We start from the raw sequence: 57,671 nt of genomic DNA, 5'->3' as shown, positions 1-57,671 counted from the left end.
CTGATTACTGAAGCTGTTGAAACTATCAAAAAGAGAAGGGGAGTTAATCGGCATGAATAGCCAAATCATTATGATGATCATCGGGATGGCGGCCGTTACCTATATTCCGAGGATGCTTCCCTTCGTCCTGTTCAGAGGGAAGGAGCTGCCTGCATTCTGGCAGGGGGTCTTGAGAAATGTCCCTTATGCGACACTGGGAGCGCTTATTTTCCCAGGAATCCTATTTATCCAGGAAGACATCTGGTACGGCCTGCTCGGGGCAGCTGCAGCTTTCCTGGCAGCTTACCTTGGAGCAAATGTTATCGTGGTTGTCCTCGGGTCGATCGCTGTATTGTCGGTATACTCCTATTTTTTCTAGCATGACTGCCAGGCTCAAGCTGCTGAGCCTGGTTTTTCTATTGAGGGCAGCGGTTTGAAAGCGGTTTGGGAGAATATATAATTGAGGCTCATCCATTTTGCTGTTCTAAAATAAACAATCGGTACTACACTGTAGGGAGAGAGGTTGTACAAAGAAAGCCCGTCCAGGCTGCCCGCTTTTTGCGAAAAAAGCAGCCAAGAAGAAAGGGGGAATTGAAATAGCTCGGAAAATCGGCTTTTACACAGTCATAGGATATGTAGTCTACGGGCTGTTTTTTTACTGGTATCTGTTTTATTTTGCGAATACAAGCCTGCCTTTTGAGTATCAGGGAACACAGGCAGACCCGGAAGCTTTTCTGAACGGGCGGGAGCTTATGCTGAGCGAAGAGTATTCCAAGATAAGGAACCTGCTGTTCTTTTTGTCCACACCCCTTGAATGGGTGTTTTATGTTCTCGTCCTTGTGACCGGCCTGTCTTCAGCCATGAAGAAGTGGGCGGGGAAGTCGGCGCGGGCAAAGGCTCTGCAGACGGCCATCTATCTGCTGTGGCTCTCAGTCTTTGCTTTCGCCGCCACATTCCCCTTAAGCTTTATCAGCTATTCGCTGTCCAAGAGCTATAATATCTCAACACAGACCTTCAGCTCCTGGATGAAGGATGAACTGATCGACTTCTGGATCAATTACGGAACGATGTTCATTTTGGTTTCAGTGCTGTATTGGCTGATGAAAAAAAGCACAAAAAGATGGTGGCTGTATGCATGGCTGTTATCGGTGCCGTTCACACTTTTCATGATGTTCCTGCAGCCTGTTGTGATCGATCCGCTTTACAACGATTTTTATCCGCTTAAAAATAAAGAGCTGGAAGGAAAAATCCTTCAATTAGCGGGTGAGGCACATATTCCTGCTGAGCATGTGTTTGAAGTAAACATGGCGGAGAAGACCAACTCGCTTAATGCGTATGTAACAGGCATCGGTTCAAACTCACGGATCGTTTTGTGGGATACAACACTCAACCGGCTGAGTGATGACCAGATCCTGTTCATCATGGCGCATGAAATGGCCCACTATGTAGAGAAGCATATATACATAGGGATTGCGGGTTATTTAGTGCTTTCCTTGATCGGCCTGTATCTGATATCGAAGCTGATGAAGCTGGTGATTGCAAGATGGGGGAGAGCCTTTAAGCTGCAGGAGGTTTCCGACATCCGCTCACTCCCTCTGTTCCTTGCGCTCCTTTCGATACTGCTTTTTGCTGCCAGTCCGGTTACCAACCTTGTCTCAAGATATCAGGAAATGAGAGCTGACCGGTATGCCATTGAAATGACGGATGATCCGGAAGCGGCAATAGGGACATTCCAGGAATTGACGAAGGCAGGCTTGAGCCAGGTAAAGCCGCCGCTGCTTGTGAAGATTTTCCGGTACGGCCATCCGACCATGCTGGAGCGTATTTCCATGCTGGAAGAGTATGAAATGAAAAATAGAACTGGATCCGGCAGCGAATAACAGCTGTTAAGCAGAGGGGCACCCGGCCGAGCCGGGGCCTCTTTGTTTGTTGAATCTTTTTCACAGTCGAATCCGTAAGATTATTATACGAACCAAAAAAGGGGACCTGGTAATGAATCTGGATCAAAGAATTGCTGAAGCAAGACAGCGGGAACAGCAGTATGAAAAATATAAAAGGCGCCTTGAGGCGCTGATGGCTGAAAATGATCAGGAAAAGGCTTCATCAGAAAGGCTGAAGAAAACTTGGGAGAAGGAACTGAAGGAAGCGGATAAGCTAGAAGGCCCATCATTGTCAGGATTCTTTCTGATGCTCAGCGGCAAGAAGGAAGAAAGGCTGCAAAAAGAAAAAGAGGAAGCGTATAAAGCAAGGATTCTGTATGATGAGTCCCTGAAGAAAATAAAGGATTACGAAGCTGACATCAGCGCGCTCAGTGAAAAAGCTGCCGGATTGGAAACGGCTGGGGCGGTGTACAAAGAGCTGCTATTGGAAAAAGAACGTCTGATCCTGCAGGAAGGCGGAGCTGTCAGCGATATGCTTTTTCATTTATCAGACCGGCTGGAGGAAAGGAAAGCGATAATTCAGGAAATACGGGAAGCTGAGAGTGCTTTGGTGGAGGCAAGGGAAGCCTTGCGCAAAGCTGATGGCGAGCTTTCGAGCGCGAAAAATTGGGGTTTCCTCGACCTTGCGGGAGGCGACTTCCTCTCGACCATGGCGAAAAGGTCATATATGGACAAGGCAAAAGAGTCCTTGCATGACGCACAGCACAACTTGAAAAAGCTGCAGAAGGAGCTTGATGACCTTGGCCGCTCCATTTCCGCCGAGCTTGAGGTGGGAAGCTTTTTGGGCATTGCCGATCTTTTCTTTGATAATATTTTTTCCGATTGGATGGTCCAGGAGAAAATCAATGCCTCTGCTGATAAAGTGAAGGAATGCCTGAATGTGCTTGAGGACCTCGAAATCGAACTCAGAACGGAGAAAGATGCTGCAGAACGGGAGATTGAGATCTTAAAAGAGAAAAGGGTAGAGTATTTGGGCCACTGAACGGTCCGTGGATAATAAAGAAGACCCTCCGGCCGGACCGGAGGGTTTCCAGTTTTCTAGTTTCCAAATCGTTCGTTCAATTCTTTGTACTCTTTTGATAGCTGGGTGAATAGGGCCTTGTTGCGATCATCGAGGGCTTGATCGATTTTTTGGGCCAATTTTTCTTTTTCGGATATCAGCTGGACTTCCGACAAGAGCATTTCAATGTAGAGGTGTAAGACGTACGTGTCCTTAAGCTGGTTGCGGTTCATCGTGTTCTTTTTCATCGACTCTGCATATGACTTCTCTTTCATGAAAATCACCCCTGCTGCTTTTTAATATTATATGGAGGAGCAGGGGAAAATTCAACTAAATTATTTAAATTTTTAGAAAATTAATTCCGTGACAGCGACATTTGACAATAATTGACTAAAAATTTGCAAATATCTGTAATAAAGATGGTATAATGAAATGAAACGAAGAGCAAAGGAGATGAATCACTTGGATATGCATAAAAAAAGATTGGTGGAGGAGTACGAAATAAATCCTTCTACGATGATCATCCTGCCGCAGATATACGGCAAAAAAATTTATTCGCGGATCTTTGAGGTGGAAGATGAATTCCTGTCCCCGTTCAAACCGTTTGATATCGTCAAAAAAAGCTGCGGCTACTTTGGCTCCTCTTATGAGGGACGGAAGGATGCGACCAAGGATATCATTGGCGTGACGCATAAAGTCCCAATTGTCATCGACCCGACAAACCTGCTGTATTTTTTTCCGACAACTTCCCCGAACAACCCCGACTGCATCTGGATCTCTTATGAGCATATTGCAGCCCACCATCGTACAGATCCCTCACATACCAAGGTCGTATTCGGAAACAAGCATACACTGATCCTCCCTGTATCATCCAGCTCATTTGAAAATCAGCTCCTCCGGACAGCTCATCTAAGGACAAAGCTTCATCAGCGGATCGAAGGGCATGGCAGGAAGATGTTCTATTTCACAGATAATCAGAGGCTCAACAGGGCTTCAGAACCCGTCGGGAGCTACCGGAACAGGAAGCTCGAGTGACCTCCGGCATGCGCCTATGCGGTAAATTAGAGATGCTGGCCTGGCCTCTTCAGACGTAGGCGGCTCTCTTCCTGCATCGTCCAGCGTTTGAACAAGTAATATTCCATCAGCTCCTGCACCCTGTTGCGGATCCTCGGATTAAAATAATTATGGTGCTCTTCATACCCTTTATAAAGGAACATGAACATCGTAAATGCTTCATCACGCTTGATCTCCCGGACCTGGAGGCGGTTATCCTTCATATAGCGCTTTACGCCTGCCAGCTCTGTCTGGATGAATTTCATCGTATCCTCAATTAAATTCAGGTAAGGCTTTTTGAGTTTAAAGGGACTATTATTAATCACACCTATGTCCCTGTTCAGCACAACCAATACCATAGGAAGATAGATTGCCTGCTCCATAATATTTCGGTCATCCTCTGGAATTCTTGTCATATCAGCTTGCTCCTCCGAACAGAAATAGAACGTTTGTTCGTTATTATTTTACTGAATCCCTGCATTCTATGCAAGTCGAATTTAGCATCACTCTATAACAGTCTTCCTCATATTGGGGCATAGAGCTCATTTGGAGCGGAAAAAATATTTTTCCTGAAAAAATGCCAGTCAGGCAGGAAAAGTATTTCTGTTGTCGAAATAAGTAGAATGGTTTTACATATAAAGGGGAGATGATTATCATGGCAAAAAACACCATTGCATCAAAAGATCTGCATCACTTAAAATCAGCGGCCGACCCCCAGCTGGCGCCGAACGGCAAGGATTGTGTCTATACGGAAACCGTTATCCTGGAGGAAAAGGATGCATACAGCTCCAATCTTTATTACATAAACATGGAAGATCAAAGCGCTCCTGTCCAATGGACATTCGGCACATGGCGCAATCATTCGCCGCGCTGGTCGCATGATGGACGCCAGGTGGCCTTTGTGTCTAACCGAAGCGGGAAAAATCAAATCCACATTCTTTCTACAGCCGGCGGAGAGGCCCGCCAGCTTACATACTGCAAGAACGGGGCTGGCAATCCGGTATGGTCGCCAGACGGCTCCAGAATCGCCTTTACTGTTTCCCTCGGAGAGGGAGAATCGGTTAATGACCGCGAAGGCGGGGAGGAAAAAGATGAAAAGCCTGCTCCGCTTGAAGTGAATAAAATGAGGTATAAATCTGATGCCCAGGGCTTCTGGAACGGGAAATTCACCCATATTGCCATTGCTGACACAAATACCGGCAACATCGAGCAGGTGACAGAGGGAGAAGATGATTACAGCCTTCAAAGCTGGTCGCCGGACGGAAAGCATTTGGCTGTGACAGCAGACCTGAGCGGGGACAAGGATTTTTCATATGGCAGCGATGCCTACCTGATTAATCTTGAAACGAAAGAGCAGGAGAAAATCACCCAGGGTACAGGCTATTTCGGCAATATCACCTGGTCGCCTGACAGCCGCTATCTTGGTTTGATCGGACATGAAAGGGAGTTTGAAAATGCTACACTTTCAAAAGCATGGGTGTATGACCGTGAGCAGAGAGAACTCCGCTGCCTGACTGCAGATACAGACCTGCTGATCGGGGATTATGCGATCGGCGACTTCCAGCAGGGAGCCGTTTCCCCAGGCCTTCTTTGGTCAAATGATAATCGGAGCTTCTATTTCATTGCCACTGATAATGGCAGCACTGCAGTCTATTACGGGACGGTTGAAGGAGAGCTGTTCCCTGCGCTGCTGGACAGGCAGCATGTCTATGGGCTGTCAACCGGAGGGAATAATGACAGAGCAGTAGTGGCTATAAGCAAGCCAGACCATCCGGGTGACCTGTTCCTGCTGGAAATCACTACAGGAAAACTGGAGCAGCTGACCGCTGTCAACTCTGAGTTTCTGGAGAAAACCGGCCTTTCCGCAGCAGAGCCGATTGAATTTACTTCTGCTGACGGATGGGATCTCCATGGCTGGCTGATGAAGCCTGCCGGTTTTGAGGAAGGAAAGAAATATCCGCTGGTCCTTGAAATCCATGGCGGACCGCATGCGATGTATGCCAATTCCTATTTCCATGAGTTCCAGGTCCTTGCAGCTAAAGGCTATGCTGTACTCTATATCAATCCGAGGGGCAGCCATGGGTACGGGCAGAAATTTGTGGATGCCGTCCGCGGTGACTACGGGGGCAGGGATTACGAGGATTTGATGGATGCAGTCGATTATGTGCTGAAAGAATATTCGTTCATCGACCAGGACAGGCTCGGGGTGACGGGAGGAAGCTATGGCGGCTTCATGACCAATTGGATCATCGGCCACACAGACAGGTTCAAGGCAGCTGTCACCCAGCGCTCGATCTCAAACTGGATCAGCTTCTATGGAGTAAGCGACATCGGCTATTATTTCACAGATTGGCAGATCCAAGCAGGGCTGGATGATATTGAAAAGCTATGGAAGCACTCGCCGCTTGCTTATGTCGATCAAATGAATACGCCATTGCTGATCCTTCACGGCGAAAAGGATTTCCGCTGTCCGATTGAACAGGCGGAGCAGCTGTTCATCAGCCTGAAGCACCGCAAAAAAGAAACAAGCTTTGTCCGGTTCCCTGAATCCAACCATGAGCTCTCCAGGAGCGGGAAACCTTCGCTCCGAATCAGCCGCCTTGATTATATCTCAGGCTGGTTTGACAAGTATTTGTAATTTTTTATCAGTAAATAGCAGGATAATCCAGAAAAACAACCGCAAAGCTGTGAGTCTTTGCGGTTTTTTGTGTACAATAAAATAAAGGCCAGTCCTTCAGGATGCCAAGCGGCCAAGGAAAAATAGAAAATGTCAGAAGGACAAACGAAACCTTTTGCACGCAGACAGAGTCATATAAAGTGGTTATTCTTTTTATAAACCGGAGCTTTGAAAATGCGGTTCTGCAGGCTTGCTGGAAATAACAGCTGCTGCGGACCTGACTATATGATGGAAGGATAATTGTGATGAGATCGGATCGATACGAAAAAAAGCAGAAAAAGAAGAAGCGCAAATGGAAGCTGGCTGTGTTGTTCCTGCTTTTGATTATTGCCGGCACTCTTGCTTATGCATACTACCAGTTTAATCAGGGTGTGGCCCAGTCTGAAGATAAAGTGAAAAATACTAATGAAGTAAAATATGAATTCAATGGCGAAACAGACAAATACGGGGGCACGAACGTACTGCTGCTTGGAAGTGATGCACGCGGGGAAGAAACGCCGCGGACCGATACAATCATGGTAGGTCAATATCATCCTGATAAGGGGACCTATAAGATCATTTCCATCATGAGGGATTCTTATGTAGACATCCCGGGCCATGGGAAAAACAGGATTAATGCTGCGTTTGCGTATGGCGGCCCAGAGTTATTGAGGCAGACAATCAAAGAGAACTTTGATATTGATATACAGTATTATTCAATTGTCGATTTTCAGGGATTTGTTCAGCTTATCGATGAAGCATTTCCGAATGGTGTCGAAGTGGACGTTGAAAAGGAGATGTCGGATAATATAGGTGTAACGCTGAATCCAGGGCTTCAAAGGCTGGACGGAGAGCACTTGCTCGGATATGTGCGCTTCCGGCATGATGCTGTAGGCGATTTCGGCAGGGTGGAGAGGCAGCAGAAGGTGATGACAGAAATTGCCGATCAGTTCACCAGCATCCAGACATTGCCGAAGCTTCCTAAACTGGTAGGTGTCGTCACCCCGTATATCAATACAAATATGGATACCGGAGACATTTTATATATGGGCAAAAGCCTGCTGTCTAAAGAAGGCAGGCAGATTGAGACATTAAGGGTTCCTGTTGAAGGTTCCTATTGGGATGAAACAACTCCAGGAGGTGCGGATGTCCTTGGGGTCAATCTGGAACAAAACCGGCAGGCGGTCAGCGAATTTTTGTCGAAATAATAGGCACAGGGAGGAATTTGTGGTGTAAAGACGCCTTGCCAGAGGTAAGAATAAATACGAATTGTTTTTACTAAGGAGATTTTTCAATGGATTTTGACTTGCTCAAGGATTGGCTGACACTGGAAAATATAATGGATCTTATTGAACGCTACCGTTCTTTTGGGCCGCTGCCTGGAATATTGCTGCCAATGCTTGAAGCTTTCCTGCCTTTTCTGCCGCTGTTTCTGTTCGTCATGGCAAATGCCAATGCATTTGGATTGTGGCTCGGCTTTCTGATATCCTGGGCAGGTGCATGCGCTGGGGCCATGCTTGTTTTTTATCTTGTCCGTACATACGGGCAGAAGAGGCTATTAACCTTTTTGAGAAAACATGCAAAGGTGCAGCAGCTGATGAGCTGGATTGAGCGCCATGGCTTTGGCCCTTTGTTCATCCTGCTTTGTTTTCCCTTTACCCCGTCGGCTATTGTGAATATAGTGGCCGGGCTTTCCAAAATAAGCTTTGCTCAGTATATGCTTGCCGTGCTGACAGGCAAAATGGTCATGATTTTTACCATGAGCTTTATTGGCTACGATATAAGGTCATTGATTACCCAGCCCATCAGGACAGTGATTGTCCTTGCTGTTATTTTTATTCTTTGGTATGTCGGGAAAAGGATTGAAGTAAAGATAAATATGGGAGCAGATAAAGACAGCAGCAAATAAACCAGGGAGGTGGGGGACCGCGTGAAAGAAGAGGTTAAGCGGGAGGGTCTTGAGTGGATAAAGGCCTTCGCGATCGGAATTATCATTTTTGTATTTATCCGTATGTTTTTCTTCTCAAATTATGTGGTTGAAGGCGGGTCCATGATGCCGACGCTGCAGGATGGAAACAAACTGGTAGTCAATAAAATCGGCTATCAGATCGGAGAGCTGCAAAGATTCGATGTCATAGTCTTCCATGCAAATGAAAAAGAGGATTTTGTTAAAAGGATCATCGGACTGCCGGGTGACAGGGTCGATTATAAAGATGACCATCTGTATATCAACGGCAAGCTTGTGGAGGAGCCTTTCCTTGAAAAATACAGAAAAGAGACCCTCGGCGACCGCCTGACCGGTGATTTTACCCTGGAGGAAGTGGCACACACCGAAACAGTGCCTGAAGGACAGCTGTTCGTCCTCGGGGACAATAGACTGGAAAGCTGGGATGGCCGGCATTTCGGATGCATTGATGCTGACCAGGTGGTAGGAAAGGTAAATCTTCGCTACTGGCCGATCGATGAAATGGATATTAAATTCTAAGGACTTGGAGAATTCAAGTCCTTTTTGTGTGCAAATATGCTAAAATAATCTAAAAATTATAAAAATGGAAAGGGGGGATAAAAATGCCTGTCATCAAAACCAAGCTGATGGTGCCGCCAGTCAAGGAAGGATATATAAGGAGAGCAAGGCTTTCGGCAAAAATGAAAGCGGTTGCTGAATATCCGCTGTGCATTATCGAATCAGGTGCCGGGTATGGAAAAAGTACGGCCCTGGCCCTGTTCGTCCACGATGAAAAGCTTCCTTGCAGCTGGTATTCCATATCATCCGAGGATGATGATATCATTCCTTTTCTATCCTGCCTTGTGGCATCGGTCCGGTTGGTGCATCCTGATTTCGGGACTGAGATCTTAAGCATCCTGGAGCAGCTGGACCGGTATGTAAAAGAAGAAGAGATTCGTTCACTCGCCTCTTTATTTTTAAATGAAGCAGCCCTTCATGGGGAAAATATACTGCTGATCCTTGATGACTTTCATCAGGTTGAGCACTCCTATACGATCAACTGCTGGATGGAAACCCTCCTTGAACATATTCCGCCGAATCTTCATCTTATTATCTCAAGCAGGAGCAGGCCGGGATGGAAGCTGCTGAAAAAGATGAGGGTCACAGACAAGCTCCTTGAAATAAAGAAAGAGGACCTGGTCCTTTCCCGGGATGAAGTGGAGCTGCTCTTGAATGAATTATACGGAATTTCCATTAAGCAGGGGGATTTGGACAGAATTTGCCTTGCTACAGAAGGATGGGTCATTGCTGTGGGGATGATTGGACAGCAGCTGACAGACAAAAAAAGCATCTCTAATTTATTCGGAGCATCGTCCGGCTCCCTGGCGGACCTTTTTCAATATCTGGTCACAGAGGTATTTGCCAAGCAGCCGCCGCTTATCCAGCAATTCCTTGAACAAACAAGCATTTTTGATGATATGACAGAAGAGCTTTGCAATGAGGTCCTGGGGATCGCCGGGGCAGGGGCAATGCTTCAGCAGCTGACAGAGAAGAACCTGTTTATCCATAAGGTAGGGGAAAAGGTATACAGATACCATGCTCTATTTAAGGAATTCCTGGAAAAGCAGCTGAAAGCCGGCCAGCCGCATAGCTACCGCCTTTTAAATGAGAGATGTGCACGCCATTTCGTACGGAGCCTTCAGTGGGATGATGCTCTTAAGCATTTTGAGAAGATTGGTTCAACAGAGGAAATGGCGTCTATATTAAGCGACCAGGGGCTAAGGATGCTTGAAACCGGTAAGCTGGGAAGCCTGTCAGACAGGATTGCGGGCATCCCCGGGCAGACAAAGGACAGGTTTTATCCCGTCTGGTTCCTTGAAGGGGAAGTATTGCGCTACAGATCTTCTTACCAGGAAGCAGAGCTTGCCTATGACAGGGCGGCAACAGGCGCTGACGGTAAGAAGGACCTGATTTGGAAGGCGCGTGCACTTGAAGGGAAGGCAAGGATCTATCTGGACACGATTCAGCCGCATAAAGCAGAGCGCATTTTATCCCAGGCGATACAGCTGAAGGAAGGGGATATCCGCGGGGGAAGGGATGAACCGGCGAGACTTTATCATTTGCTTGCGGAAAACCTTATAAATGCCGGGCAGGCCGCCAAAGCAGAAAAATGGATGGAGAGGGCAGAATCCATGGGTCATCAGATGCTGGACAAAAGCCTGCTGGCCCGGCTTTATTTAAGGACGGGTAAATTGGCAGAAAGCAGGAAAATTTTGATGGCCGGCCGCAAAACAAAGAGTGAGGGCAAACCGCTCCCGAAATCCCACAGGGAGACAGATCTGCTGCTGGCCCTTATCGAGGCATTTACAGGCAATGGGGCAGAAGCGAAAAAGTTGTCCCAGGAAGGCATCCAGCAGGGAATCAGTACAAAGGCGCCGTTTGTAGAAGCCTGCGGGTGGATCAGGCTTGGGCATGCGGCACAGCTGCTGGGGGAATATGATTCTGCTCTTGCGGAAAAATGCTACAGGACTTCCCTGGACATAATGGGCCGGCTTGAAATTGAAAGAGGAAAAGCAGAGCCGTTAATGGGATTATGCATTTTATACGGAGAACGGAATGACTACAGCAAATCGATGGATGCCGGGAAGGCAGGGTTGCAGGAAACCGAGAGAGTGAAGGATATGTGGCTGTCTTCCCTGATCCTCATCAGTATGGGCATCAGCTCTGCTTATGGGAGGCGCTTCGGTGAAGCAGATAAGCATTTTGATCTTGCATCAAGCATGCTTCAGCAGTGCGGGGATGATTACGGCTGTATGCTGGCTTTATTCTGGAAAGCCTATTCTGCTCATCAGCAGGGGCTTCAGGAAGATTTTGAACACTCATTCAAGTCTTTCCTCAGCCAGATGCAATGGGGGGACTATGAGTTTTTCCTGTTCAGAAGGACATTGTTCGGCCCAAGGGACCTGCAGATGTTTGCACCCATTCTGATTGAAGCAGAAAAAAGCGGCATTATGCCTGATTATACTGCAAGGCTGCTAAAAGAAATGAATCTTGGCAACCTTCATTCCCACCCGGGATTCACCCTCAAAGTGAAAACGCTCGGGCAGTTCCGTGTATGGCTGGGCGATAAGGAGATTGACGAAGGAGGATGGCAGCGGGGCAAAGCTAAAGAGCTCCTCCAGCTTTTTCTCACACACCTCCACCAGCTTATCCGGAAAGAGGATATATTTGATATGCTTTGGCCGGAGCAGGATGCCGCGAGTGCGGATAGAGACTTTAAGGTTGCCCTGAACGCACTCAATAACGTACTTGAACCAAACCGCAAGCCAAGGAAGAACCCATTCTTCATCAGCAGGGAAGGCACCTCTTATGGGATAAATCCAAAGGCTGTCATTGATTTGGACTCCATCCTATTTGAGGAGTGGATCAAAGATGGGCTGGAAGAGAAAGACCATGGAAAAAGCATCCACAGACTTGAAAGAGCCCTGAAACTGTATGCCGGGGACTATCTGCCTGAGCGGCGCTATGAGGATTGGTGCATCAGTGAAAAAGAAAGACTGCAGGTATACTTTCTGAGAGGTGCTGAAAAGCTCGCGCAGCTTTGTGTCCGGAAAGAAGACTATGACATGGCGATTGAATGGTGCGAAAGAATAATAGAAAAGGACCGGACGTGGGAGGAGGCTTACAGGCTCCTGATGTACTGTTATTACAGCAAGAATAATCGCCCCCGGGCAATCAGATGGTTCCAGAAATGCTGTGAGGTTCTTGAGGAAGAGCTGGGCGTGGCGCCTCTGGAGCCTACGCTCCATATGCATGAAATGATCATGGAATCGGGCAATATTGCGGGCCATGCATAGCGGGATTTTGTGTAAAAAATGTAAACAGGAATGAATATCGCCAATTCTAGGGCGAATAAATGAAAAACTGGGGTGAATCATTCTAATTCTTGGGCGAATAACAGCCAATTAGGGTAGAAAAGATTTAATTTAGAATGAATAATGCCAGCGGCCCGCTTCGGGGCGCTGTTCTAACCTGCATCTGCCTGCGCCGGAGCCTTTGCTCCGGCGCATTTTAGCATTAGAGAATTTAATCGGTGTGTTTTCCGCTTTTTATTTGTCCAGCTCCGGCTCCTAGGTGCTCGAGTCATAAGCCACTTTGGAACCGAAGGCAAAGAACGCCTTCAATTCCAAAGCGTCTTATGCTTGTCGCACCTTAACAGTCGCCTCCGCTTTTCTAATTGTCCAGCTCCAAAGCCTAGCCCCTCGAGGTCTTAAGTCAAGCAGATCAAAAGGTTAAAGAGCCAACCTTTCGCTCTGCTCGCCTTAAGCTTGTCGGGGCTGAGCAAGGCTTTTCCGCTTTTCTATTTAACAAGCTGCGCCTTATAAGCAGGCTGGCAGTATACACAGATGTGGACATTGACGTCGGCAATGAGGATGTCGGCGGCATTGTATTCAATATCACAGAATGAGCAGGCAACCATTTTGTCTTCTTCGAATGCTTCAACAGTTTCAGGAATAGGGTCATTTACCTTGATAAGCTCTACCCAGATGCCTTTTGAAAGCGGAAGATTGGTCTTTAAATATTCATTGGCTGCCTCTTCTGTTTCCCAAAAGCCTAAGTCCCACAGCAGTTCATTTGCGCTTCCATCCTGTGTCATCAATCCATAAACTGTTTTCATTATCTTTCGTCTCCTCTCAGACGGAAATTAAGATCAATAGATTTCTTATCTCTTTTCCGCTTTTCTTAAGTATTAAACCATTTGCAGGAATTTCCAGATCGGGCAGGTCTATTTCATCCGGCAATAGAAATTAAGAATATATCTTGGCTGTAACCGATTTGTAACTGGGGCTGATTAGGATGAAGGCAGGAAGATTTGCAGCAAACAATTGATTTCAAGGGGGAGAAAGGATGAAAAAGAATACAGGGAAAATGGCATTGGGCTGCCTGATGTCGCTGATGGTGGTCTTTTCGAGTGCCTGCAGTTCAGAAGAATCGGGAGGCAGCGGGGATGAGAAGAGCGATCCGATCAAAATCGGTGTGCTGGCCTCGCAGACAGGCGGGCTTGAGTCATATGGGGAACAGACACTCCGCGGCTTTGAGCTGGGCCTGGAATATGCAACAGACGGTAAAAATGAAGTGGCTGGAAGGAAGATTGAATTCATTGTAGAGGATACTGAAACAAAGCCGGAAGTGGCCGTCCAAAAGGCGACAAAGCTGCTTGAGGAAGATGAAGTTGACTTCCTGGTCGGATCCTCCAGCTCAGGTGATACATTGGCTGTTCTTCCCCTCGCAGAAGAATATGAGAAAATCATGGTCGTCGAGCCGGCGGTAGCTGACAGCATCACAGGCTCAGAGTTCAATCCTTATATTTTCCGGACCGCGCGCAACTCTTCTCAGGATGCAGTCGCTGGTGCTGCAGCCATCGCTGGTGAAGGTGTAAAAATAGCGACGCTTGCTCCTGATTATTCTTTCGGGCGCGACGGTGTGGCTGCATTCCGGGATGCAGCGGTGAAGCTTGGCGCTGAAATTGTCCATGAAGAATACGCGGATCCTGCCGCAACCGACTTTACTGCAAACATCCAGAAAGTGATTGATTCCAAGCCGGATTATCTGTTTGTTATCTGGGCGGGGGCCAACTCACCCTGGAATCAGATCGCTGATATGAAGGTCCAGGATAAAGGCATCAAAATTTCCACAGGCGCACCGGATATTGCTGCCCTTGCGACAATGGAGCCATTGATCGGGATGGAAGGGTTCTCCGTCTACTATCACGATCTTCCGGATAACGAAATCAACAGCTGGCTGGTAGAGGAGCATAAAAAGCGGTTTGACGGGGATGTGCCGGATCTCTTCACTCCAGGAGGCATGAGCGCCGCGATCTCCATCGTTGAAGCACTGAAGAAAACGGACGGCAGTACAGATGCAGACACGCTCATTGAGACAATGGAAGGAATGAGCTTCGAGACGCCGAAGGGGAAGATGACATTCAGGGCAGAAGACCACCAGGCCCTTCAGGCATTGTACGCAATCAAGCTGGAGAAAAAGGATGGTGTCCCATACCCTGTACCGGTGCTTGTGAGGGAACTGTCACCTGAAGAGACAGCGCCTCCTGTACTGAACAAGTAAGTGAAAACCGGATTATAAAATGCAGTAATGGCAATGGACTCCGGCAGCAGGCCTGAGTCCATTGCTGCAAAGCGGATCCGGGGAGAGCCGGGCATTCTTTTGGAGTATGCCGCAGGCAGCTGAATATAAAGTGGAGGTGGGCATGTGGGTCCAATCATAGAAACAAAAGATTTATCAATAGCATTCGGAGGCCATAAAGCAGTGGATTCTGTCTCGCTTGCTGTCCCGGAAAATGAATTTTTATCAATTATCGGTCCAAATGGAGCCGGCAAAACGACGTTTTTCAACCTGCTGAGCGGTCAGCTCGCCCCTACAGGGGGATCTATCCATTTGCGAGGGGAAGACATCACAAAGCTTTCTCCTGTTGAAAGGACAAGAAGGGGAATCGGAAGAAGCTTTCAAATTACCAATGTATTTCCAAGTTTGACTGTGTTGGAGAATGTAAGGCTTGCAGTCCAGTCGCAGGCAGGCATCCGCTATCAGATGCTGCGCCATTTCAAAATGTACAAAGAGCTTGAAGAAAAAGCGTCTGAATGGCTGAAGCTGGTATTGCTTGATAAAAAACAGGATGCAGCCGCCGCCAATCTGGCGCACGGCGAGAAAAGGAAGCTCGAGATCGCTATGCTCCTCGCCCTGAATACCGAGGTTTTGCTTCTGGATGAGCCGACAGCAGGAATGTCGCTGGAAGAGGTTCCGGCCATCCTTGAAGTCATCAGGAAAATCAAGCAGGAGAGCGGGAGGACCATCATTCTGATTGAACACAAAATGGATATGATCCTTGATTTATCAGACAGCGTCATGGTCCTGTTCAATGGCTCGCTTCTGGCTAAGGGGACTCCTCGGGAAATCATGGAAAATGAAACGGTGCAATCCGCATATCTGGGAGGTTTTGAGCATGCAGGCTCAGCTTAAGCTATCAGATGTCGAAACGTATATAGGCCAGTATCATATCCTGCAGGGAGTCTCGCTGGAAGTGGCAAAAGGGGATGTTACCGTGCTTCTGGGCCGCAACGGCGCAGGGAAGACCTCCACCCTCAGAACCATCATGGGGCACAATGTCCTGAGCAAAGGAAGCATAGAGTGGAAAGGGACAGAAATCGGCGGACTGCCTCCTTATGAGATTGCGAGAAAAGGGCTTGGCTATGTGCCGGAGGACCAGGGGATATTTGCGGGGCTGACAGTTGAGGAAAATATGAAGGTGGCCATGCGGAAAGAGACTCCTTCCGCTTTGGAAAAGCTGGATTGGACCCTGGACCTTTTCCCGGATTTAAAACGATTCTGGAAAAAGCCGGGCGGCCTTTTAAGCGGAGGACAGAAACAGATGCTTTCCATCGCACGGGCTTATGTGAATGATAATGATTTAATGCTGATTGATGAGCCGAGCAAAGGACTCGCACCGATCATGGTTGAAAAAGTAATGGATTCAATCATGCAAATGAAGGAAAAAACCACGATCGTCCTTGTGGAGCAGAACTTTATGATGGCGAGTACGGTTGGCGACCGCTTCTACATTATTGATGATGGAAGAACGGTAGGGGGCGGCCCGATGTCAGTGCTGAAGGAAGATGAATCTATGAGGAAAAAATATTTGGGCATTGCCTAGAAAGGAGAGTATAAGATGGAGGTGCTTATTAACCTTGCCATAAACGGGCTTGCGACCGGTATGCTGATTTTTTTGCTTGCGGCAGGGCTGACGCTCATATTCGGACTGATGGATGTCCTTAATTTTGCCCATGGCGGACTGTTTGCTTGGGGGGCCTACAGCGGGACATGGATATTTGCCCAGACAGGCAGTTTTGCTGCAGGGATCATCGGGGCAGTCGTGACCGGGCTCATACTGGGTTTTTTGACTGAACGGTGGATCATCAAGCCGGTATACGGGAATCATGTCCAGCAAATATTGATCACACTTGGCCTGATGCTTGTATTATCTGAGCTTCTTAAGGTTGTCTGGGGCCCCAATCAGCTGTCAGCTTCTCCGCCATCCTACCTGGCCGGAAGCTGGGAGCTTGGCGGAGTGATCATTATTAAATACAGGGTATTCATCATCATCGTCGGCCTGCTCGTTTTCCTCGGGGTGCAATATATCTTGCGCAACACAAAAATCGGACTCGTTGTACGGGCCGGTGTCATGGATAAAGAGATGGTCCAGTCCCTGGGGATCAATATTAAAAGAGTCTTTATGATTGTTTTCATGGCAGGATCGGGAATGGCCGCATTGGGCGGGGTGCTTTTAGGCCCGTATTCGGGTGTCATCCATGCGGAGATGGGGATGGAGTTTGCCATCCTTGCTTTCATCGTTGTTGTAATTGGAGGGATGGGCAGCTTCTCGGGATCCATTCTTGCTGCCATTCTGGTAGGGCTTGCCGGAGCCTTCATGTCCTATTATGTTCCATCCCTTTCCCTGGCCGTTAACATGCTGCTGATGGCTGCCGTGCTTATCTTCAGGCCGCAGGGGCTATTCAGATTGAAGGGGCGGGGAGTATGAAGCATACCATTGATAATAAAAAGGCCATGATCTACACCTTTATAGCAGCGGCATTGATGCTGCTTCCATTTGTATATGAATCAAGGACCATGCTGATCTTGTTTACACAGATCTTTATTTTTGCCATCTTTGCCATGAGCTACGATATCCTGCTTGGATATACAGGGATTGTTTCCTTCGGCCATGCCATGTTTTTCGGGATCGGGGCCTATACAGCAGGCGTGATGATGAAAAGAATGGAACCGACGATGGTGAACCTCCTATTGGCTGTGCTGCTGACAATTGTTCTGACCGCAGTCCTCAGTTATGCAGTCGGCCTTCTGACACTAAGGCTGAAAAGCCATTTTTATGCCATGCTGACCCTGGCATTTGCCGGCCTTTTCCTGGTTCTTGCCGAGAAGTGGAGAACCGTTACGTACGGAAACGACGGATTTACCTTCCGGGTCCCGGATCTATTAAAAGACCGGACAGACTTCTACTTCATCTGCCTGGCGGCTATGATTCTCGTTTTTATGATATTGTCGCGGTTCACCCATTCTCCGCTCGGAAGGGTGCTCCAGGCCATCCGTGAAAATGAACAGCGGACAGAGTCCCTTGGCTATAATGTGATTCAGTACAAAATTGCTGCGAGTGTTGCAGCCGGTGTTATAGCGGGGATTGCCGGGATGCTGTACAGCATATCCCTCCGCTTCGTCAACACGAGCGTATTTACGATGGATATCACTCTAGATGCCCTGCTGATGACGATTATAGGCGGGGTCGGAACATTGGCGGGGGCTATCATCGGGGCGGGGATTATTGAATTTGCCCACCACGGGCTGACAGAACTTGCAAAGGTCCATTGGATTTTTGAACGGTGGATCATCTTCTTTGGAATCATATATATACTGGCCGTGATGTTCTTTCCGAAAGGGATTCTCGGGACGCTCAAAGGGAAGCAATGGAAACGCACGGGAAAAGAAGCAGACAAAAAAGAAGAAAAGATTGCCGGCTAGGGGGGAGAAGATGGTTCATGGCCAGGTTGCCTCGTTCATTATCCGGATTTATCTGAGTGATCAGGAAGGAACACCAGGCAAAAGGAATTGGAGGATTAAGGTGACGCATGTGCAGGAAGACAGAGAAACATTCTTTGAAACGCTGGAAGAAGCCAATGATTATATGAAATTGGCAGCCGGGGCGATGGGGCCGGTGCAATAAGGAGGCGGAAAATCTGGATATCGGAATAGCGGCAACAGGCATTTATTTGCCGGAAACATATATAACAAGTGCAGAAATTGCCAAAAAAGCAGGAATCCCGCTTCATATTGTTGAAAATAAAATGGGTATCAAAAAGAAGCCGGTTCCAGGCGCAGAGGATCACACCTGCGAGATGGGAATCAGGGCTGCCCGCGAAGCAATCGGGAAAGCTGGAATTGATCCGCTGGAAATTGATCTGGTCATTTATATCGGCGAAGAATATAAAGAATATCCCTTATGGACAGCAGGCATTAAGCTTCAGCATGAAGTCGGGGCCTATAATGCCTATGCATTTGATATGGCCCTCCGCTGCGGGACCGCTATAATGGGGCTGAAGACAGCGAAGGATATGATGTCAGCAGATCCCGGCATATCGACAGTCCTGCTTGCCGGCGGCTACAGGAACGGGGACTTCATTAATTACGAAAATGAAAGGACCCGGTTTATGTTTAATCTGGGAGCAGGGGGCGGTGCGATCCTTTTGAAAAAAGGACTGTCCTCAAACAGGCTGCTGGAAAGCGCTATCATAACCGATGGATCTTTTTCAGAGGATGTTGCGGTAGTGGCCGGAGGGACTAAGAACCCCTTAACGGCAGAGGCGCTTGAAAACGGTCTTTACCAGCTTGATGTAATGGATCCGGCAGGGATGAAGCAAAGGCTGGAGCAGAAGTCCATGGAAAACTTCCTGAAGGTAATTAGGAAAGCGGTTGCAAAAAGCGGCTATGCAGAGGATGATATCCATTATCTCGCGATGCTCCATATGAAAAGGTCCGCCCACGATTTTGTCCTTCAGGAGCTTGGCCTTGGACAGGAGCAATCCATTTACCTGGAGGATTTTGGGCATATCGGCCAATTTGATCAAATATTGTCATTGGAGCTTGCTGAAAAAGAGGAAAGGCTGGCACCCGGGAAAATAGCTGTCCTTGTCAGTGCAGGCATCGGCTATGCCTGGGGAGCTTCTGTCATTAGATGGGGGGAAGATGGAAAGTGAGCAAGAATGAAGAACTGAAAAAGATTGTTTTGAGCAGCGGGGAAACCATCAGCTGGAGGGAAAGGGAAGGCGGCGGGCAGAAGCTGCTGCTCATCCATGGCAATATGACTTCCTCGAAGCATTGGGACCTTGTGTTTGAACATCTGGACCCGAAATATAAGCTGTATGCGATCGATCTTAGAGGGTTCGGCCAATCCAGTTATTTCGAGCCAATCCGTTCCATCAAAGACTTTTCGGATGATGTAAAGCTTTTTTGCGATGCCATTGGCCTCTCCGATTTTTCCGTTGCCGGCTGGTCGACGGGAGGTGCGGTTGCTATGCAGCTTGCTGCAGACAATCCCGGCCTATGCAATCGCCTGATTCTTTTGGCCTCAGCTTCCACAAGGGGATACCCGTTTTACGGGACGTCAGGGGATGCTGTGCCTGATTCATTAGCACGCCTGACCAGCCTGGAACAAATAAGGGCGGATAAGAGCAAGACAATTCCTGTGCAGTCGGCTTATGACAGAGGGGACAGGATGTTTCTAAGGGCGATGTGGGATGCCCTTATTTATGATAAAAATCAGCCAGAGCCTGCAAGATATGAAGAGTATCTGGATGATATGCTGACACAGCGGAATCTTGCTGAAGTCTATCATTCTCTTAATATTTTCAATATAGGTTCCGTCCCGAATGGTGAAGAACCCGGAACAGGGGACGCGGATAAAATTAAGGTGCCGGTGCTGGTCCTGAGAGGCGACCGTGATCAGGTAATAACAGCGGGGATGGCCCGGGAAATCCTTGAGGACATCGGAAGCAATGCACACTTTGCAGAATTGAAGGATTGCGGCCATTCCCCGCTTGTCGATGATATCGGGCAACTGACTGATGTGATGTCGGAATTTTTGGATAAAGAGCTGGAGGTATTAAAGTGAGACTAAAAGAGAAAACAGCCATTATTACCGGGGCGGCCAACGGTATTGGATTTGCCGCAGCCGAAAGATTTGCACGTGAAGGGGCCAATGTGGTCCTGGCCGATTTTGATGAGGAAATCGGCAGGGAAAGAGAAGGGGAGTTAAATAGAGAAGGACTTCATGCCAGGTTTATTCAGGTAGACGTATCAAAAAGGGAAAGCATTGACGAACTGGTCCGGCAGGTGCTTGAGGAGTATGAGAGAATCGACATTCTGATCAATAACGCAGGGATCACCCGTGACAGCATGCTGGCCAAAATGGCTGCCGAGGATTTCCAAAAAGTGATTGACGTCAACCTGACCGGTGTATTCCATTGCACCCAGGCTGTGATCCCAAGCATGATTGAACAGGGGAAAGGGAAGGTCATCAGCACTTCATCTGTATCAGGCGTTTATGGAAATATCGGCCAGACCAATTATGCTGCCGCAAAGGCCGGGGTTGTGGGCATGACAAAAACCTGGGCAAAGGAGCTGGGCCGAAAAGGGATCAACGTCAACGCCGTCGCCCCCGGCTTCATCCATACAGGAATGACAGCAAAGGTGCCTGAGAAGGTGATCGGGCAAATGAAACAGATGGTGCCGCTCGGTCGCCTGGGCAGCCCGGAGGATATTGCCAATGCCTATTTATTCCTTGCCTCTGATGAATCTGATTATATTAATGGAACCGTCCTGCATGTGGACGGCGGCATTATGATGTAAGAATAGTTTGACGGGAGGTAGAAAAATGAGGACTGTAGTTATCGTATCAGCTGCAAGGTCTCCGGTCGGAACCTTCGGAGGTGCATTCAAGGATCTCCTGCCAACCCGACCTGGCTGTACCAGTCATAAAGGAAACTGTAAAAAGAAGCGGTTTGGAAAATCATGAAATCGATGAGGTGATCCTCGGTCATTGCATCCAGCGGACCGACCAGCCCAACACGGCCAGGACCGCAGCGCTGCTGGCAGGGCTTCCGGATGAGACCTCGGGATTCACTGTCCAAAGGCAGTGTGCATCCGGCATGCAGGCGGTCATTTCGGCAGCTCTGCAAATCCAGGCTGGCATATCTGATATCGTAGTGGCAGGCGGTGTGGAGGCTATGAGTTCAAGCCCTTACCTCCTGAAGGATCACCGCTGGGGAGCGAGGATGCAGCATGGTAAAATTACCGATTCTGTATGGGAAATTCTCGAGGATCCGATCCACCATATTATGATGGGTGAAACTGCTGAAAATCTGGCAGAGCTTCATGGGATAACAAGGGAAGAGCAGGATGAAATGGCACTGCTGAGCCATCAGCGCGCCCTGAACGCCATTGAAAAAGGTTATTTTGAAGAAGAAATTGTCCCTGTAACAGTCAAGCACAGGAAAGGGGAAACCGTTGTATCCCGGGATGAGAACCCTCGGCTTGACCTCACAGCAGCAAAGCTTGCCGGCCTAAAGCCTGTTTTCCGGGAAAATGGAACCGTGACGGCGGGGAATGCCTCCAGCCTGAATGATGGGGCAGCAGCACTGGTGCTGATGTCCGAAGAAACGGCAATGGCAAAAGGGCTTACGCCGCTAGCCCGGATTGCCGGATTTTCAGTATCAGGCGTCGACCCTAAAGTCATGGGAAGGGGACCTGTGCCGGCAGTCAGGAAAGGCTTGCAGCAGACTGGCTGGTCTCTGGAGGATGCAGACCTGATCGAAGTGAATGAAGCATTCGCAGCCCAATATCTCGCTGTTGAAAAGGAACTTGGCCTGGACAGGAGCAAGGTAAACGTCAACGGCAGCGGCATCAGCCTCGGACACCCGATCGGCTGCACAGGAGCAAGGCTCATCGTCAGCCTGGTGCATGAACTGAAAAGAAGAGAACTAAAAAAAGGCATCGCCTCCCTCTGCGTCGGCGGAGGCATGGGAGCCTCGGTTTTTATAGAAAGATAACAAGAGAGGCACGAGATGCCTCTCTTTCTATTTGCAGACAAAAGGGATGGGTGAAATTATCCTGTCTTTCTAAGGGGAACTTTATGCCCAAAAAGTATAGAAAACCCTGTTGATTGGAGTGGAAGGCACGCAGACTCCTGCGGGAAGATAGCGGCAATGCTGAGACCCCGCAGCGCGCAGCGTGAGGAGGCTCAGCGTCGCCCCGCGGAAAGCGAAGTGCCTGGAACGCAAATCAACAGCCCCCATTCAAAAAGATATTCATAAGCTAGTGAATAAATCCTTTTTCCCTGCATTTGCCCTAAGTCCAACTATTGCAAATTAAACTAGTAACCCCATCAGCTCCCCAGCAGTCACAACCTGCGCAAACTCCTTATTCAGCATCGCCAATTCAATCTCATGCACCTGCTCAGGAGAATAAACCGTGCCTCCAGTCCCTTTAGCCTCAAACGCGGCACAAGCATCGGAAACAAGATAGGTGGTGAAGCCCAGATTGCCCGCCATCCTTGCAGTGGTTGAGACGCAATGCTGCGTCGATAAGCCGGTTATACAGACATTCTGGATATTTTCGCCTCTTAAATAGGACTCCAGGCTTGTACCGATGAATGCAGAATTCACTTCTTTCTGAAAAACCTTCTCATCCGGCAGCGGGGCATTGGCATCTTTAAAGCTCACACCCTCTGGATTATCACGATATAAAGGAGAAGACGGCTGAACCGATAAATGCTGCGAGTAAATGATCTTCCAGCCTCTTTTTCTCCACTCATCCTGCAGCTGCCCGATGACTTGTTCTGCGGCGGGATTGTTTCTTTTCCCCCAATAAGGGTCGTCAAAGCCCTTTTGCACGTCCAGGACAAGCAGGGCTGGCGGAGAATCCATCTTTTTCAAAGGCGCACCTCTTTTCTCGGATTAATAACTCAGCTTTATTATTTCCGGAGTATGGAAAATCATCCAGGTGTAACTCTTCTGCAACTGATGTTATTTACACTCTCCATATCAAAGATGAAGGAGAGATTGCATTGTGGAGGGAAATCGACTGGCTGACCAATAGAGCGGGGCTGTCGCCCGGCTCCGTGGCAGTTATTGACGCTGAACAGGGGAAATCCTGGACATATAAAGAGTTGAACAGCAGGGCGGAGGCTTTGGCGGGCTGGCTGCTTGAAAGGGGAGCTGCAAAAGGTGACAGGATCGCGCTGCTTGCGCCTAATCATATAAGCTGTCTGGACTTTCTGTTTGCCTGCGGAAAAATCGGGGCTATTTTCGTGCCGGTCAACTGGAGGCTTGCGGCGGAAGAGATCCAGGCTATACTGGCAGACTGCACACCCGTAATTATAGGCTATCATTATTCATTCATTGAACTCGCATCACGCCTGCAGCTGCATCAATATGAGTCTGTCTGCCTGGATGAAACACCCTTCAGGATGCCTGGCCGCCCATTCATTCCTCCATGGCAGGTCGATGAGGAGGATCCCCTTGCCATGATTTATACGGGGGGGACGACCGGGAAGCCGAAGGGAGCTGTGCTTTCCCACCGGGCGATCTTGTGGAATGCCGTCAATACGGCAGTCAGCTGGGGGCTTACGAACCAGGATACGACCATCACTTATCTGCCGATGTTCCATACCGGGGGCATCAACGCCCTTACTCTGCCTTTGCTGTTGGCCGGAGGCAAAGTTGTGCTCGCCGGGAATTACAATCCGTCTGATGCAGCCCGTTATATCAGGGAATATCAGTGCACCATCATCCTGCTTGTGCCTACGATGTACCATATGCTGATAGATACAGATGAATTTAAGGAAGGCTCGTTTGAATCCATGAGGGTATTTCTTTCTGGAGGTGCTCCGTGTCCGCTTTCGATTTATGAAGAATTCAGGAGGAAAGGATTGCACTTCAAAGAGGGCTACGGCATGACGGAAGCCGGGCCGAATAATTTTTATATCTCCCCGCAGGAAGCTGTGCTGAAAAAAGGATCCATCGGAAGGCCGATGCTGTTCAACACAGTCAAGGTCTTGGCAGAAACAGGCGTCGAGGCAGGAAGTGGAGAAGTTGGAGAGGTTTTGATAAAGGGGCGCCATGTCTTTTCCTGCTACTGGAATAATGAAGAGGCCACAAAGGACGCAGTAAGAGATGGCTGGCTCTATACCGGTGACCTCGCAAAAGTCGATGATGAAGGATTTTTCTATATAGTCGGACGGAAGAAGGATATGATCATCACCGGGGGGGAAAATGTATATCCGCTCGAAGTGGAGCAGTGGCTGGGCTCCTGCCCGCAAGTGGATGAAGTATCTGTCATTGGGATCGATGACCGGAAATGGGGGGAAGCAGTAACGGCATTCATTGTGCTGAAGGAAGCAGCTGCCATGACCAAAGATGAGATAAAGGGTTATTGCAGGCAAAAGCTCGCTGCTTATAAAGTACCTAAATTCATTTATTTTCTTGATAAACTTCCAAAGACCCATGTGGGAAAGATCGACAAAAAGCAGCTGAAAATGACTGCGGCAGAAATGGCAGCTGCTAAAGAAGGATAATTCGGCATCCCTATCGAATAAAAGGGTACTCCCGGCGGCTGAAAGCCTGCTGGAAATAACTGGGGAGATCCTTATGATTACAGAGAAAATGCTGGAAGGCGAAAATATCAGACTAGGCTATTTTGCGGAAAAAGATCTGGAAAACATATTGGAGTGGCATACAGGAGAGCTTTTTATGCGCCATCTTGATGCGGTGCCTGTAAAGCCGCGAACGAAGGATGACCTGAAAAAGCAATGGCTGGAGGAAACCAGTGATGCGTTCCGATTTGCTGTCATCCATAAAAACACTGAAAAGGTAATCGGGTTTGCTGAGGTTAATGGTGTGCTTTGGACGCATAAGACTGCCTGGGTCAGCCTGGGCATCGGCAGCGAAGAGCACTGGGGGAAAGGATATGGAAGAGAAGCGCTTCAATGCCTGATTGACTATAGCTTCAATGAACTGAATCTCCATCGCCTTCAGCTTACCGTGTTTTCCTATAACAGCCGGGCCATCAGGCTGTATGAAAAATTCGGCTTTAAAAAAGAAGGAGCCTTCCGTGAGTTTATGGAACGAAACGGGCAAAGATATGATATGTTCCTCTATGGACTCCTCCGCAGAGAATGGCAGAAAAGTCCGGAATGACAGATTCCGGGCTTTTTGTGCTGACAAGATAATTGCGGCGGGCAGGAATGACCGGCAGGGCGATTATATCGGTCACTCTTGGACAGAAGCAAGAGGGGTTGCTTTGCCCCTTCCCCCTACAAATCCCTCCCCGCCTTCTCAAGCCTATGAACAATTACCAAATCAACTGCAAAACAGCATAGCAGAAGAATGAGCACCCCGGCAAAAGGCAGGATGGCGGCAGCTGGCGAGGCAAGGCTCGCCCCGGTTAAGAGAACGAAAGAGTAGAGTGATAAAGCTTTGGCGCGCCGCTCTCCGCCCAATGATCCAATCAATGTGATGATCGAAGGAATCAAGAGAGAGATCGAGGCGACGAAAGAGACTGATAGAATAACAAGCATTTCCGCCCCTGTGAGAAGAAGGCACATGCTCAGGATCCCAAGCCAAAGGCCGGTTATTAGTGTGCGGTAAACCCCGAATGTTTCAATTAATCTGCCGGTGAAAAGGGATAAAATGGCGCCTGCCATGCCTGCCGCCCTAAGAAGGAACAGTTCCTGGAAGGTGCCGCTGAATACCCGTGCAAGACTGTCATAGAAAGCTGCAAACGAAAACAGCAGAGTAAAAGCAATCACATAGCATGACAGAAGCCTGGTATTTTTCAGCAGGACCGCAAAGGATGAAAAGACGCTTTCCCGGACTGCAGGCTTTCCTGTCGCAGGCAGCAAAATCCAGGCCAAAATGAATAGCGCGAGATAGCATACAGAAAAAAATAAAAAGACAGATTGCCAGCCATAATGCAGGGTAAGGACAGAGCTGATCAGCTGGCCGAGTATGCCTGCAAGGAGAAAGCCCGTATTGATGAGCACAAGCAGAAGCGTTCTCCCGCGGCCCGAAAATAAGTCGAAAGAATAGGCAAAAGCCACAGGTGCAAAACTTCCGAGAACAAATCCCTGAAGTGACCGGAGGAAGTAAAGGCTGACTTCACTGCCGGAAAGTCCGACCGCAAAGGTGGCAAGCGCAGAAGCGAGCATCCCAAAGACAATGACCTTCTTTCTGCCTGCCCTGTCTGACAGGGGGCCGAATGTTAAAAGGCCGATGGCATAAAAGATGGAAAAAAGGCTTCCGGCTGTGATGATTGCTCCTTCATCTGCATGGAGAGAGGCGGCCATTTCACCGTATATGGGAATGAGGGTATAAATATTCGAAGCAACCAGTATCCCGGAAATGACAAGCAGGGCTCCGGAGACGGACAAACCTGGTTTCATAGCGTGAGTTATCCCTCCTTTTTTGAAATTTTTGGGGCTTGAAGATTCTTATGCTTACGCTACAGCCTGCGTTTCTTTATGAATTTGTCTCTTTTGTTTTTATCAATATATGCACGCGGGGATGTGCTGGAAAGTTGTTCCCATCCAGGTGTATCCCATTGGCAACAGTGACGGAAAAATAGTATAATAATAGATAAATAAGGGCAGCCGCTTCCATGCTGTCTGGTATAAAAATAGAGTTGTTATTTCCAAAGGCGCAGAACAAGCTGCGCCTTTTTCGCACTTAAATAGCAGAATGAAGGGTATCCGAAAAGCCTTCACGGCCGGACGGAATCCGGAAGATGGATAATAGGGGAGGACCACTGATGTCTGTACGTTTTATATTAGGCCGGAGCGGCAGCGGCAAGACTTCGCTCTGCCTTGAAGAAATCAGGGAGAAAATGAAAATCGAGCCGAATGGCCATCCAGTTGTTTATCTGGTGCCTGAGCAGATGACATTTCTTTCGGAATATAAGCTCATCACAACCCCGGGGCTTGGCGGGATGATCCGTACACAGGTCTTGTCATTTACAAGGCTTGCCTGGAAGGTGCTGCAGGAAACAGGCGGGATCAGCCGCTATCATTTGAACAGCACCGGCGTTAATATGCTCATCAGAAAAATAATTGAAGATAAAAAAGATGAACTGAAAATCTTTCAGCGGGCGGCAGGCAAGAACGGCTTTATCGGCCAAATGGAGCAGATGCTGACAGAATTCAAACGGTACTGCATTGAGCCGGGAGCTCTTGCAGGGAAACGGGAAGAACTTGAATCCCGAAGGGGCAGCAGGGGGCTTCAGGACAAGCTGCATGATATGGAATTGATCTATAAGCAGTTCGAAGAAGGCCTTCTTGGCAAGTACGTAGATTCTGAAGACTATTTCCGCCTTCTTACTGAAAAAGCAGGGATGTCGGAGTATCTGAAAAATGCCGAGGTGTATATCGACGGCTTTTACAGCTATACGCCCCAGGAATATATGATCATCCAGCAGCTTATCAGAGTCTGCAAAAGAGTGACGGTGACATTTACGCTTGACAGGCCATATAAAACAGCAGTCCCGGAAGATCTTCATCTTTTCAGGATGTCGGCAGAATCATACCAGTCGGTCTATGAGATTGCGGGGATGGCCGGGGCCGAGATGGAACAGGAAGTGCTTCTCAATGGTCAGCAGCGCTGGGACAATGACTCGCTCCGCCATATGGAAAGAGCCTTCAGCAGCAGGCCTGCCGAGCCTTTTGCAGGAAAAGCAAACGTCCATATTGCACAGGCAGTGAACAGGAGAGCAGAAATAGAAGGTGCGGCCAGAGAGATTAAGAGACTGGCAGCAGAAGAGGGATACCGATTTAAAGACATTGCCCTTTTAATGAGGAATGGATCAGTTTACCATGACATCATTGAAACCATCTTTGATGATTACGGGATTCCGTTTTTTATCGATCAAAAGCGGACGATGATGAACCATCCGCTTATTGAGCTTATCCGCTCATCACTTGAGGTCATTACCGGCTACTGGAGGTATGAGCCTGTTTTTCGCGCAGTCAAAACCGAACTGCTGTTTCCGTCCCGGGCGGATCTTGGCGTGATCAGGGAAAAAATGGACAAGCTTGAAAACTATGTTCTGGCATATGGTGTCCAGGGCGAGAAGTGGACAAAAAAGGACCGCTGGAATTACCGCCGCATCAGGGGGCTTGAATTTGAGCAGATCGTCCAGACCGACTTGGAAAAAGAGCGGGAAGAAGAGCTGAATCAAATGAGGGACCTGATCGCTGCACCGATACTCCGGCTCTCCAGGAGGCTTAAGAAGGCCGACAGCGGAAGAAGGCTGTGCGAGGCTGTCTATCTTTATTTGGAGGAATTGGATATACCGACGAAGCTGGAGCGCTGGAAGCTGGAAGAGGAAGATAAGGGGAATCTTGTAAAGGCAAGGGAACATGATCAGGCCTGGAATGCTGTCATGGAGCTTCTGGACCAGTTTGTAGAAATGCTCGGGGATGAGAAGATCAGCATGAAGCAGTTTGCCTCAATCCTTGATTCAGGAATGGAATCTCTCCTCTTCTCTCTTGTTCCGCCGGCTATGGACCAGGTGCTCGCAGCAGACCTGGACAAATCTCGTTTGTCGGATATAAAGGCAGCGTTTGTCATCGGGCTGAATGAGGGTGTCCTGCCTGGCAAGTTCACTGAGGAAGGAGTGCTTGCTGATGCTGACCGGGAGAAGCTTCTGCAGTCAGGGCTTAAAATTGCCCATGGCAGCAAGGTCAGGCTCCTGGATGAGGATTTTCTGGCTTATCGCGCCTTTTCCACACCTTCCTCCCATCTGTACATCAGCTATCCGCTCGCCAATGAAGAGGGCAAGGCACTGATGCCGTCGCCTTATATCAGCCGGGCAAACGAACTGTTCCCGGAGGCGGGGCAGCTGATGTGGATGGCCGATCCGTTCGAACTTCCTGAGGAGGAGCAGCTATTATTCGCCATGAACGAGGATACGAGTCTTTCTTATCTGGCTTCCCAGCTCCAGATGAATAAAAGAGGCTATAAAATCAGCGGAATCTGGTGGGATGTCTACAATTATTATCATGCCCATCCAAGGCTCGGGGACACGGCCAGAAAAGTACTTTCCAGCCTGCATTACGAAAACAGAACGGCCAGGCTTTCGGAAGAGGCTGCCAAGGAGCTTTACGGGGAAACGATCCAGGCAAGTGTATCAAGGATGGAGCTTTTCCACAGCTGCCCATTTTCACATTTTGCCCAGCATGGCCTGAAGCTCCGGGACAGGAAGGTCTTCCGCCTGGAAGCGCCGGATATCGGAGATCTGTTCCATGCTGCGTTGAAATTCATAGCTGAGACCGTCATGGATAAAAGGATGTCCTGGTCAGACATGACAAGGCAGGAATGCGAGAAGCTTGCCAAAGAAGCGGTGGAGATGCTTGCGCCAAAGCTTCAGAATGAGATACTGTTGAGCTCGAACCGCCACTTTTATATCAAGCGTAAGCTCGAAAATATCATCAGCAGGGCTTCGTATATACTGAGCGAGCACAGCAGGGCAAGCGGGTTCTCCCCAGTCGGCCTTGAGCTCGGCTTTGGCCCTAAGGATAAACTTCCGCCTCTGTCCTTTAAGTTGAGGAATGGGACGAACATGGAGCTGGTCGGCCGGATTGACCGGGTTGATAAAGCGGAGAATGAAAATGGCGTATACCTTCGGGTGATTGATTATAAATCCAGCGCAAGGGATCTGAATATCAGTGAAGTCTACTATGGGCTTGCTCTGCAGATGCTTACCTACCTGGACATCATCATCACCCACTCAGGGGATATAGCAGGGAAAAAGGCCGATCCTGCAGGAGTCATGTACTTCCATGTCCATAATCCGATTGTGAACTCTCCGAAGCTTCTCACACTCGATGAGATTGAAGAGGAGATCTTTAAGAAGTTCAAAATGAACGGCCTTCTTCTCGGCGATGAAAATGTATTAAGGCTCATGGACCAGACACTTGATTCCGGCGACTCCTCGATTATATCGGCTGGATTTAAAAAGGACGGCACCATCACGAAAAGGTCGAAGGTCGCCACAAGGGACGACTTCGAGAGCCTTCGGAAATTTGTCCGGGGAACCTACACAAAAACCGGGGACGCGATCATCAGCGGATCAGCAGATATTTCCCCTTATAAAATGAAGGACAAAGTGCCTTGTACATTCTGTTCGTTCAAGTCAGTCTGCCAGTTTGATGAATCGGTTGAATCGAATGAGTACAGGGTGCTTTCCCCTAAGTCAAATGAAGAACTGATGGATAAGATACGAAAGGAGGCGGGAGAGAATGGCTAAAGCTATTATTCCTCCAAAGCCGGAGGGGGCAGCCTGGACAGATGACCAGTGGAAGGCAATCATGGCTTCGGGCCAGGATATCCTTGTGGCTGCAGCTGCAGGCTCCGGAAAAACGGCAGTGCTGGTTGAAAGGATCATCAATAAGATCGTATCCAGGGAAGAGCCGGTCAATGTGGATGAGCTCCTCGTCGTGACCTTTACGAATGCGTCTGCCGCAGAGATGAGGCACAGGATCGGGGAGGCACTTGAGAAAGCGATAAACAGGGATCCGCAGTCTGCGCATTTGCGCAAGCAGCTCAGCCTGCTGAGCAGGGCTTCGATTTCCACTCTTCATTCATTCTGCCTTGAAGTGATCCGGAAATATTATTATCTGATCGATATCGATCCCGGCTTCCGCATTGCCGATGAGACAGAGGGGCAGCTCCTCAGGGATGAAGTCCTTGAAGAACTGTTCGAAGAAGAATACGGCAAGGAAAACAATGAAGACTTTTACCGGCTGGTCGATGCTTTCACGAGCGACAGGAGTGACACAGCCCTCCAGGATATCATCAGGGAACTGTACGATTTTGCACGGTCCAATCCGGCACCAGATCAATATCTCGATAAAATCTCGGACATGTACGAAGTCAGCAGTGATGCAAAACTGGAAGAGCTTCCGTTCATGTCAAGCGTCCTGTTTGATATCGGACTGCAGCTTGAGGGAGCAAGGCAGCTGCTGGAAAATGCGCTTGAGCTTGCCAAAACGCCTGGCGGGCCTGCTCCAAGGGCAGAGAATTATATGGACGATATCAGGGCAGTTGAGACCTTGATTGCCGCAAACAATGATTCCTGGTCCAGTTTAAATGAAGCCATGCAGCTTTGGAGCTTTGGCCGTGCGAAAAATTGCAAAGGCGATGAATATGATCCCGATCTGGTCAAGCAGGCCCAAAAGTATAGAGATAAGGCAAAGAAAATGATCCAGGATCTGCAGGCGGAATTCTTTTCGCGCAGGCCGGAAAGCTTCATCCGGGATATTGGGGAGATGAAGCCGCATATCGATGTACTCGTCCGGCTCGTCCGGTCCTTTTCAGAGAAATTCAACAGTGTGAAAAGTGAGAAGGGACTTGTTGACTTTGCTGATCTGGAGCATTTTTGCCTGGAAATCCTTTCTGATCCTTCTGCAAGGAAGGAGGGAGCCATCCTGCCTTCAGAGCCAGCTCTTACTTACCGGGACCATTTCAGGGAAGTGCTTGTTGATGAATACCAGGACACCAACATGGTCCAGGAAGCAATCCTGCAGCTCGTGACGAAGGAGGGGGAGGAGACTGGCAATCTGTTTATGGTTGGAGACGTGAAGCAATCCATTTACCGGTTCAGGCTGGCAGAACCCAATCTGTTCCTCGGCAAATATACTCGCTTTACTGTGGACGGAGAGAAAACAGGATTAAAGATCGACCTTGCAAGAAACTTCCGCAGCAGAAAGGAAGTGCTTGACGGGACCAACTTCCTTTTCAAACAGGTGATGGGAAAAAAAGTAGGGGAAATCGATTATGACCAGGCTGCCGAGCTTGTAAAGGGAGCTTCGTATCCTGAAGACCTTCCGTATCCTGTTGAGCTTCATCTGATCGACCTGGACGGACAGGAGAAGGCCGAAAGCGGGGAAGCAGATGAAACGGATGCAGGGTATGACCTTGAGGATCTCGAGCAATCACAGCATGAAGCAAGGCTGATGGCTGAGAAAATCAAAGAAATGCTGTCATCCGGGAAAAAAGTGTATGAACCGAAATCGGGAGCATATCGTCCTTTAATGTACCGCGATATTGTCATCCTTCTAAGGTCGATGACATGGGCTCCGCAGATTATGGAGGAATTCAAAAAGCAGGGAATTCCGATTTATGCAAATCTGTCTTCAGGCTATTTTGAAGCTACCGAGATCGCCATTATGATGAGCCTTTTAAAAGTGATAGACAATCCGCATCAGGATATCCCGCTTGCCTCTGTTTTGCGGTCTCCGATAGTCGGCCTTAACGAAGAAGAGCTTGCCCAGATCCGCATCGCCGATAAAAAGGGTTCCTACTATGAAGCGATGAAGGCATTCTGTGAAACAAAGAAAAGCGGGGATCTGTATGATAAAGTAAAGCCGTTTTTCCTGGATATTGCGGAATGGAGATCGATGGCGAGGAAAGGCGGTCTTTCTGAATTGATCTGGCAGCTGTACCGGGACACGCATTTCTATGACTTTGCCGGAGGGATGCCCGGCGGCAAGCAAAGACAGGCTAATCTCCGGGCACTGTATGACCGGGCACGCCAATATGAGGAAACTTCCTTCAGGGGCCTTTTCCGCTTCCTGCGTTTCATTGAACGGATGAGGGAACGGGGCGATGACCTTGGTGCAGCGCGCGCACTCGGCGAACAGGAGGATGTGGTGAGGATGATGACCATCCACAGCAGCAAGGGGCTTGAATTTCCTGTCGTCTTTGCTGCAGGCCTGGCAAGGCAGTTCAATACGATGGATTTGAAAAAACCCTATCTGCTTGATAAGGAATACGGATTTGCGGCCAAATATGTGAATCCGGAGAAGCGGATTTCCTATCCATCCCTGCCACAGCTTGCTTTTAAAAGGAAAAAGAAGATGGAAATGCTGGCAGAGGAAATGCGCGTTCTGTATGTAGCACTGACTCGTGCCAAAGAACATCTTTTTCTTGTGGCAAGCGTGAAAAATGCGGACAAAAAACTGGCCGGCTGGCAGCAGGGTGCCAAAAAAGACAGCTGGCTGCTGGATGAATATGACCGGGCGGCTGCTTCCAGCTATCTTGATTGGATCGGCCCCGCACTTATCCGCCACCGGGACGGGGAGCCACTGAGAAGCGGGCAGGAGGATGCCGCAGCAGGAAGCCAGGGAGAAATCGCTTTACATCCTTCATCCTGGAGCGTTGAGGTCAGGCAGGCAGCCGTCACTCCTGCTCAGGAGGAGGACAGTGATGAAGCCGGGGAGCAGTGGATTGACAGCGTATATGAAGGCAAACCGGTCCCGGCTGAGTCCCCTTTTAAAGAAAAAATAAAGAATTCACTTTCCTGGCAGTACAGCTACCCTTCCGCAGCTTCCCATAAGTCAAAGCAATCTGTCTCAGAAATGAAGCGGCAGAGTGAAGTGAAGGATGAAGAGAGCGGCAGCGATCTCGTCAGGAATCTGAAAAAGCCGATCCTGAACCGGCCAAGGTTCATGCAGGAGAAATCAATGACACCTGCCGAAAGGGGCACGGCGATGCATATGGTCATGCAGCATGCAGACCTTTCCAATCCGGTGACAGAAGAGTCCATTGAGAGACAGCTGGCGGAGATGAAAGATCGGGAGCTTCTCACGGATGAGCAAGTCCAGGTGATAGACCCGGCCCTCATCGCGGGATTCTTCCAATCGCCTCTTGGCCAGAGGATGAGAAAGGCTGCAAGGATCCAGCGGGAGGTTCCTTTCAACCTGGCATTGCCGGCAAGAACCGCCTACCCGGACTGGAAGGGCACAGAAGAACCGGTGCTTGTCCAGGGGATCATTGACTGCATTTTCGAGGATGAGCACGGTACAGTCCTGCTTGATTATAAGTCTGACAGCATCCATGGGCGCTACACGGGCGGATTTGAGGAGGCAATGCCGGTCCTCAAAAGACGGTATGATGTTCAGATAAGCCTGTATGCAAAAGCTTATGAGGCTATTACTAAGGACCCTGTTGATGAAAGGTATCTATTCTTTTTTGACGGAGGCCATATTTTAAAGCTGGAATAGGGATAATAGGAAAGCAAAAGGGGAGACTCTTTTGCTTTTTTGTTCATTAAGATGAAGTTGGGGAAGGAGCTGACCACATGGGGAAAAAAAGCCATGCAGAGGGTATATGCGAGCTCTGCGGACGTAAGCCTGTCGCAGTGACGGTCCATCATCTAACACCGAAGGAGTTCGGCGGAACATTCCTGCCGACGGCCAATCTATGCATTCCGTGTCATAAGCAGATCCATGCTTTATACCCGAATTCTGAATTGGCAGTGAGGCTGAATACGATCGAACTTTTGAAGGATGATCCCCAGATAGCCAAGTATCTGAAGTGGATTAAAAAACAGCCTTCATCAAAGCTGACGAAGGCTAAAAAATCGAATGCAAGAAAAAATTGAGATTGCAAAGGCTGCTGTTATGACGCCGGAAGGAACGGAAGCCCTTAGTTATTCCCGACGTTTGGCTGATCTATCAGATTGGTGTCAAGTACATTGCTGGCATTGAGGCCGTTATTTGTGATGATGAATCCGCCCGTATTGAAGGCGCCCTGGCCGCTCGTTGATTTGGAGTTATTTTTTGGGGAGATGTACAGGGCATCCCCGAATTGCACAATTCCCCCTCCAACGTTGACAATCTGCACAGGTCCGATGATTGCAGGCATTGTACCACTTCCTTTTTTCTGGCATTGCTTCTCCGCCCCTTCGGTCAGGTTTCCTGAAGAGGCAGGAGCTGGCGGATATGCTTGACGCGCGACTCCATAGAAACATGGCCGCTGTTTCCGATATGAACCAGTGATGAAGCTGATATACCGATAATATCTATAGAATCCACTTTAATGGCTGGTTTGCCCTGATGTACATACATTTGAAGGGGATCTTCAAGGGCTGGAAGGGGAAGGGGCTCTGTAAAGATAGAATAATCACTGTACCTTCCCTCATTTGCGAAAAAGACCTCAGCTTGGCGCTGTACGGCAAGCGCTCTTGAAAACGCCTGTATAAACTCAGAATCTCCCACCTGCAAGATGGAGGAAAAAGAGACGGTATCCACATTCAGTTTATTGACTATTGCTGTTCTCTGAAGCATGTCATCACTCCGGAGTCAGCGGCACGAAGGGTCCTATTATAAGGGATTCCGCCGGAGTATCAAAGGTTGAGGCAAGCTGGATGGTCTGGGTGTCCCCGACCATGAGCAGAGAGGAGCTTGATACACCGAGTACGCGGATGCTGCCTACATTCAAGTCTCTGTTATAAACCTCGAAGTTCATTCTTTCTTCATCCCTTTCATATTTTCGGGCAGATTCCCAAGGAAGGCTTTCACTCCGTTGCGGATCTCCCCTTTTATCAGGGAAGCTGCCTCTTTCCACCAGCCTTCGGGATTCCTTGCCATCTGCTGATTATTTTGAGCCTGCTTCACATAGTAATCAACCCTGCTGGGCAGCTGTTTTTTAACATCTTCTTTTATGAAAGAAAGATAGGAAGAGTCCGCCTCCATATCCAGAGCAGCGGCTGCTTCTGCAAAGACTTGCGGCAGATCTTTCTCAAGGAAAGCTTCGATATCTTCCTCAATTTCCACGATTCTTTGCATCTGCCCCTGCGGGTTGGCCGGAACAGAGACATTGCTGCCTTTAACGGCAAAGTCTTCTATTCCCTGGAGCTCCGACGGATTCAATCCGATATTCAGTGTCCCTTCCAAGGTTTCAACCTTCAGCTGGTCGAATTTGTATTCAATGGTATCAACCTGTATCGGCGGGCGGTCTTTGAGTGCAATCAGCTGCTGCTGCAGTTCGCCGGCCAATTTCTCCAGCTTTTTGATCCTGCTGTCCTGATACTGGACAAACTGATGGAGTTTCTGCATATACGTGTAAAAATCCTGATTCAAGCGGCCACCCCTTTTCTTGTATAGTTTTCCTGGACGTTACCTGGCATAAGCGGGGGCACTCGGCGTGAGGGGAACTGCCGGCGCTTCGATTGGCGTTCCCCCTGGAGACGATGCCTGGGGTGCAGGCTCCAAGAATCCCCCGGTATTATACAAAAAGGAAGCAGGCTTAATGATTCCTGCACTTCCAATCTGGAAGACTGATGAGTTAGTCAATCCGCCTATACGAATGTTGTTAATCTGTATTGTTTGCTGTATATAGAAATTCATAGTATCACCCTATGTCAAGCATTGAAATAATTGCCCTGATCGACCCCGTCCTGGTCAAACGTATTGGTCGTGCTCTGCCTGTTATAGACATTGAGACCATCTCCGGTATTGAACGAGCCAGCGCCGGAAAAGGTTTTGGCATTGGAAAGAGGCATGATTTTGTAGACATCCCCGATATGGAAGACAGAACTGCTTCCGATTGATACTACCTGTGCGACTCCTACGATTGCCGGCATATTAAAACATCCTTTGACTATTGGTTTCTGTACTATCGTATGTGCCTATGGCAGGAGTGTGATAAAAAAGCCCAAAATAATGGTGCTGAAGCTATCCTGCTGTGTAATTAAAAGTAAGATATGATAAAATGACAGTAAATTCAGACTTTTAAGGAGGCTGCTTATGCAAGTACCATTGCTGCTCACACAATTCTTAGACCGCGCCGTTTCGCTGTATGCTGATAAGGAAGCCATTTTTGCCGATGAACGGAGCTTTACCTACCAAGAATTGGGCAGCCGGGTGAACAAGCTGTCATTTGGCTTAAAGGGGCTTGGGGTGGAAAAAGGCGACAGGATTGCCTATCTTGCGCCGAATTCAGTGGAGATGTTGGAAGGGTTTTATGGTGTTTTCCAGACAGGCGGCATCATGGTCCCGCTTAATATCAGATTGAAGCCGGAGGATTATCTTTACATACTGAACCACAGCGGGGCGAAGGTCCTGTTTGCCGATCAGGATCTTTATCATCTTATCCTGCCGGTCAAGGAACAGCTCCAGACAGTTGAAAAAATTATTGTCCATTATAAAAATGACCAAACGGCAGAAGTGGGATATGATGATTGGCTCAAAGAGCAGCAAGAGGGCCGGTTTCCCCGGGTGCAGCTGGATGAGAATGACGTCTGCAGCCTGCTGTATACAAGCGGAACGACCGGAAATCCAAAGGGAGTCATGCTCACCCATCGGAATAACTATCTTCATGCTTTAAGCACGATGCACCATCTCAGGGTAACCGACAAGGACGTCCTTGTTCATGTGCTCCCTATGTTCCATGTCAACGGCTGGGGGTCGCCTTTCTATTACACTGCAAACGGCGCATCCCAGGTATGCCTGAGGAAGGCAGATCCTGAAACCATCTTCCAGGCTCTGAGGAAGCACAATGGGACAGTCCTCCATATGGCGCCTACGGTTCTTAATTTGCTGCTGCAATATCATGGCAGCAGCAAGCTGCCGGCAGGAGGAGATGTTCGTGTAGTCATTGCCGGTTCTGCACCTCCGCCGGCATTTGTTGCAAAGGCAGAAAGGGAATTGGGATGGGAATTCATCCAGGTGTACGGAATGACGGAATCTTCCCCGCTCAGCACAATTTCTTCTATCCGGTCCCATCTATCAAATCTGCCGGAGGAAGAACAATACCGAATGAAAGCAAAAGCCGGCTATAGCATGATTGGCTGTGAAGTGAAGGTTGTTGATGAGAACGGAGAAGCTGTCAGGTATGACGGTAAGCAAATAGGTGAAGTGATCACAAGAAGCAATGGAGTCATGAAAGGCTACTGGAAGAATGAAGAGGCGACGATGGAAGCGATCCGCGGCGGCTGGCTTTTTACAGGAGATATGGCCACTGTGGATCTTCACGGCAATATAGATATTGTAGACCGAAAGAAGGACATCATCATTTCCGGAGGGGAAAATATCTCTTCCATTGAGGTGGAAGGGGTGCTCTATGACCATCCGGCTGTACTCGAGGCTGCTGTCATTGCCGTGCCTCATGAAAAATGGGGAGAAACGCCGCATGCCTTCATTGTGAAAAAGGAAGATGCAGAAATAGCCGCAGAAGACTTCATCCTGTTTACCAGGGAAAGGCTGGCTCATTTTAAAGCTATAACAGGTGTGACCTTCGTGAAGGAGCTTCCGAAGACCGCATCCGGAAAAATACAGAAAATCCGGCTCCGTCAAGAATACTGGAAGGCTGACGGAAAAGGCGGGCGTTTTGTCAACTAAAGCAAACATGAGAAAGGGCCGCGGACTGTGGCCTTTTTTTATGGCAAAAAGGCTGGCTTGGCAAATCCTGGTGGACTTTCTTAGCCTGCCTATCTATTATTAATAGGTAGACTATGAAAAGGAGATTTGTATGCCTGATAAATTATTGCCTGTACAAGAAAAAGACCGGATTGCTTCACTTGATATCATGAGGGGCTTTGCTATACTTGGCATCTTCCTCGTAAACATGATGTCCTTCCACTCCCCGCTTTTGTATCTGGATCCTCATCGATGGTGGGACAGCTCTCTTGATAAAGGAGTATATGCTTTCATCGATATTTTTGCCCAAGCGAGCTTCTATCCTTTATTCTCCCTTTTGTTCGGATACGGGGTGATCATTTTGAGGGAAAGGGCAATAGACAGGGGCTACAGCTTTGCGGCCATAGGGTCAAGAAGATTCCTTGTCCTTCTGGCAGCGGGCATTCTGCACGCATTTCTCATCTGGCATGGAGATATACTGGTGAATTATGCGGTATTCGGCCTGATAGCCCTATTATTCTTCCGGTTGTCCGGGAAGGCTCTTCTGATAACGGGAATACTGCTGTATATCCTGCCCAATCTGCTTATGGGCCTGCTGATGCTGGTGACAGTCCTGTTTGTCCCGGACAGCGAAACTTCTTTATATGACCTGGAATCAGCAGTCTCATCGAGTGAAGTATACAAGGACGGGACATTTGCGGAAATCACATCACAGAGGATCACAGATTGGTATATGGTAAATAATGAGGTTTCATTCATCATCCTGCTCCTGTCGATTATGCCTCTTTTTCTGATCGGAGCCGGAGCGGCAAAGCTGAAGCTGCTGGAAAAGCTGGCGAACTTCCAAAAGAGGGCAGCCATTATGTTTGCGGTGTTCTTTGCCGCAGGACTGTTGATCAAACTGGTGCCTTATATTGGTCCTGACAACCTGGCAACAGAGTATTTCCAGGATTTGTTCGGGGGCCCGCTCCTTGCTGCCTCCTATGCAATTATGATTGCGCTGCTGGCTGATACGGAAAAAGGCAGCCGTCTGCTGATGCCGCTCACTTGGGTAGGGAGGATGTCATTGAGCAATTATCTATTTCAATCGATTGTCTGTACTTTGATTTTTTACGGCTATGGCCTCGGTTTTTATGGAGATATTTCTATGGCTGGCGGCACGCTGCTTGCAGTTGGGATCTATCTGTTCCAAATCCTTCTAAGCAGGCTATGGCTTACCAGGTTCAAGTACGGTCCGTTTGAATGGCTCTGGAGAAGCGCCACCTATCTGTCAGTGCCGCCGATCAGGAGAAGCAAATGAGAAAGGCCATCATCATCGGCTCTGCGGGGGCAGGTAAATCAACCTTCGCTAAAAGGCTTGGGGAAATGACCGGTATTGAAGTGATCCATCTGGATTCCCTTTTCTGGCACGAGGGCTGGGTGCCGACGGAGCGGGAGGAATGGATCCGGATTCAGAAAGGTTTGATGCGGAAGGAGCAATGGATCCTTGATGGAAACTATGGAGGAACAATGGACATGAGGATGGAAGCATCTGATTCTATCTTCTTTCTGAACTATTCTACAGTCCGCTGTTTGTATGGAGCCCTGAAACGAAGAGTCATGAATCATGGCCGCACAAGGCCGGATATGGCAGAGGGATGCCCGGAACAGCTCGACTGGCAGTTTTTAAAGTGGATTGCCCGCTATAAGAAGGATAATGCACCGGCCATCCTTGCCAAACTTTCCGCTGCGAAAGGGAAGGAAGTATATATATTCCATAGTCCGGAGGAAACAGAGGAATACCTTCTCAGTCTTACCCGGCCTTAGGAATGTGCCTGCAGGAAAGCCCTGCAGGTCTCTTTCTGTCCGCAGTTTTCCATCAAGGCGCTTTCAGAAAATTTGTATTATACTAGAAATATAAAAAGATAGAGGTGATGACGTTGAGATTTGCAACTGCTGAAGATGGAAGAGGTGTTTTTATCGGGGTCCTGGAAGAAGGGACTGATCTGATTCTTCCCCTCGCTAAGGCGGAAGAAAGAAGGGGCGGGATCAAGGAAATCCCTGAGTCGCTCCTGGAGGCAGTCTCCATGGGGGAAGAATTTGTACATAATGCAAGTGAGCTCCTGAATTGGGCCAAAGGCAATGAAGCAGGGAAGGAGCTTCTGCTTCCGCTCGAATCAGTGAAGCTGCTGGCCCCAATTCCGAAGCCCGTCAAAAACATATTATGCGTGGGGAAAAACTATGCTGAGCATGCCATTGAAATGGGAAGCAAGGATGACATACCTGAGCATATCATGGTTTTCACAAAGGCGCCGACATCTGTTTCGGGTCCGGAAGAGGAAGTGCTTTCGCATGCGGGAGTGACGGAGCAGCTGGATTATGAAGGCGAGCTGGCTGTTGTGATCGGAAAGGCTGGGCGGGGCATCAGTGAGGAAGAAGCCCTCAGCCATGTTTTCGGCTACACGATCATCAATGATGTAACGGCCAGGGATCTTCAGGCAAAGCATAAGCAATTTTTTATTGGAAAAAGCCTTGATTCCACCTGTCCGATGGGTCCATGGATTGTCCATAAATCTGCCATTGAAAACCCAGGCAAGCTGGATATTGAGACAAAGATCAATGGGGAGGTAAGGCAAAGCTCCAATACGGAAAACTTCATTTTTCCAATTGAGGTCATCATTTCCGAGCTATCAAAGGGAATGACCCTTGAGCCGGGAGATATCATTGCTACTGGCACACCCGCAGGGGTAGGGAAGGGATTCAAGCCTCCGCGCTTTCTCAACCCCGGAGATGTAATGGAAGTTACCGTGGAAAAAATAGGGACGCTCCGCAACAGGATAGAGGGTTAAGCTGGAAAATATGATTTTTTTAACACAAATGTCACAAAATCATGGCCGGCTCTTTAAAGCGCTGTGTTTATCTTAGGCTTTTCCATGCAGATATGGTATGATTTAAACGAATTTTTAATAGGAGGCCTGGTGAATGACACACGCTCATATTTTTACCTGGGTTGTAGCACTTGTCTTATTTTTCGCAGCGCTTGGAATGCATAACAGCGGCAAAGCAAAAGGTGTAAAGGTCGTTCAGATGATCTTAAGGCTCTTTTACCTGCTGATCATCGGTACGGGCATTTGGATGCTGACTTCGGGGATCAATATCGATCTTCTGTATGTACTGAAGGCACTTCTTGGCTTATGGGTGATTGCCATGATTGAAATGATCATCATCCGCACTACAAAAGGAAAGAAAACTTCCATCCTATGGGTCCAGTTCGTTGTGGCTGCCATTCTGGTTATCTACCTCGGACTGAGGCTGCCGCTTGGATTCCATCCTTTTGCATAAAAAGCACAGAACAAAAAAACTGCTCCGGCAGTTTTTTTGTTTGGGTCTGTATAGACCGCTCCTGCCGTATTTTCCTCTTCCGGCTCCTCTTCTAACATGCTGCGAAAACATCTATTCATACAATATTTCTATAATAGCAATGTTATCTAACGGTAAATATGGTATTTTTATCATATAGATAAAATAACATAATTGTGGTGGAGATCATGATATTAACTTTAAGCTGTAGATATATACATAAAAGCAGGCTGATTCAATATATACAGGAAAACGCAATCGGTGAATATCCTAATGTCCTTGTGCAGGTATTCTCAGGTGCAGAAGACTGCAGGGATATTTATGAGATACAGGAAACAATGAAGGAACATCTGCCTTCTGCAGCCATGATCGGCTGTACTTCTGCGGGTGAGATATACAATGGGAAAATGCTTGAAGGAGAGACGGTCATCACTTTCTCATTATTCAAGGAAACCCAGGTGAAAACAGGACTGTTTAAAAGCGGGGATTACAGGAATCCATTTGAAATGGGCAAAAGCATTGCCTCGGCGCTTGCCTCATATGATGCCAAAGCCTTGATCCTCTTTTCGGCTGGATTTGACCTTGATATGCAGGCAGTCCTTGATGGTGTATATGATATCCGTCCTGATATAGCAGTTGCAGGAGGAGCGGCAGGGAATCACAGGAATATGGCTGAAACTGTTGTCTTTGCCGGCGGAGAAACGTCAGGGAGGGGAGTCTCCGCGGCTGTGTTCCAGAACGAAGGGCTTATCGTTGAAGCGGGCAGCAATTACAAGTGGCAGGAAATCGGCAAAAGCTTTAAAGTCACAAAAGCCCGGCATAATCAGATTTTTAGCATTGATGATAAGAAACCGCTGCAGATTCTGAAGCAATATCTTGGGGAAGAGCTCGTCAGGGGCCTGCCGGCATCAGGGATTGAATTTCCCTTTCTGCTGGAGGGGGATGAAGAAAAGGCCTCCATTTTTATAACAAAAGTTTTGGAAAATGGGGCAGTTGAAGTAAATCGCCCTGTAAAAGAAGGACAAAAGCTTGCATTTGCTTATCAGAATATTGATGAAATTATCGAGGCATCTGTTAAAGATCTGCGAAATTTGGCGAGGAAGCCTGCTGAAGCCTTTTTTGTCTATGCATGCCTTGCAAGAAAAGGATTCCTTCTTGATTTTACTCATAAGGAGCTGTCGTGGTTACAGGAAATTGCTCCTGTATCAGGACTTTTTACATATGGAGAAATTGCCGCAAAGGAAGATGGTCCTCCGAAGATGGTGGGACATGCCTTCACATACCTTTCCATCAGAGAAGGAGTGCAGCATGTGACGAAGGTCCGCAAAGGGTTTGGTCAATATGCCAAACCGAAGCATTTCCGTACACTCTCTGCTTTGACCCATCTGATGCATGCTTCCAAGGATGATATAAAGATGCTGAATAATAGTTTAAGTGTTTCGGAGCAATATTACCGGTCCCTTTTTGACAACAACGCCGATTTTGTCTATTCGACAGATATGCAGGGCAATTTTACAAGCATTAATCCAGCCTTTAAGCGTAACTTCGGGTTCAATGAAAAAGAGGTGATCGGGAAACCGGCGCTCAGGTTCATCGACAGCCGGGATGTGGCCAGGGTCAGGAGGCATTTCTACCGGACAGTGAATGGTAAAGAGCAGTATTATAACCTCGAGATACAATCAAAAAATGGGGCCAGGAATCTTTATGAACTGAAGAATATCCCAATTACTGTGGAGGGTGAGCCTGCAGGCATATACTGCATCGGAAGGAATATCACCGAGCAGAAGAGAATTGAACAGGAAATGACCCAGCTTGCTTATTATGATAAAGATACAGGGCTGCCAAACCGCCTGAAGTTCATGGAAGAACTTGATGATCTGCTGCAGAAGGCAAAGAAGAAGAAGCGCCCGCTTGCTGTTCTTTTTATGGATATAGACCGCTTTAAACTGATTAATGACAGCCTGGGACATTATGCCGGCGACCAGATACTCAGGCAGATAGCCGGAAGGATTGAAGCAATCCTCCCTCCCGGATCCTTTTTCGGCCGGTTCAGCGGAGATAAATTTACGCTTATCCTTGCGAAGGAGGCGGACTCCTCCCGGGTCACGAAGCTGTCCAATCATATTCTGCAGGCAATTTCCTCCCCAGTCTATTACGGGGAGCAGGAATTCTTTATAACCGGGAGCATAGGTGCCAGCCTCTATCCCGGTGATGGACATGAAAAAGAAACATTGATGAAAAATGCCGATATTGCCATGAACCGTTCAAAACATCAGGGGGGAAACAGGCTTACATACTATTCGACGGAGATGAATGAGCAGACGCTGCTTAAGCTGGAACTGGAGAGCTATCTGAGAAAAGCCCTGCAGAAGAAAGAGTTCTTTCTCTGCTATCAGCCCCTGACCAATCTCGAAACCGGTGCCATATATGGGAGCGAGGCGCTGATCCGCTGGAATCATCCGAAGCTTGGACTGGTATCTCCGGGTGATTTTATCCCGCTGGCTGAAGAAACCGGGCTGATTAATGAAATAGGCCATTGGGTGCTGCAGACCGCCTGCAGACAGACGAAAGAATGGCATAATAAGGGGCTCGGGAGCTTAACGGTGTCTGTTAATGTTTCTGTACATCAGTTCCAGCAGCCGGGTTTTGTGCATAAAGTCCTTCAGGTATTGAAGGAAACAATGCTTGAACCGCAGTTTCTGGTGCTGGAGCTGACAGAAAGCTCAATGCTCCGGAATATGGAGAACAGCATCCTTGTGATACAGGAGCTTCAGAGGAACGGTATAAGGGTCGCCATTGACGATTTCGGGACTGGCTATTCCTCTTTGAGCTATTTGAAGCATTTGCCTATAGATGCATTGAAGATTGACCGATCTTTCATAGATAATCTTCGATCCGGCTCGCCTGATATTGCCATTGTGAATGCAATCATCACCATGGGGCTAGGCCTGCATGTCAAGGTGGTTGCCGAGGGAGTGGAGACCGCAGAGCAAATGCGCCTGCTGAAGGACTTGAAATGCCATTTTGCCCAGGGGTTCTTTATACACAGGCCGCTTGGCGCTGAACAGTTTGAAGAAGAGCTTGGCAAAAAAGCTGCTTTGAATCTGTCCTAGATTATTCAAAGAACTGGATCCGTATAGGGGGGAGAAGTATGTCAGGAGCATGGATCTTGATCATTCTTATTGTTGTGCTGATTGTAATCACTTATGCTGTCCAGGCATTCGGAAAGTATAGCAGCCATCCGGTTTTGTCCCAGAAAGAAGTGCTCGAAGCTATAAAAAAGCGAGAAAATGAGGAAGCAGCCGGAAAAAATCCTGACGGGTTTTGAAAACTTTTTGGACGTGGTGCTGCTGTCTGATCGGCCGTCCAGGCTGTAGTACTTGAGTTTGAAGGAGGACCGGATGATGCCTTTTTATATACGATTCCTGATTATGGCGGCTATTTGGGCCGGTCTGTTCTTTTTCATTGAAAACACAGCCCGCCCCATTTATCTCTTCAGCTGTTCCTTATCTTTCGCAGCTTATTTCCTGCTTGCAGTCACTGAAAGGAAGCTCATCCTTTATTCCTTGATGATGCTCAATCTCCCTCTGATTGCCATTTACTTGGATAGGTCTGCATGGCCTTTTCTGCTGTTGGCCGCGCTTTTTTACTTGTACGAAGCAGCCCAGTCGATCCGGCCGGCCGCTTTTTACAGCCTTCTGGGCGGAACAGCCTTACTGGCGGCCTTCACCATGATTTTCCTCAGGCCTTCCGTCATAGCGGTCACGCTGGCCATTGCCGCACTGAGCGTGGGATATGCCGCCTGCATCGGGCTGAATTCGGCGCGCTGCAGACTTGAGGAGCTAAGGGAGCTTTATGATCAGGTGCTTGAAGAATACCGGAAGGCCAAACGGGTGGCTCTTAAGAATGAAGGGGCAGCAAGGGCAGAAGAAAGGACAAGAATTGCACGGGATATCCATGATTCTGTCGGACATAAGCTGACAGCGCTGGGAATGGAAATGCAGAGCATGCTGCTTAAGGAGCATAACACCAGCATTGCCAGAATGAAGCATACAGTGGAGGAATGCCTGGAGGAAACCAGGAGGGCAGTACGGGCCCTTAAATCAGAGGCGATTGAAGGAATCCCTGCCATCATCCAGCTGGTGAGGAAGCTGGAGAGCGAAAGCAGCCTGCGGATCCGTTTTACAACAAAGCAAGGGGTCTTAAGCCTTGTCCTTCCTAATATACATAGCATAGCTTTATATCGGATCATTCAGGAGGCTTTGACGAACTGCCTTAAATACAGCGAATCTAGAGAAGTTGATGTCATTCTGGGTGTCTCCCCTGTTGGGGGGGTATCCTTTGAAATCAGGAATGTCTTTCATAGCCCAGGCCCCATTCACGAAAGCTTTGGCCTTAAAAGCATCAGGGAAAGGGTCCATGGGGCAGGAGGCACTGTCCAGATCTATTGTGATGGCAGCCAGTTTGTCATCATGGGGTCCATTCCTGTAAAGGGGGATAAAAATTGAATAGGATATTAATAGTTGAAGATCAAGTGATTGTCAGGCAGGGGCTGAGGATGATCATTGAACAGGATGGTGCCTTTTCTGTAGCCGGTGAAGCGGAAAACGGCCAGGAAGCGATAGAAAAGATGGAATCCCATGGAGCAGACATTATCCTGATGGACATCCAAATGCCCGTCATGAATGGCATAGAAGCGACCAGGATGATCAAAAAAAGGTGGCCAGCCGTAAAGATACTGATTTTGACTACTTTCAATGACGAAGATTATGCACTGCAGACTTTAAGGGAGGGAACAAATGGGTTTTTGCTGAAAACCTCTGACGGACCCCGCCTGCTGCAATCAATCAGGAGCTGCCTGGAAGGCGGCATCAGCATCCATGAACAGGTTGCGGCTAAAGTTATGCCGAAGCTTCTGGACCATTCATGCCACGGAGAGGCAGAAGTTCCGCTTACTCCCAGGGAACGTGATATTGCCAGGCTAATCGGGCATGGAAAAACTAATAAGGAAATAGCAAATGAGCTGTATCTGTCAGTGGGAACAGTAAAAAATCATTTGACCCAGATTCTGCAGAAGCTGGATCTGCGGGACCGGACACAGCTTGCGATTTTTGCAGTCAAGAATGATATTCTCTAAGATTGGCAGATGTTTTTAAAAACAAGTATGGACAGGGATGGCGGGCCAGTCTCTAGTTTGCCTCATTCTGCAATATATTGCGAAAAAAATCAGGGGCTATAGGGATAGCCCCTTTTCCATGCCTGTTTATCGGAAATCTCCTTGAAAAGTGACGGAGGTCACATCGGGAGGCTGGTTTTAATGACGGAAGACAGTAGTGCGGCTTTCCATTGAAGCTGTATATTGAAGGTAATAAGGGGGAGATGGAATGCTGGAGGCTGTAGAGCTTATAAAGAAATTTAAGAATAAAACCGCAGTGAATGGCGTGAATTTATATCTGGAAAAAGGAGAAACTGTAGGGCTCCTTGGCCCGAATGGGGCGGGCAAATCAACAACCATATCGATGATTTCATCCCTTACATCGCCAACGAGCGGGGATGTAAGGGTCAAAAATGAAAGCATCCTCCAGAAGCCGTCCGGACTAAGGAATATCCTCGGGGTCGTCCCGCAGGAAATTGCTCTTTATAATGAACTGACGGCAAGGGAGAACCTTGAATTCTTTGGGAGGATCCACCGTTTGCCCAAACAGAGGCTAAAACAAAAAACAGAAGAAGTACTGGAAATGATCGGCCTAGAGGACCGGGAAAAGGATTTGGTAAAAACATTTTCAGGAGGCATGAAACGGCGCCTGAATATCGGTGCTGCGCTCCTGCATGAACCAGAATTGGTCATTATGGATGAACCTACCGTAGGCATCGATCCCCAGTCCAGGAATTATATTCTTGATACTGTAAAGCGGCTCAACAGGGAAAAGAATATGACTGTCCTGTATACGAGCCATTACATGGAAGAGGTGGAATATCTGTGCGACAGGATCTACATCATGGACCATGGGGAAATCATCGCTTCCGGGACAAAGGATGAAATAAAAAGCATCCTCTCTGCTGAACAGGCAATCAATATAAAGGTTGACCTGATGAGAGGGGAATTCATCCGCCTGCTGGAGGACCATGCCGCAATCAGGCAGCTGTCTGTACAAGAGCAGACTGCGACCATCATCGTTCCTAAACAGGTCCATCTGCTGAAGGATATATTCCGTTCAGCTGAGCAAACCGGCACAATTGTAACAGCTGTCAATATAGAACTGCCTACCCTTGAAGATGTATTCCTGCATCTGACCGGACGGCAGCTCAGGGATTAGGGGGGAAGGATATGCTTTTTCAAATGATCAAAAAGGATCTCCTGCTTTTTTGGCGCAAGCCGCGTGAACTGATCATCCTTCTCCTGATGCCGTTTGTATTGATCTGCATCCTGGGGAATGCGCTCGGAGCGCTGAACAGCGATGAAATCCCGGATCTTGATATCAAGCTTGCAGTATGGGTCCAGGATGATTATGAAGCTGGTGCCGCAGAAGCAGCCGCCATGATAAAGAATTTCCCTATGCCCGATGAAGCGAAGGAAGAAGCTGTAAATGCAGTGGAAATGTTCAACCCTGCCGCCATATTGATTGAGGAAGTTTTCGGCGATGAAGAATTCAGCCGGAGCATCGGCGTGGATTATATTTCAGAGGAGCTGGATTCAGAGCGCCAGGAGGAATACAGCGCGATGCTGACGATTCCGTCAGGCTTTACCACAGATTATTACCGGCACAGCCTGTTGAAGGAAGGTGACCTTCCGGAGCTTGAATTGCAGCTGAATGATTCAGATGCACTCAGGGCAGGGGTAATACGTGATTTTCTGGCCAATTTCCAGGAGCAGATCTCCTTAGGGCAGGGAATCCAGACGCTTGGGATTTCAGCTGTTGATATCAAGGAGGCTGGCATCGATGAACTTGGCGCAATTGAATCTGTCAGCAAAGTAAAGGATGTCAGCTCTGTCAGCTATTATGCCATTGGAATGAGTATGATGTTTGTCTTCTACGTGGCAACCACGGCAGCCAGCTTTGCTTATACCCAGAAGGAAGAACATCTTTACAACAGGATTCTTCTTGCGGATGTTCCCAATTCTATTTTCTTTTCAGGCATCTTTTCTGCTGCGGCCATCGTTTGTTTTTTGCAGCTGAATATTCTTTTCGGCCTGTCGGCACTCATTTTTGATGTATCTTATCCTGATATCATGGACTATCTGATCATTACAGGCGTCATTTCTATCATGATTGGAAGTTTTGCCAGCCTGCTTTCTGCAGTAAACTATCGAAGCAGTTCAGAAAGGGCCGGCCGGGTGTTTGGCAATTTTCTTGTCCCTGTATTTGCTTTTGTGGGAGGGAGCTTTTTTCCTGTTTCCCAGCTGGGCGGCATTTTTGAAAGTCTTGGGTCTTATTCGCCCGGGGGAGCGGGGATATCAGCTTACATGAAAATCCTTCAGGGCTATCCGCTTGGAGAAACGGCCGGCCAGCTCTGGTCCCTTGCTGTATTTTCTGCCATACTGCTGTTCGCTGCACTGCTGTTGCAGCCTAGAAAGGGGGAGGCGGCATGATTGGAATGCTATGGGGGAAGATCCTCCTGACATTGAGGAATCCTGGTGCTTTAATTGCCTCTACGATCATCTGCATGGCGTTTGCCTATCTTACCGGGCAGTCCGCATTTGTGAAAATAGAGATTCCGATGTATTCTTCGGCAGATGGAAGCAATGAGGAAATCATAGAAGAGTTGAACAATGGAGATACTTTCTCGTTCGTCCTGCAGACTGAAGACGAGGCAAAGAAGAAAGTGGCTGAAGGAAACGCGGAGGCTGCCTTGGAGCTTGGTCAGGATTCCTATGTAATTTACCATGCGGGGGCTTCGCAAAATCTGCAGCTGCTGAATCAGTATATCGGACGCTATTATATGAAATCAGTGCAGGAACAGCAGATTGTCCAGCTTGATGACGATCCGGAAGCTGCTGAAAAGGTCTTTCAGAAGGCGGAAAAAGAACCGGCCTTTCAGCTTGGCCTATCCTCTTTCAATCAGAAAGATGCTGCTGAATACAGCCAGCCGCTGCAGTCTTTATTCGGCTTTACTTTATTCTTTTCCATTTATACGGTGGCTTTTACTGTTGCCGAGATCCTTCGGGATAAGCAGTCCGGACTGTGGGACCGGTTCATCTTATCACCGACGTCTAAAGCGGAAATGTACATGGCGAATCTGCTTTGGAGCTTTTTAGTTGGGTACATCCAAATAATTTTTGTGTTTCTTGTCTTTAAATTCGGTGCAGGTATCGATTTTAATGGAAGGTTCGGGACGGTGCTGATCGCTGTGATTCCGTATCTGTTTTCCATTGTCGCGCTTTCCATTTTCCTGACGGGGCTCGTAAAAACAATGAGCCAGTTCAACAGCATCATTCCTTTGATCAGCGTCAGCTTTGCTATGCTCGGGGGGGCGTACTGGCCGATTGAAATTGTCAGCTCGGAGCTGCTTATCGGCATTTCGCGCTTCATACCTATTACTTATGGAATGGAGATGATGAAGGGAGCTGTAGTGTCCGGCAACTCAATCCTGGATATGCTTTATCCAGTAGCGATTCTCCTATTGATGGGCGTAATCCTCATGGGGCTTGGGATAAGGCTGATTGAGAAGAGACATGTATGAGGGAAGAGAAGATAGAAGAGGCATGGATTATTCAAATCCATGCCTTTATTTCTAAGAAGGAGTAATCTTTTCAATAACGAGTCTTTTTCCTGTGTTGAGTGTGAATTCGAACCGGTCGCTCTTTTTTTCGTAATAGCAGAAATGGTGCTGGACATTGCAGATACATTCCTGGTTATCAAAAACAATGAAGTTGACTCCGTTTTTCCGCTCGCTGTCATTCAGGAAGTTCAAGTGGTTATAGCAGTAAATGCAGTCGAAGATTGAGAATTGAAGTGAATTCAAGGTGGTGACAAATTGATAAAAGGCATCATCATTCACTTCATCCAGCAATCTTTCGAGAGAGAAGGTGAGGTGTTTTTTCATCCGGATGCTGTCCTGGTTTTTCAGTGAAATCACTTCATCCGCAAGTCCGATTCGCCCATTTTCAAATAAGACACCTTTTTTCCACCGCTTATACCGCAATACTTCTATTTCCTGATGGAGGAATTCATCCAATATTGAGGCTTCTTCTGTTTCTTCATCGAAAAAAACCCACTGCTCGTTGATGCATTCGACTGTGCCCAGCGTGAATGCCCGGGTTTGGAACTCATAGAGTTTGGTTCGCTGCTGTCTGTTCATCTTGTACCTCCATATGATTCCTTCAACATCCTTTTTAGACATAAAGTCAGGAATTTATAACCTTAAGCTCTTCCAAAGAATGAAAATCGCTGACTATCGTACTGGCAGGAGTCCTGGTGAATGTTAAGATCACAGGTAAAAAAATAGCCAATCAGTATACTTGAATAGTTTATATATTTACATTGGATCCTTAAGAATGTTCATGAAGCCCTCAAAGGGCAGAAATAATAATAGGAGTTCATGAAAAAGGAGGCAAGCGTAATGCGGCAAACCTAACTTTCTATTAAAGCAGTTCTGTATCTCTGCCTAAATCAATAAGATGGTCAGATTTTCTGACATTATTATTTTTGAATAATCATCCTTACGGGACAATTAACCATTTCCTAGGCCCTGCATACAATGGCATCATGCAAAAGGATGTTACCTGATTTCCGCTGACGAAAGGATGATGAAGAATGTGTGGGATAACGGGCTGGATTGATTTTAGCAGAGATTTGCGAAAAGAGGCTGCAGCAGTCGGGAAAATGGCGGAAACACTTGCAAAGCGCGGGCCGGATGACACAAACGTATGGACCGGTATCCATGCGGGATTTGGCCATAAACGGCTATCCGTCGTTGATCCTGCCGGCGGCAAACAGCCGATGTCCAGGCAGGCAAAAGGCAGCGTTTATACAATTTGCTATAATGGCGAGCTTTATAATACAGAAGATATCCGAAAAGAACTCCTTATAAAAGGATATTCTTTCAGCACTCATTCTGATACAGAAGTTCTGCTGACAGCTTATATAGAATGGAAAGAAAATTGCCTGGAGCACTTGAATGGGATATTTGCCTTTGCCGTATGGGACGAGGAGGAAAATCGCCTGTTTATTGCAAGAGACCGTCTGGGCGTTAAACCGCTTTTTTATAAAGAAACTGCAAAGGGGATCATTTTCGGCTCTGAGCTTAAAGCGATCCTGGCCCATCCGGAAGTGCGTACTGAGATTGACCGTGAAGGGCTGGCTGAAGTATTCGGCCTCGGGCCGTCCCGTTCCCCTGGCAGCGGAGTCTTTAGAGGAATAAAAGAGCTTAGGCCAGCCCATGCGCTGGCATTATCAAGGGAAGGGCAAAAAATCTGGCGCTATTGGAATGTGAAAAGTGCGGAGCATACGGACAATCTGGAGGAAACAGCTGAAAAGGTGAGGCATTTATTTACAGATGCTGTCACAAGGCAGCTCGTGTCAGATGTGCCGTTATGCACCTTCCTGTCTGGCGGGGTCGATTCGAGTGCCATTACTGCGGTAGCTTCCCGTGCCTATGAAGAAGAGGGAAAAGGGCCGCTGCACACCTATTCCATCGATTATGAAGATAATGATAAGCACTTTAAGGCAAATGAATTCCAGCCTAACTCTGACGGAGCTTTTATCAGGAAGATGACCGAAGAATTCCAGACCATCCATCACACGAGCATTATCTCTCAATGCGAACTGGCAGAACATTTGAGGGAAGCTGTCCTTGTCAGGGATCTGCCGGGAATGGCTGATGTCGATTCCTCTCTCCTGTGGTTCTGTAAAAAAATCAAACAGGATTTTACCGTAAGTCTTTCAGGTGAATGCGCTGATGAGATATTCGGTGGCTATCCCTGGTTTCACCGCCAGGATGATTTGAACCGCAGCGGCTTTCCTTGGATGCGTTCGATCCGGGAAAGACAGCAATTGCTGAAGCCGCATTGGAGGGAGAAGCTCCAGCTTGAAGAATATATGCACAGCAAGTACAGGGAAACCGTTGCTGAGACGCCTGTGCTTGAAGGGGAAACCGCACAGGAGGCAAGAAGGAGGGAGCTTTTCTACCTCAATAAGATCTGGTTCATGACGACGCTGCTGGACCGCAAAGACAGGATGAGCATGGGAGCGAGCCTTGAGGTAAGGGTCCCGTTTGCTGACCACAGGCTGGTCGAATATGCATGGAATATCCCATGGGAGATGAAGATGCTCGGCGGCCGGGAAAAAGGAATCCTGCGCAAGGCTCTTGAAGGGATCCTTCCGGATGAGGTTTTATACCGCAAAAAGAGCCCGTATCCGAAAACCCATAATCCTGAGTATACGAAAGCTGTAAAGGGCATGCTCTCCGAAATACTGGCAGACAGAAGCTCTGCCCTGTATGAATTCTTTGATGAAGAACAGTTGAAGAACATAACCGAAACAGAGGGGAATTCCTTCCAGGAGCCATGGTTCGGCCAGCTGATGACAGGGCCCCAGCTTCTTGCCCATCTTGTCCAGATGGAAATATGGTTTAAAGAATACAACATTAATATTGCTGATTGACCCTGGAGCCTGCTTTTTGCAGGTTCTTTTCTTTGTATCCGAAGAGACCTGATACCTTAAAGATTGCCAGTTTCAAAGTATCTCTGTATAATGTTTGTATAACTATTGTATAATATCGGAATTTAAAAGGAGGCCAGAAGATGGCTAAAAAAATCGTAATCATCGGGGCCGGACCCGGGGGGCTCGCTGCATCCATGCTCCTATCCAGCCGGGGATATGAGGTGGATGTCTATGAGAAGCAGTCATATCTGGGGGGCAGGACAGGGAGCATAAAGAAGAACGGTTTTACTTTTGACATCGGGCCTACTTTTCTCAGTATGCCCCATATTGCTGAAGAGCTTTTCGCAGCAAGCGGCCGAAGACTCTCTGATTATCTGCACCTTAAGGAATTAAAAGAGATGTATGAACTGGTCTTTGAGGATACTGGAATTCATATGACAAGCGACCGGAATGAAATGGTCCGCAGAATAGAAGAAAAGTTTCCAGGGAACGGCAGCGGCTATCTCCGTTTCATGGAAGATACAGAGAGGAAAATGTCAGCATTGATGCCCATCCTGCAATCACGGATGGACAGGTACCGGCATTATTTAAGCTGGAAGGTCATTAAAGCGCTGCCTGAGCTTTCTCTTGGAAAGAGCCTGTATGATGTGCTTTCCCGTTATTTTGACAGTGAAACGCTTCGGCTCGCCTTTACTTTCCAATCTAAATATCTCGGGATGTCTCCCTGGGAATGCCCTGGCGCTTTTTCGATCCTTTCCTTTATGGAGCATGAGTATGGGATCTACCATCCGATCGGAGGCTTGAACCAGCTGCCCGAAGCGATGGCAAAAGTCACCATGGAGCACGGGGGCAGGATCCATCTCGGCAAGGGCGTGAAGAGCCTTTGGATGGAAGGCCGTGACAGCAGGGGCATCATCCTGGAATCAGGTGAGAAGGTACCTGCTGATGAAGTCATCATCAATGCCGATTTTGCCAAAGCGATGAGCACGATCCTGAATGAGGGAAGCCTGAAAAAATATAAAACCCGCAAACTCGTAAAAAAGAAATATTCCTGTTCAACGTTCATGATTTACCTCGGGCTCGATAAGCAGTATGACCTCCCGCACCACACCATCTGCTTTGCCGGGGATTACAAAAGGAATGTAGAAGAAATTACGAAAACACTCAGCTTGTCCGGAGACCCTTCCATCTATATCCAGAATCCATCTGCCACAGATCCGACACTGGCGCCGGAAGGGAAATCAGCACTTTATATCCTTGCACCTGTTCCGAATAACTTCAGCGGCGTTGAATGGGACAGCAGGCAGGAAGAGTTCAGGAATCTTGTTCTGGATATTGTAGAAAGGAAGACCGGCTTTAAAGGCTTAAGGAATCATATAGAATTTGAAAAAATCATCAGTCCTAAAAATTGGGAAGAAGATCTGCATGTCTATAAAGGCGCGACCTTTAATCTTGGGCATCAGCTTTCACAAATGATGGTGCTGAGGCCGCATAACCGATTTGAGGAAGCGGGGAATACATGGCTGGTCGGCGGAGGGACCCACCCTGGCAGCGGGCTGCCGACCATATTGGAGTCGGCGAGGATTACGGCAAAAATGATACTGGAAAAAGACGGGCTGGAATTGCTGGAACAAGATGGCCGCAGCTTGCCGGGACTGGAGGAAGCATTATGAAAACGGCGGTTATCGGCGGAGGGATCGGCGGTATGACATCTGCACTGCTGCTGGCAGACGATGGCCATGAAGTCGTCATCTTAGAAAAGGAAAATAAGCTTGGAGGAAGGCTTGCATTTATGGAGGAAGACGGCTTCCGGATCGATCAGGGGCCAACAATCGTCCTGCTTCCTGAAATGATTGAAAGTATCCTGGCAGAAGCAGGGCTTGGGAGGGATCAGTATGAAATGATAAGGCTGGATCCGCTCTATAAAATTACTTTTCCGGACGGAACCGATTATACCAAGCATGCTGACATAGGCGAGCAGGAACGGGAAATAAGCCGGAAATTCCCTGAAAGCCTCGCGGGGTTTCAAAGGTTTATGAAGGATATGGACTATCGTTTCCATACGGGCAGGCCTCAGTTTCTTGAACGCCCTTTTTTGGAGAAGGGAGACTTCTGGAATAAAGAGACACTTTCCTCTTTAGCGAGAATGAACGCCCACAAAAGTGTCGATAAACAGCTTTCATCTTATTTCAAGGATGAAAGACTGAGGATTGCCTATGCCCTGCAGACTTTATATATCGGGGGCAATCCGCTGAGCACCCCTGCCATCTACAGTCTTGTGTCTTATAGTGAGCACAAGCATGGCATTTTTTATGTGAAAGGGGGTTATGCCAGCCTGATTGGAAAGCTTGAAGAACTGCTTAAGAAGAAGGGAATAGAAATCCGCCTTGGGAGCCGTGTTGAAAAGCTGCTCACTGATGGCAGGGAGGCCAAGGGAGCCATCGTCAATGGACAGGAAGAAAAATACGACTCCTTTATCCTCAACGGAGATTTTCCTGTAGCGGAAAAAGAGCTGCTGGACCGCAGGAAGAATTATAAAGCCTCCTCCGGCTGCCTGCTTCTATATTTCGGGATCGGGAAGGTTTATGAAGAAGCGATGGTCCACCAGTTTTTCATCGGCCGTGATTTCAATAAAAGCATGGAGGAGATCTTCAAACAGCAGCAGCTTCCGGATGATCCCTCTTATTATACATTCTATCCTTCAGCGATCGATGATTCCCTTGCCCCTGAAGGGAAAAGCGTCCTTTATGTACTCATACCCGCTCCATCAGGAGAACATATCGACTGGAGCAGCAAGGATGAGTATGTTGACAGGATCATCAGCCGGATTGAAAAGGATAGCTTCCCCGGTCTGCGGGAACATATAGAATGGATGAAGATCAGGACTCCTGAGGATGCTCTCCGCGAGGGACTGTATGGAGGAGGAAGCTTTGGGATAGCTCCTTCCCTGTTCCAGTCAGGTATCTTCCGCCCTCAGCTGAAGCCTTTCAAGGAAAAGAATATCTATGCGGTCGGTGCGAGCGTCCATCCTGGCGGGGGGATTCCTATTGTCCTCCAGGGAGCAAAAATGCTGGCTGACCATATAAAGCATGAGCATAAGAAGAATTCACAAACGGAAGGAGTGTCGATCGTTGGATAAAGCTGCAGCGGCCTATCAATATTGTGAAGAGGTCATTAAAAAGAATTCAGCCACATTTCACCGGGCTTTTTCTTTCCTGCCGCCTGAGAAAAAAAGGGCTGTCTGGGCCATTTATGCTTTTTGCCGCAGGGTTGATGATATTGTGGATGAAGGATCGTGTCCAGAGGAAGAGGTGGCTGCTTTTGAAAAAGAATTTGCCGTATTCCTCGAAGGCGGGCTGCCCCATCAAGATGTTATGCTGTGGACGGCGCTCAGAGATGTGTTTGTCAGCTTTGACATGGACAGCACTCCTTTCTTTGAAATGATTGAAGGTCAGAAGATGGATTTATACAAATCAAGATATTATACTGTCGATGAACTTCTTCACTATTCCTATCATGTGGCGAGTACGGTCGGCCTGATGCTGCTTCCTGTCCTTGCGCCTGAAAATGCGGGACAGCTGAAGCATGGCGCCATTAAGCTGGGGCAGGCTATGCAGATTACCAATATACTTCGCGATATTGGCGATGACCTCAAAAGAGATCGGGTTTATCTTCCTGCAGCATTGATGGAGAAGCACGGATATAAGGAGGAAGAACTGCAGTCAGGCCAGCTGAATGCCGCTTTTTTCGGTCTGTTCGAGGAGCTGGCGAAAATCGCCGAGCAATATTATGAAGAAGCGCTGGAAACGATCCACTTGTATCCTCCTTCTTCCAGGACGCCAGTCAAGGGTGCTGCCGTCCTTTACAGGGCCATCCTTAATAAAATCCGGAAGAACGGATATAACTCATTTGGAGCAAGAAATTATGTGACGAAGGAAGAAAAAGCAAGGCTCCTCGCTACAATATAAGAAAGGCCTGGCTGCGGCCAGGCCTTGCTGTCTCTTTAGCCGGCAGCTTCTTCCTCCTTGCCGGCCCTGCCGATGAACGATTTTTCCATCCATACTTTGGAGCGCCAACGCCAAAGCATAAGGATGCCCCTCAGCCATTCATCTGCAATGAAGGCGATCCATACCCCAATAAGCCCGAGTCCAAAATGGATCCCGGCGATATAAGAAATGGTGACAGACACTCCCCACATGGACAGGATGCCCATATAGACAGGGAACTTTACATCGCCAGCCGCCCTTAGCGAGCTGATGACGACCAGATTGAAGGAACGGCCGGGTTCAAGGATGATGGTCAAAAGAATCAGCGTGCTTCCAA

53 protein-coding genes and 1 pseudogene (2 of these 54 only partly in view) are annotated in these 57,671 nt (G+C 48.2%); 41 read left to right on the top strand and 13 right to left on the bottom strand.

The features are described 5' to 3' along the window. The 4 genes from Q9R36_RS05320 to Q9R36_RS05305 all read left to right on the top strand — a co-directional run. A protein-coding gene (locus tag Q9R36_RS05320; protein WP_009793985.1) for an AzlC family ABC transporter permease crosses the window boundary here: on the top strand, nucleotides 1-60 show its end. It extends 669 nt beyond the left edge of the window; only the last 60 of its 729 coding nucleotides appear in the window; its start codon lies beyond the left edge, outside the window; it ends in the stop codon at nucleotides 58-60. Next, the gene (locus Q9R36_RS05315; protein WP_009793986.1) at nucleotides 53-358 is read left to right on the top strand and encodes an AzlD domain-containing protein; all 306 of its coding nucleotides are present in this window, start codon (nucleotides 53-55) and stop codon (nucleotides 356-358) included. The genes Q9R36_RS05320 and Q9R36_RS05315 overlap by 8 nt, the downstream gene beginning before the upstream one ends. A gap of 217 nt (nucleotides 359-575) precedes the next feature. Continuing rightward, nucleotides 576-1,859: a M48 family metallopeptidase gene (locus tag Q9R36_RS05310; RefSeq protein WP_009793987.1), complete on the top strand. Its 1,284-nt coding sequence runs from the start codon at nucleotides 576-578 to the stop codon at nucleotides 1,857-1,859. Nucleotides 1,860-1,971: 112 nt separating this feature from the next. Beyond that, entirely contained in the window at nucleotides 1,972-2,901 is a 930-nt protein-coding gene (locus tag Q9R36_RS05305) for a coiled-coil domain-containing protein (RefSeq protein WP_094768291.1), read from the top strand. A gap of 56 nt (nucleotides 2,902-2,957) precedes the next feature. Here the strand turns inward: Q9R36_RS05305 and Q9R36_RS05300 are convergent, their stop codons facing one another. Further along, a complete protein-coding gene (locus Q9R36_RS05300; protein ID WP_009793989.1) occupies nucleotides 2,958-3,194 on the bottom strand; it encodes an IDEAL domain-containing protein in 237 nt (78 codons plus the stop codon). A gap of 193 nt (nucleotides 3,195-3,387) precedes the next feature. Here Q9R36_RS05300 and Q9R36_RS05295 point away from each other — a divergent pair, with 193 nt between their 5' ends. Then, the gene (locus Q9R36_RS05295) at nucleotides 3,388-3,954 is read left to right on the top strand and encodes a competence protein ComK (protein WP_224949987.1); all 567 of its coding nucleotides are present in this window, start codon (nucleotides 3,388-3,390) and stop codon (nucleotides 3,952-3,954) included. 26 nt (nucleotides 3,955-3,980) lie between these two features. On the opposite strand, the gene Q9R36_RS05290 is transcribed toward Q9R36_RS05295, so the two are convergent. Continuing rightward, complete coding sequence (locus tag Q9R36_RS05290; protein WP_101550930.1) at nucleotides 3,981-4,388, bottom strand: YhjD family protein; 408 nt, start codon at nucleotides 4,386-4,388, stop codon at nucleotides 3,981-3,983. A gap of 230 nt (nucleotides 4,389-4,618) precedes the next feature. Here Q9R36_RS05290 and Q9R36_RS05285 point away from each other — a divergent pair, with 230 nt between their 5' ends. The 5 genes from Q9R36_RS05285 (at nucleotide 4,619) to Q9R36_RS05265 (ending at nucleotide 12,430) form a co-directional block, all read left to right on the top strand. Further along, nucleotides 4,619-6,610 (top strand): S9 family peptidase, encoded by a 1,992-nt coding sequence (locus tag Q9R36_RS05285; protein WP_311224623.1) that lies wholly within the window; start codon nucleotides 4,619-4,621, stop codon nucleotides 6,608-6,610. A 284-nt stretch (nucleotides 6,611-6,894) separates the two neighbouring features. Then, nucleotides 6,895-7,836 (top strand): LCP family protein, encoded by a 942-nt coding sequence (locus Q9R36_RS05280; protein WP_170939487.1) that lies wholly within the window; start codon nucleotides 6,895-6,897, stop codon nucleotides 7,834-7,836. Between the two features lie 86 nt (nucleotides 7,837-7,922). Next, nucleotides 7,923-8,537 carry a TVP38/TMEM64 family protein gene (locus Q9R36_RS05275; RefSeq protein WP_009793995.1) on the top strand — a complete coding sequence of 205 codons (615 nt, stop codon included), beginning with the start codon at nucleotides 7,923-7,925 and terminating at the stop codon, nucleotides 8,535-8,537. Nucleotides 8,538-8,558: 21 nt separating this feature from the next. Next, complete coding sequence (gene lepB / locus Q9R36_RS05270) at nucleotides 8,559-9,113, top strand: signal peptidase I (RefSeq protein ID WP_022543588.1); 555 nt, start codon at nucleotides 8,559-8,561, stop codon at nucleotides 9,111-9,113. 83 nt (nucleotides 9,114-9,196) lie between these two features. Next, on the top strand, nucleotides 9,197-12,430 hold the full coding sequence (locus Q9R36_RS05265; RefSeq protein WP_311224622.1) for an AfsR/SARP family transcriptional regulator: 3,234 nt from the start codon (nucleotides 9,197-9,199) through the stop codon (nucleotides 12,428-12,430). 503 nt (nucleotides 12,431-12,933) lie between these two features. Here the strand turns inward: Q9R36_RS05265 and Q9R36_RS05260 are convergent. Further along, nucleotides 12,934-13,251 (bottom strand): hypothetical protein, encoded by a 318-nt coding sequence (locus Q9R36_RS05260; RefSeq protein ID WP_009793998.1) that lies wholly within the window; start codon nucleotides 13,249-13,251, stop codon nucleotides 12,934-12,936. Between the two features lie 230 nt (nucleotides 13,252-13,481). Here Q9R36_RS05260 and Q9R36_RS05255 point away from each other — a divergent pair, with 230 nt between their 5' ends. The 10 genes and pseudogenes from Q9R36_RS05255 to Q9R36_RS05210 all read left to right on the top strand — a co-directional run bounded on the left by Q9R36_RS05255 (nucleotide 13,482) and on the right by Q9R36_RS05210 (nucleotide 22,264). Continuing rightward, nucleotides 13,482-14,699 (top strand): substrate-binding domain-containing protein, encoded by a 1,218-nt coding sequence (locus Q9R36_RS05255; protein WP_101550928.1) that lies wholly within the window; start codon nucleotides 13,482-13,484, stop codon nucleotides 14,697-14,699. Between the two features lie 144 nt (nucleotides 14,700-14,843). Continuing rightward, nucleotides 14,844-15,611 carry an ABC transporter ATP-binding protein gene (locus Q9R36_RS05250; RefSeq protein WP_094768286.1) on the top strand — a complete coding sequence of 256 codons (768 nt, stop codon included), beginning with the start codon at nucleotides 14,844-14,846 and terminating at the stop codon, nucleotides 15,609-15,611. Further along, complete coding sequence (locus Q9R36_RS05245; RefSeq protein ID WP_009794002.1) at nucleotides 15,595-16,302, top strand: ABC transporter ATP-binding protein; 708 nt, start codon at nucleotides 15,595-15,597, stop codon at nucleotides 16,300-16,302. Before Q9R36_RS05250 ends, Q9R36_RS05245 begins: the two co-directional genes overlap by 17 nt. Nucleotides 16,303-16,317: 15 nt before the next feature. Next, nucleotides 16,318-17,187, top strand: a complete 870-nt coding sequence (locus tag Q9R36_RS05240; RefSeq protein ID WP_009794003.1) for a branched-chain amino acid ABC transporter permease — start codon at nucleotides 16,318-16,320, stop codon at nucleotides 17,185-17,187. Next, the gene (locus Q9R36_RS05235) at nucleotides 17,184-18,182 is read left to right on the top strand and encodes a branched-chain amino acid ABC transporter permease (protein WP_009794004.1); all 999 of its coding nucleotides are present in this window, start codon (nucleotides 17,184-17,186) and stop codon (nucleotides 18,180-18,182) included. The genes Q9R36_RS05240 and Q9R36_RS05235 overlap by 4 nt, the downstream gene beginning before the upstream one ends. Nucleotides 18,183-18,192: 10 nt before the next feature. Further along, the gene (locus Q9R36_RS05230; RefSeq protein ID WP_009794005.1) at nucleotides 18,193-18,384 is read left to right on the top strand and encodes a hypothetical protein; all 192 of its coding nucleotides are present in this window, start codon (nucleotides 18,193-18,195) and stop codon (nucleotides 18,382-18,384) included. Nucleotides 18,385-18,397: 13 nt separating this feature from the next. After that, nucleotides 18,398-19,414, top strand: a complete 1,017-nt coding sequence (locus Q9R36_RS05225; protein WP_101550926.1) for a 3-oxoacyl-ACP synthase — start codon at nucleotides 18,398-18,400, stop codon at nucleotides 19,412-19,414. Further along, the gene (gene phaZ, locus Q9R36_RS05220; RefSeq protein ID WP_009794007.1) at nucleotides 19,393-20,328 is read left to right on the top strand and encodes an intracellular short-chain-length polyhydroxyalkanoate depolymerase; all 936 of its coding nucleotides are present in this window, start codon (nucleotides 19,393-19,395) and stop codon (nucleotides 20,326-20,328) included. The genes Q9R36_RS05225 and phaZ overlap by 22 nt, the downstream gene beginning before the upstream one ends. Further along, nucleotides 20,325-21,065 (top strand): 3-oxoacyl-ACP reductase FabG, encoded by a 741-nt coding sequence (gene fabG, locus Q9R36_RS05215; protein ID WP_101550924.1) that lies wholly within the window; start codon nucleotides 20,325-20,327, stop codon nucleotides 21,063-21,065. Before phaZ ends, fabG begins: the two co-directional genes overlap by 4 nt. A gap of 25 nt (nucleotides 21,066-21,090) precedes the next feature. Further along, nucleotides 21,091-22,264: pseudogene (locus tag Q9R36_RS05210) on the top strand (thiolase family protein). A gap of 318 nt (nucleotides 22,265-22,582) precedes the next feature. On the opposite strand, the gene Q9R36_RS05205 reads toward Q9R36_RS05210, so the two are convergent. Next, entirely contained in the window at nucleotides 22,583-23,140 is a 558-nt protein-coding gene (locus Q9R36_RS05205; protein ID WP_101551149.1) for a cysteine hydrolase family protein, read from the bottom strand. A gap of 140 nt (nucleotides 23,141-23,280) precedes the next feature. Here Q9R36_RS05205 and Q9R36_RS05200 point away from each other — a divergent pair, with 140 nt between their 5' ends. Together Q9R36_RS05200 and Q9R36_RS05195 are read left to right on the top strand one after the other, a co-directional pair. Continuing rightward, a complete protein-coding gene (locus tag Q9R36_RS05200) occupies nucleotides 23,281-24,789 on the top strand; it encodes a class I adenylate-forming enzyme family protein (protein WP_101550920.1) in 1,509 nt (502 codons plus the stop codon). 73 nt (nucleotides 24,790-24,862) lie between these two features. Next, the gene (locus Q9R36_RS05195) at nucleotides 24,863-25,411 is read left to right on the top strand and encodes a GNAT family N-acetyltransferase (protein WP_094768280.1); all 549 of its coding nucleotides are present in this window, start codon (nucleotides 24,863-24,865) and stop codon (nucleotides 25,409-25,411) included. A gap of 116 nt (nucleotides 25,412-25,527) precedes the next feature. Here Q9R36_RS05195 and Q9R36_RS05190 read toward each other — a convergent pair whose 3' ends face one another. Beyond that, on the bottom strand, nucleotides 25,528-26,655 hold the full coding sequence (locus Q9R36_RS05190) for an MFS transporter (protein WP_101550918.1): 1,128 nt from the start codon (nucleotides 26,653-26,655) through the stop codon (nucleotides 25,528-25,530). Between the two features lie 365 nt (nucleotides 26,656-27,020). On the opposite strand from Q9R36_RS05190, the gene addB reads away from it, so the two are divergent. The 3 genes from addB to Q9R36_RS05175 all read left to right on the top strand — a co-directional run bounded on the left by addB (nucleotide 27,021) and on the right by Q9R36_RS05175 (nucleotide 34,649). Beyond that, nucleotides 27,021-30,512: a helicase-exonuclease AddAB subunit AddB gene (gene addB / locus Q9R36_RS05185; RefSeq protein ID WP_311224621.1), complete on the top strand. Its 3,492-nt coding sequence runs from the start codon at nucleotides 27,021-27,023 to the stop codon at nucleotides 30,510-30,512. After that, complete coding sequence (gene addA / locus Q9R36_RS05180) at nucleotides 30,505-34,269, top strand: helicase-exonuclease AddAB subunit AddA (RefSeq protein WP_129611901.1); 3,765 nt, start codon at nucleotides 30,505-30,507, stop codon at nucleotides 34,267-34,269. Before addB ends, addA begins: the two co-directional genes overlap by 8 nt. A 77-nt stretch (nucleotides 34,270-34,346) precedes the next feature. Continuing rightward, complete coding sequence (locus Q9R36_RS05175) at nucleotides 34,347-34,649, top strand: HNH endonuclease (protein WP_009794016.1); 303 nt, start codon at nucleotides 34,347-34,349, stop codon at nucleotides 34,647-34,649. A 44-nt stretch (nucleotides 34,650-34,693) separates the two neighbouring features. Here the strand turns inward: Q9R36_RS05175 and Q9R36_RS05170 are convergent, their stop codons facing one another. The 6 genes from Q9R36_RS05170 to Q9R36_RS05145 are packed head-to-tail and all read right to left on the bottom strand — an operon-like array spanning nucleotide 34,694 to nucleotide 36,632. After that, nucleotides 34,694-34,912, bottom strand: coding sequence for a spore germination protein (locus Q9R36_RS05170; RefSeq protein ID WP_009794017.1), 219 nt, complete (start codon nucleotides 34,910-34,912; stop codon nucleotides 34,694-34,696). A gap of 44 nt (nucleotides 34,913-34,956) precedes the next feature. Beyond that, on the bottom strand, nucleotides 34,957-35,334 hold the full coding sequence (locus Q9R36_RS05165; RefSeq protein WP_009794018.1) for a spore germination protein GerPE: 378 nt from the start codon (nucleotides 35,332-35,334) through the stop codon (nucleotides 34,957-34,959). Nucleotides 35,335-35,338: 4 nt separating this feature from the next. Beyond that, the gene (locus Q9R36_RS05160) at nucleotides 35,339-35,515 is read right to left on the bottom strand and encodes a hypothetical protein (protein WP_009794019.1); all 177 of its coding nucleotides are present in this window, start codon (nucleotides 35,513-35,515) and stop codon (nucleotides 35,339-35,341) included. After that, complete coding sequence (locus Q9R36_RS05155; RefSeq protein WP_022543592.1) at nucleotides 35,512-36,129, bottom strand: spore germination protein GerPC; 618 nt, start codon at nucleotides 36,127-36,129, stop codon at nucleotides 35,512-35,514. The genes Q9R36_RS05160 and Q9R36_RS05155 overlap by 4 nt, the downstream gene beginning before the upstream one ends. Nucleotides 36,130-36,165: 36 nt before the next feature. Continuing rightward, nucleotides 36,166-36,396, bottom strand: coding sequence for a spore germination protein GerPB (locus Q9R36_RS05150; RefSeq protein WP_009794021.1), 231 nt, complete (start codon nucleotides 36,394-36,396; stop codon nucleotides 36,166-36,168). A 14-nt stretch (nucleotides 36,397-36,410) separates the two neighbouring features. Further along, nucleotides 36,411-36,632 (bottom strand): spore germination protein, encoded by a 222-nt coding sequence (locus Q9R36_RS05145; RefSeq protein WP_009794022.1) that lies wholly within the window; start codon nucleotides 36,630-36,632, stop codon nucleotides 36,411-36,413. A 163-nt stretch (nucleotides 36,633-36,795) separates the two neighbouring features. Here Q9R36_RS05145 and Q9R36_RS05140 point away from each other — a divergent pair, with 163 nt between their 5' ends. The 12 genes from Q9R36_RS05140 (at nucleotide 36,796) to Q9R36_RS05085 (ending at nucleotide 50,427) form a co-directional block, all read left to right on the top strand. Continuing rightward, nucleotides 36,796-38,388, top strand: a complete 1,593-nt coding sequence (locus Q9R36_RS05140; protein ID WP_311224620.1) for a long-chain-fatty-acid--CoA ligase — start codon at nucleotides 36,796-36,798, stop codon at nucleotides 38,386-38,388. Nucleotides 38,389-38,518: 130 nt separating this feature from the next. Further along, nucleotides 38,519-39,706, top strand: a complete 1,188-nt coding sequence (locus Q9R36_RS05135) for a DUF418 domain-containing protein (RefSeq protein ID WP_129611900.1) — start codon at nucleotides 38,519-38,521, stop codon at nucleotides 39,704-39,706. Beyond that, nucleotides 39,703-40,212, top strand: a complete 510-nt coding sequence (locus tag Q9R36_RS05130; protein WP_009794026.1) for a DNA topology modulation protein — start codon at nucleotides 39,703-39,705, stop codon at nucleotides 40,210-40,212. Before Q9R36_RS05135 ends, Q9R36_RS05130 begins: the two co-directional genes overlap by 4 nt. A gap of 113 nt (nucleotides 40,213-40,325) precedes the next feature. Beyond that, nucleotides 40,326-41,234 carry a fumarylacetoacetate hydrolase family protein gene (locus Q9R36_RS05125; RefSeq protein WP_101550911.1) on the top strand — a complete coding sequence of 303 codons (909 nt, stop codon included), beginning with the start codon at nucleotides 40,326-40,328 and terminating at the stop codon, nucleotides 41,232-41,234. A gap of 133 nt (nucleotides 41,235-41,367) precedes the next feature. After that, nucleotides 41,368-41,727 (top strand): YisL family protein, encoded by a 360-nt coding sequence (locus tag Q9R36_RS05120; RefSeq protein WP_009794028.1) that lies wholly within the window; start codon nucleotides 41,368-41,370, stop codon nucleotides 41,725-41,727. A gap of 206 nt (nucleotides 41,728-41,933) precedes the next feature. Next, complete coding sequence (locus Q9R36_RS05115; protein WP_101550909.1) at nucleotides 41,934-44,858, top strand: bifunctional diguanylate cyclase/phosphodiesterase; 2,925 nt, start codon at nucleotides 41,934-41,936, stop codon at nucleotides 44,856-44,858. A gap of 38 nt (nucleotides 44,859-44,896) precedes the next feature. Beyond that, a complete protein-coding gene (locus Q9R36_RS05110; RefSeq protein WP_009794030.1) occupies nucleotides 44,897-45,073 on the top strand; it encodes a hypothetical protein in 177 nt (58 codons plus the stop codon). Between the two features lie 73 nt (nucleotides 45,074-45,146). After that, nucleotides 45,147-46,253 (top strand): sensor histidine kinase, encoded by a 1,107-nt coding sequence (locus Q9R36_RS05105; protein WP_101550906.1) that lies wholly within the window; start codon nucleotides 45,147-45,149, stop codon nucleotides 46,251-46,253. Next, on the top strand, nucleotides 46,250-46,882 hold the full coding sequence (locus Q9R36_RS05100) for a response regulator transcription factor (RefSeq protein WP_101550905.1): 633 nt from the start codon (nucleotides 46,250-46,252) through the stop codon (nucleotides 46,880-46,882). The genes Q9R36_RS05105 and Q9R36_RS05100 overlap by 4 nt, the downstream gene beginning before the upstream one ends. A 247-nt stretch (nucleotides 46,883-47,129) precedes the next feature. Then, nucleotides 47,130-48,062 carry an ABC transporter ATP-binding protein gene (locus Q9R36_RS05095; protein ID WP_009794033.1) on the top strand — a complete coding sequence of 311 codons (933 nt, stop codon included), beginning with the start codon at nucleotides 47,130-47,132 and terminating at the stop codon, nucleotides 48,060-48,062. Nucleotides 48,063-48,073: 11 nt separating this feature from the next. Then, entirely contained in the window at nucleotides 48,074-49,336 is a 1,263-nt protein-coding gene (locus Q9R36_RS05090; RefSeq protein WP_101550903.1) for an ABC transporter permease, read from the top strand. Beyond that, entirely contained in the window at nucleotides 49,333-50,427 is a 1,095-nt protein-coding gene (locus tag Q9R36_RS05085) for an ABC transporter permease (protein WP_311224619.1), read from the top strand. Before Q9R36_RS05090 ends, Q9R36_RS05085 begins: the two co-directional genes overlap by 4 nt. 51 nt (nucleotides 50,428-50,478) lie before the next feature. Here the strand turns inward: Q9R36_RS05085 and Q9R36_RS05080 are convergent, their stop codons facing one another. Further along, nucleotides 50,479-51,045 carry a DUF2777 domain-containing protein gene (locus tag Q9R36_RS05080; protein ID WP_022543597.1) on the bottom strand — a complete coding sequence of 189 codons (567 nt, stop codon included), beginning with the start codon at nucleotides 51,043-51,045 and terminating at the stop codon, nucleotides 50,479-50,481. 455 nt (nucleotides 51,046-51,500) lie between these two features. On the opposite strand from Q9R36_RS05080, the gene asnB reads away from it, so the two are divergent. The 4 genes from asnB (at nucleotide 51,501) to Q9R36_RS05060 (ending at nucleotide 57,316) form a co-directional block, all read left to right on the top strand. Then, nucleotides 51,501-53,348, top strand: a complete 1,848-nt coding sequence (asnB, locus tag Q9R36_RS05075) for an asparagine synthase (glutamine-hydrolyzing) (RefSeq protein WP_311224618.1) — start codon at nucleotides 51,501-51,503, stop codon at nucleotides 53,346-53,348. Nucleotides 53,349-53,488: 140 nt separating this feature from the next. Further along, nucleotides 53,489-55,021, top strand: a complete 1,533-nt coding sequence (locus tag Q9R36_RS05070; RefSeq protein ID WP_311224617.1) for a phytoene desaturase family protein — start codon at nucleotides 53,489-53,491, stop codon at nucleotides 55,019-55,021. Further along, a complete protein-coding gene (locus tag Q9R36_RS05065) occupies nucleotides 55,018-56,487 on the top strand; it encodes a phytoene desaturase family protein (RefSeq protein ID WP_311224638.1) in 1,470 nt (489 codons plus the stop codon). The genes Q9R36_RS05070 and Q9R36_RS05065 overlap by 4 nt, the downstream gene beginning before the upstream one ends. Then, nucleotides 56,480-57,316 (top strand): phytoene/squalene synthase family protein, encoded by an 837-nt coding sequence (locus tag Q9R36_RS05060; RefSeq protein ID WP_009794040.1) that lies wholly within the window; start codon nucleotides 56,480-56,482, stop codon nucleotides 57,314-57,316. Before Q9R36_RS05065 ends, Q9R36_RS05060 begins: the two co-directional genes overlap by 8 nt. 35 nt (nucleotides 57,317-57,351) lie before the next feature. Here Q9R36_RS05060 and Q9R36_RS05055 read toward each other — a convergent pair whose 3' ends face one another. Then, on the bottom strand, nucleotides 57,352-57,671 hold the 3' portion of the coding sequence (locus Q9R36_RS05055; RefSeq protein ID WP_009794041.1) for an MATE family efflux transporter. The gene runs 1,048 nt beyond the window's last position; 320 of the gene's 1,368 nt are visible here — the last part of the coding sequence; its start codon lies beyond the right edge, outside the window; the stop codon is at nucleotides 57,352-57,354.

Source organism: Bacillus sp. AG4(2022) (genome assembly GCF_031844465.1).
GTDB lineage: Bacteria > Bacillota > Bacilli > Bacillales > Cytobacillaceae > Bacillus_AB > Bacillus_AB infantis.
This window is presented reverse-complemented; position numbering and strand designations above follow the sequence as displayed.

Bases quoted from the DNA above. Each gene is read 5' to 3' on its own strand.
- Q9R36_RS05295 (WP_224949987.1), top strand. From the start codon at position 3,388: ATGCATAAAAAAAGATTGGTGGAGGAGTACGAAATAAATCCTTCTACG.
- Q9R36_RS05070 (WP_311224617.1), top strand. From the start codon at position 53,489: ATGGCTAAAAAAATCGTAATCATCGGGGCCGGACCCGGGGGGCTCGCT.
- Q9R36_RS05280 (WP_170939487.1), top strand. From the start codon at position 6,895: ATGAGATCGGATCGATACGAAAAAAAGCAGAAAAAGAAGAAGCGCAAA.
- Q9R36_RS05205 (WP_101551149.1), bottom strand. From the start codon at position 23,140: ATGGATTCTCCGCCAGCCCTGCTTGTCCTGGACGTGCAAAAGGGCTTT.
- Q9R36_RS05090 (WP_101550903.1), top strand. From the start codon at position 48,074: ATGCTTTTTCAAATGATCAAAAAGGATCTCCTGCTTTTTTGGCGCAAG.
- Q9R36_RS05240 (WP_009794003.1), top strand. From the start codon at position 16,318: ATGGAGGTGCTTATTAACCTTGCCATAAACGGGCTTGCGACCGGTATG.
- Q9R36_RS05165 (WP_009794018.1), bottom strand. From the start codon at position 35,334: ATGCTTCAGAGAACAGCAATAGTCAATAAACTGAATGTGGATACCGTC.
- Q9R36_RS05265 (WP_311224622.1), top strand. From the start codon at position 9,197: ATGCCTGTCATCAAAACCAAGCTGATGGTGCCGCCAGTCAAGGAAGGA.
- addA (WP_129611901.1), top strand. From the start codon at position 30,505: ATGGCTAAAGCTATTATTCCTCCAAAGCCGGAGGGGGCAGCCTGGACA.
- Q9R36_RS05275 (WP_009793995.1), top strand. From the start codon at position 7,923: ATGGATTTTGACTTGCTCAAGGATTGGCTGACACTGGAAAATATAATG.
- Q9R36_RS05105 (WP_101550906.1), top strand. From the start codon at position 45,147: ATGATGCCTTTTTATATACGATTCCTGATTATGGCGGCTATTTGGGCC.
- Q9R36_RS05110 (WP_009794030.1), top strand. From the start codon at position 44,897: ATGTCAGGAGCATGGATCTTGATCATTCTTATTGTTGTGCTGATTGTA.
- Q9R36_RS05170 (WP_009794017.1), bottom strand. From the start codon at position 34,912: ATGCCTGCAATCATCGGACCTGTGCAGATTGTCAACGTTGGAGGGGGA.
- Q9R36_RS05235 (WP_009794004.1), top strand. From the start codon at position 17,184: ATGAAGCATACCATTGATAATAAAAAGGCCATGATCTACACCTTTATA.
- Q9R36_RS05195 (WP_094768280.1), top strand. From the start codon at position 24,863: ATGATTACAGAGAAAATGCTGGAAGGCGAAAATATCAGACTAGGCTAT.
- Q9R36_RS05140 (WP_311224620.1), top strand. From the start codon at position 36,796: ATGCAAGTACCATTGCTGCTCACACAATTCTTAGACCGCGCCGTTTCG.
- Q9R36_RS05150 (WP_009794021.1), bottom strand. From the start codon at position 36,396: ATGAATTTCTATATACAGCAAACAATACAGATTAACAACATTCGTATA.
- Q9R36_RS05230 (WP_009794005.1), top strand. From the start codon at position 18,193: ATGGTTCATGGCCAGGTTGCCTCGTTCATTATCCGGATTTATCTGAGT.
- Q9R36_RS05145 (WP_009794022.1), bottom strand. From the start codon at position 36,632: ATGCCGGCAATCGTAGGAGTCGCACAGGTAGTATCAATCGGAAGCAGT.
- Q9R36_RS05175 (WP_009794016.1), top strand. From the start codon at position 34,347: ATGGGGAAAAAAAGCCATGCAGAGGGTATATGCGAGCTCTGCGGACGT.
- Q9R36_RS05120 (WP_009794028.1), top strand. From the start codon at position 41,368: ATGACACACGCTCATATTTTTACCTGGGTTGTAGCACTTGTCTTATTT.
- Q9R36_RS05160 (WP_009794019.1), bottom strand. From the start codon at position 35,515: ATGAACTTCGAGGTTTATAACAGAGACTTGAATGTAGGCAGCATCCGC.
- Q9R36_RS05130 (WP_009794026.1), top strand. From the start codon at position 39,703: ATGAGAAAGGCCATCATCATCGGCTCTGCGGGGGCAGGTAAATCAACC.
- Q9R36_RS05245 (WP_009794002.1), top strand. From the start codon at position 15,595: ATGCAGGCTCAGCTTAAGCTATCAGATGTCGAAACGTATATAGGCCAG.
- Q9R36_RS05085 (WP_311224619.1), top strand. From the start codon at position 49,333: ATGATTGGAATGCTATGGGGGAAGATCCTCCTGACATTGAGGAATCCT.
- Q9R36_RS05300 (WP_009793989.1), bottom strand. From the start codon at position 3,194: ATGAAAGAGAAGTCATATGCAGAGTCGATGAAAAAGAACACGATGAAC.
- Q9R36_RS05115 (WP_101550909.1), top strand. From the start codon at position 41,934: ATGATATTAACTTTAAGCTGTAGATATATACATAAAAGCAGGCTGATT.
- addB (WP_311224621.1), top strand. From the start codon at position 27,021: ATGTCTGTACGTTTTATATTAGGCCGGAGCGGCAGCGGCAAGACTTCG.
- Q9R36_RS05190 (WP_101550918.1), bottom strand. From the start codon at position 26,655: ATGAAACCAGGTTTGTCCGTCTCCGGAGCCCTGCTTGTCATTTCCGGG.
- Q9R36_RS05285 (WP_311224623.1), top strand. From the start codon at position 4,619: ATGATTATCATGGCAAAAAACACCATTGCATCAAAAGATCTGCATCAC.
- Q9R36_RS05305 (WP_094768291.1), top strand. From the start codon at position 1,972: ATGAATCTGGATCAAAGAATTGCTGAAGCAAGACAGCGGGAACAGCAG.
- Q9R36_RS05260 (WP_009793998.1), bottom strand. From the start codon at position 13,251: ATGAAAACAGTTTATGGATTGATGACACAGGATGGAAGCGCAAATGAA.
- asnB (WP_311224618.1), top strand. From the start codon at position 51,501: ATGTGTGGGATAACGGGCTGGATTGATTTTAGCAGAGATTTGCGAAAA.
- Q9R36_RS05315 (WP_009793986.1), top strand. From the start codon at position 53: ATGAATAGCCAAATCATTATGATGATCATCGGGATGGCGGCCGTTACC.
- Q9R36_RS05080 (WP_022543597.1), bottom strand. From the start codon at position 51,045: ATGAACAGACAGCAGCGAACCAAACTCTATGAGTTCCAAACCCGGGCA.
- Q9R36_RS05095 (WP_009794033.1), top strand. From the start codon at position 47,130: ATGCTGGAGGCTGTAGAGCTTATAAAGAAATTTAAGAATAAAACCGCA.
- Q9R36_RS05290 (WP_101550930.1), bottom strand. From the start codon at position 4,388: ATGACAAGAATTCCAGAGGATGACCGAAATATTATGGAGCAGGCAATC.
- Q9R36_RS05135 (WP_129611900.1), top strand. From the start codon at position 38,519: ATGCCTGATAAATTATTGCCTGTACAAGAAAAAGACCGGATTGCTTCA.
- Q9R36_RS05065 (WP_311224638.1), top strand. From the start codon at position 55,018: ATGAAAACGGCGGTTATCGGCGGAGGGATCGGCGGTATGACATCTGCA.
- Q9R36_RS05255 (WP_101550928.1), top strand. From the start codon at position 13,482: ATGAAAAAGAATACAGGGAAAATGGCATTGGGCTGCCTGATGTCGCTG.
- phaZ (WP_009794007.1), top strand. From the start codon at position 19,393: ATGGGGGGAAGATGGAAAGTGAGCAAGAATGAAGAACTGAAAAAGATT.